Source organism: Parabacteroides hominis, assembly GCF_014287585.1.
In the GTDB taxonomy this organism is placed as follows: domain Bacteria; phylum Bacteroidota; class Bacteroidia; order Bacteroidales; family Tannerellaceae; genus Parabacteroides; species Parabacteroides hominis.
The window spans coordinates 1-57,671 of sequence record NZ_JACOOJ010000036.1 but is presented as its reverse complement, the minus strand read 5'-3'; the positions used below and the strand labels follow the sequence as shown (position 1 = coordinate 57,671).

Here is a 57,671-nt window from a genome sequence, read left to right as displayed (position 1 = left end):
AAATTTATTATCGATCTTAGTTATTGCTATTTCTTGTCCGGAAATGGCATATTGGCGTTGAAGGTTGGCAAGACCAGTCCCGGTTCTCTGAACATTGTTTCGCAGTTGGATATTATTGCTTACAGTAACACCATCTTCGCCAATATGGATAATGACATTTAGGGGTTGCTGTTCAGATGCCACATTATGTTTCAGTGCATTTTCCACCAATGTCTGAATACTTACCGGTATTACTCGTGAATGACGTAATGCTGTATTATCTTCAATGGAAACTTTCAGGCTCTCGGCAAATCGCATTTTTTCAAGATAGAGATATGTTCTTACAAAATCGAGCTCTTCTTTCAATTCAACGGTCTGGTTTTCTGATGTAGTGAGGATATAGCGGTACACATTGGCGAACTTTTTAGCGAAAGTGTTTGCGAATGCAGGATTCTGGTAGGTCAGCGAAGCAAGAACATTCAGACTATTAAAAAGGAAATGCGGATTTACCTGATTTTTCAAGGCATTGAGTTGGTATACGGCTTTTTCTTTCTCTATTTCAATTATCCTTTTCTCGTTTTTCATTTGTGCGTTATGGTACAACAGCAACTCTATGAAAAGAACTATGATACAATTCATCATCAAGAATGCCGCAACTTGGGCGAGCGGATTGGGAGACGAGAATACATGTGCTGAAACGAAACTCATACTCCCGGTTATCGCGGACACAATAACCACATCAAGTATAATATGGCTGATATTTGCCGATTTCCAGACACGAGCATGAAGGAAACGGATTGTTCCATAATCAATTAGTCCGGGTATAACAAACAATGGAAGATTTACAAATAAATTGCTTATCACTGCCACCATGTCATATCCATTAGGCGTTGTAAGGAGAGTGAGAGTGGATATGAACAAGAACAACATCGCCGCTATAGCCATGTATAACAGCAAGATTTGTGATATGACCTGTTTTTTCTTCATTGCCCGTTGCCGTTCATCCAGTTTAGAAAATTCTCCGCCCTGTTGCGGCTTACGATTATCTCGTGAGGGCAAGGGGGAGAGAAACTTATTTTGAGCCTTCCTGCAAAATATTTTATAATTTTAGATAGGCTCTTGATATTCGTTATGCAGTTGCGCGATACTCGGAAAAATATAACCGGATCAAGCATGGAATCCAGCTGGTCAAGCGTGTACGGCACAATATATCGCTTGTCTTCAAAAGTATGGAGAAACGTATATTTGTCTTCACTGTAAAAGAAGGCAACATGCTGAGCTTCGACATATCCGTAAACATCGCCTGCATGTACGAGAAACCGGTTCTTACGATTAGTCGTTATATAATCATTACGCAATTTTTGATACTCCATACTTAACGGAATAACGTATTGCAGATTTTCATACTTGATAATGGCTTGTTCAAGGTCTTTTTCCTCTATTGGTTTCAAAAGATAATCAATGCTATTGACTTTGAATGCTCTTAATGCATATTCATCATAGGCGGTGGTGAATATGACAGGAACTTGTGATTTCACCTGATCGAAAAACTCAAAACTGTTTCCGTCCGACAAACGTATATCAACCAGCATCAAATCAACTTCCATGTTGGTTACAAGCTGGATGGCCTGTTCGACAGACGTAGCCCAACCGCACAACTCGTAGCCGGGCCGCAAGGACTTCATCATTCGTTTGAGTTCTTCATAGGCGAAACGTTCGTCCTCTATGATTAGATATTTCCTCTTCTTTTCCATGATGCAAAATTACTATATTAATTTAGAACCCATAACGCAACCCTATTCCTCCCTGAAATGCGGGAGAAAAATGACGGCGTTCGGAAAGATTCTCACCACCAAACATATACTTGATTTTTCTTTCGGAGATACTGCTGAAACGTATGATATTGATGCCTATATTGGCATGCACACTGAATTTACCGCCGATAATCAAAGAGGGAGTAAAATAGGAATTGAGCATCATAGACGAGTAAAGTTTGTCCTTGTTGTCCTGTTTTATTACCGCTGCCATTCCATCAAGTTCTACAATATTCCAAGCAAGGCGAAACTTTTTGGCGAAAAGAGACGAAGCTGTTACCTTTACCTGGCTTGTTAAATCGACATCAAGCTCAAATCTTTTTTTCACAGCCCATTTCAAGTAGCCTGTTGGCATGACCATCGGCACGCCGAATGAGTTTGTAAGACCAACACCAAGCCCAACACTAAGAGATGGGTTTATATCATAGATAATGATACCACCACCGCTTGCCAGAATACTGTTGAATCTGATTTTTCTTGGTTGGCTATAAACACCACAGCCTAAAGAAAAGGCCAAACTCCACTTGGACGCTATTGGACGAATATAGGAAACCATTACGCTGGTATTGAGGATGTCGCGTGGAACAATAGTACTAATTTCTCCTGAATTGCCGCTTCTCACCATTGATAATCCCGCAGACATACTCCATACAATCGGCTGGTTTCGTTCATTCAATTTTATGGAGAGCGGTTGAAAATATTTTATACCATATCTTATAAAATAGCCTTTGCCCTGTTCTTTGCCATGAAAATCGTTGGCGTGATCTGTAAAACGGGACTGGGAGAAGTAATCGGTATACCCCTCTATTTTTTGGCTCCACACCACAGATATACCGACTACCACCAGAGACAACAAGATAATAAACTTACGCATCGTTAATTATTTTTGATGCAAAGTTGAAGGAATCAAATCAATCTCGCAATCCAAGTCTGATGAACTACATTATTCAATAGATGGACATCCAGATATAACCGATGAAATATAAATCATCCATAAAACTAAATTCGGACATTTGCGTAATTCATAAAAGAGTCGTATCTCTGAACCGTAGTTTTAGACAAACAACGAACAGTCAAAGGACGAAAATAAGGGAGCGATAACAACCAGACAAAAGAACAGACGAGACTTTTAGATTACCAGACATTATGGTGAATTCTATCCTCTACCCGAATCTCTTTCTGTTTACAGATATGTGCATTCTCCGCTGCATAGCCAATGGCAAGGAAACAGGCGAACTCGTATTCTTCGGGAGCGTGGACGAGGTGTTTCACATATTCCGGTTCATTGCCAATGGGAATACGAAACGCACATGCCAGTCCTTCTGCGGTTGCAGCCAGCAGAATGTTTTCTACGGCCACCCATGCCGAGGCGAAATAATTGAGCGAACTTTGATCTGCCGGATGGCACAGAGGACAATCCTTTTGCCTGAAGAACGGCAAAACAAGGCAATTGCTTTGCATGAGCATACGTTGCTGTTTAGGTAACGCATCGACAAACATGGCATATCCGTCCTTATCCATCGTGCTTGCGGCGGCTTCAAGCCCAGCCTGCTGAATCTTTTGAGTGTTTTCCGCCACTGGTGATATAAGCCGGGCAATGTTTTCCTGTCCTCTCACAACAATGAATTCAAACTGTCGCAAATGGTCATTGGTCGGAGCTTTAAAGGCTGCCGATAAGACCCTTTCCAGCACTTCTTCCGTTACTTCCTTATCGGAAAAATCGCGGATAGTTCTTCTTTTCTCTAATACTTGATAAAAATCCATAACAATACATTTTAATTTAATCGTTAGACTTATTGTTTTCAGCAGCAAAGTTATGGTTCCTTCTTGTTGAATATTTGTGGTATCATATCGCACATTTGTCGTATATTTGCATCAAACCATTTTTATGTAATTATGGAAGAAATGATTACCCCTTACGAATTACCTGAAATAGAGAACCATTCATTCTTTTTCATTGACCAGCGGATAGATACTCACATAGAAGCCAAATTGCACCAACACGATGCTTGGGAATTATATTATGTAATTCACGGGTATGGAACTCGAATGGCTGGTGATACGTTACAATCTTTTTCGGCAGGTGATGTCGCATTGATACCACCGTCTATGCATCATTATTGGGAATATACACCTTTATCGGCTGACAGTGAAGGGCATATTCGTTATCTAATGGTAGCTTTCAGCCACTCCCTTATCGTGAGGAGCATGGAAGTTTTTCCCGAATTGCGAAACCGTTTGGCAGGTCTCACGTTCCCCGTCAATGCATTAAAATTTGGTCTGGAAAGCTCTCGTATTATTCGTAAAATGTTATTACAAATGAACGATATGGACGATCTGGGACGATTATGCGGAATGTTCCGTTTACTACCTGTCATCTTCAATTCATCCGACCATATTCTTGCAGGTAAGCCTATGCAGATTGAACGTGATGTGAGACGTATGCAACAAATTTGCGCTTATGTGATGGCTCATTATGTCCATACCATCTCTTTAGATGAAGTTGCAGCCGAAGTGGGTATGAACCGTTCTGCATTTTGCTCATACTTCAAACGATGTAAAGGAATGACGTTTTCACAATTTGTCACCCAATATCGCTTGAATACAGCTTGCGAACTTCTAAAACACTCGCAAAAACAAATATCGGAAATCTGTTTTGCAGTAGGGTTTAATGATGTTCCACATTTTAACAGAGTTTTCAAAGAATCGCAAGGAGTAACTCCTAAGGAATATAGGAAATTAAATTGCTAATCTCGAATCAAGGTGCAAGTATATATCGGAATCCCGCACAAATACTTACATTTGTGTTTTGAAATTTAACAAACAACTTATATGGAACTATCAGCAAGTAAAACCCCACGTATTGAAGTGGTCGATGCGTTAAGAGGATTCGCCGTTATGGCTATTATTTTAGTGCATAACCTGGAACATTTTATTTTTCCTGTCTATCCAGCAGAACAACCGGCATGGCTGACTGTCCTCAACGACGGAGTGTTTAACGTCATATTCTCCTTGTTTGCAGGAAAAGCCTATGCTATCTTCGCCCTCCTATTCGGGTTTACATTCTATATCCAATGCCATAACCAGGAAAAGAAAGGAAAAGATTTCGGCTACCGCTTCTTATGGCGTCTGGTTCTGTTACTTGGTTTCGCGACGCTGAACGCTGCTTTTTTCCCAGCCGGAGACGTGCTGCTGTTATTTGCCGTAGTAGGCTTGGTTTTATTCCTTGTCCGCAAATGGAGTGACAAAGTAATCTTGGTCACAGCTATTATATTATTAATCCAACCTATAGAATGGTTTCACTACATCATGAGCCTATTTAATCCGGCCCATACTTTGCCGGACCTCGGTGTAGGCGCTATGTATGGTGAAGTCGCCGAATATACCAAAGCAGGAAATTTCCGGGACTTCATCTGGGGAAATATCACGTTAGGACAGAAAGCAAGTTTGTACTGGGCTATCGGAGCCGGACGTTTCCTGCAAACGGCAGGCTTATTCCTGTTAGGACTTTATATCGGCAGAAAAGAGCTATTCGTTACGACCGAATCCCACCTGCGTTTCTGGGTAAAGGTTCTTATTATTGCAGCTATCTGTTTCGCCCCTTTATATTCTTTAAAGGAACAGATCATGGCTGGTGACAATGCCCTGATCAAGCAAACTGCAGGGACGGCTTTCGACATGTGGCAGAAATTTGCTTTCACATTCGTCCTTGTTTCCTCGTTTGTGATCTTGTACCAGAAAGAATGTTTCAAAAAAGCAGTTTCCGCTTTGCGCTTTTATGGCAAGATGAGTCTGACCAACTATATTACTCAATCGATCATGGGAGCGATTATCTATTTTCCCTTCGGACTCTATTTAGCCCCTTATTGCGGCTATACAGCAAGTTTGCTTATCGGATTCGCTCTTTTCCTGCTGCAAGTTTCGTTCTGCAAATGGTGGCTGGCAAGACACAAACAAGGCCCTTTGGAAAGTATCTGGCATAAATGGACCTGGATGTTTGCGAATAAATAAATAAAAAAACATGAGGCAGTGTCAAAGGGAACAAAAATGTCCCGACCTGCCTCATTTAATACTGAAACTTCATTTCTTCAAAAGAGACAGATATTCTCCATAACCTTCTTCTTTCATCTTTTCTTTCGGGATAAACCGCAGGGAGGCACTGTTTATACAATACCGTAATCCCCCTTTATCGGCGGGGCCATCTGTAAAGACATGGCCTAAATGAGCATCTCCCGTCTGGCTGCGTACTTCTGTACGGGTCATTCCATGTGAAGTATCCAGCTTTTCAACAATCAGTTTTTTATCGATCGGTTTGGAAAAACTGGGCCAGCCACAGCCGGAATCAAGCTTATCGGTGGATATGAAAAGCGGCTCACCGGTCGTAATATCGACATAAATTCCTTCCCTGTGCTCATTCCAGTATTCATTGCGGAATGCAGGTTCCGTAGCACTTTTTTGCGTCACGGCATACTGTACGTCGGAAAGTTTTTTCTTAAGGGTCGCATCATCCGGTTTTGCATAAACAGGACGGGCATTTACTTTCCGCGCCAGTTCGAACAATTTCGGATTAATATGGCAATAACCGCCCACATTCTTATCCAGATAATCCTGATGGTATTCTTCCGCTGCATAAAAATTAACGAGCGGTATCACCTCGATGGCGATCGGTTTCGTATATTCCTTTGCCAGCTCTTTAATGGCGGCTTCGATCACCGGAACATCTTCTTTATCGGTATAATAAATGCCCGTGCGATACTGCAAACCGCTATCTCCACCCTGACGGTTGACACTGGTCGGATCTATTGTCTGAAAGTATAGATTCAACAACAGATCCAGATCGACCGTTTGCGGATCATAAACGACCTTCACCGCTTCCACCGCCCCGGTATTCCCGGTACATACTTCTTTATACGTGGGATTGGGAACCTGGCTGTTGGCATAACCAACTTCCGTTTTTTCCACACCTCTGATCTGTTTCAGGAAATGTTCCGTACCCCAGAAGCAACCGCCTGCCAGATATATTTCAGCCTTGTCTTTCATATTCATATTTTCTTGTTTCATTAAATCAAACTCTTTCATATTCCCGGCGTCGCCAGCCAGGCTGACACATGCCAAAAAGAATGCAATAATAGCAATATTTCTCATAGCCTTTTTATTTCTTAAATAACAAATCGGAAATATTTTTTGTTGTTATAGAAATATAAAGTCATAACATACAAATGGAAAATAAAGATTATCAAAAACGTGTGGCTGCCATACATGACTTGTCAGGATTCGGAAAATGCTCTCTAACAGTCGCTTTGCCTATCCTTTCCGCTGCCGGAATAGAAGCGTGCGCCATGCCGACCGCCATATTATCTACTCATACAGGAGGGATCAGCGGATATACCTACCGCGACCTGACAAGCGACATGCGGGCTTTTATGCAGCACTGGAAGTCGCTCGACATACAATTCGATGCGACCTACAGCGGTTTCTTGGGCTCGTTCGAGCAATTGGATCTCGTCAAAGAGTTTTTCGAACTGTTCAGATCGAAAAACAACCTGATCCTGGTAGACCCGGTGATGGCAGACAACGGCGAGCTATACCGCATATTCCAACCTGAGTTTGCCGCAGGCATGCGATCCTTATGCAAGAAGGCGGACATCATCGTCCCCAATCTGACCGAAGCCGCCTTGTTATTGGAAGAAAGCTACCATCCCGGTCCTTATACGCAGGCTTACATTGAAAAAATCTTAAAAAATCTAAGTAAGCTCGGACCGGAAAAAATCGTACTGACCGGTGTATATTTTGAAGAAGAGGAATTGGGAGCCGCGACCTACGATAAAAGAAATGATTCGACAGGCTATCTGTTTACCAAAAGGATACCAGGAAGTTATCACGGTACAGGCGATATTTTTGCGAGTGCTCTGTTATCCGCCCTGCTAAATAACATCAGCCTAAACGAATCAGCGCAGGTAGCCGTAAACTTCACAGCCGACAGCATACGCCGGACATATAATGCAAAAACGGATCACCGCTTTGGTGTTAATTTTGAACAATGTATCCCCGACTTTCTAAAAGAACTCAAACTGATATAGTTATTCCAATTTTATTTTTCATCTTTGTAAAAATAATAAGACAAGAATATGAGTAAAACTAAAATAGCAATTTCCGGCATAGGAGCTGTAGGCGGTTACTACGGAGGATTATTAGCTGCCCGTTACAAAGACTCCAAAGAGATTGACATCTATTTCATCTCCCGTGGCGAAAACCTGGAAGAGATCCGTGAGAACGGCATCGAAGTCAAAAATACATTCCTGACGATCAAAGCAAAACCTACCCTCGCAACCGACAACCCTGCTGAAATAGGGCCGGTCGATTACCTGTTTTGTTGTACCAAAAGCTACGACTTGGAGGATAATATAGCCCAGTTGGCTCCGGTGATCGGTCCGAAGACGGTTATTATTCCCCTGCTGAACGGGGCGGATATAGCGGAACGCATACAACAACTATTGCCGGACAACGAGGTATGGAAAGGATGTGTTTACATCGGTTCACGCCTGGTCAGACCGGGAAGAGTGGAAAAATTCACCATAAAGGACCGGATGTTCTTAGGTAGTAAACAGGGAAACAAGAAACGGCAGAAAGAATTGCAGGATATATTGGCGAACGCCCGTATCCTCACCACGATACCGAATGATATCGACCTGGAAATCTGGAAGAAGTTCTTCATGATCTCGACCGCCGCTACCATCACCTCCTATTTCAATGAGACGATCAGTGAAGTGATAAACAACCATATCGACCTGTTCATCACGTTAGGTTATGAACTCAAAAGCGTAGCAGTAGCCAAAGGCATTCCTCTGCCGGACGACCAGGTATTCTCCGCCATCGACGCGCAGAAGATCATGCCGAACAACTCCACCACCTCCATGCATAGTGATTTCCAAAAAGGTAACCGCACCGAGGTGGAAACATTGACCGGCTATGTCGTACGAGCCGCCCAGGAATTAGGTATCGAAGTTCCGACCTATCAGTTCATGTACAAAGGATTGACAGAATTTCCCTATCCGGCGGCGGATTAATCCCCAAATAAGGAAAAGAGAGTATGCCTGAAACCTAATGTTTTTCCGGCAAGCTCTCTCCTTTTATTTCTACTTTGTCCAGACAAACGAATCTAATTATTAATAGTATATGAAAAACAAATTTCACCTCTTTCTTATCCTGTGCTTTCTATTCAACATGGCAGGATATTCGCAGAGTACGGTTTTCGAATCACTCTCTTTTGAAAGTAACAAATTAGGCAGGAAAGTCTCCTACTCTATCTACCTGCCTTCCGACTACAACACCTCGAAAAGGAATTACCCGGTCCTCTACCTCTTGCATGGCTATACGGACAATGAAACCAACTGGATACAGATGGGGCAAATGAAAACGATTGCCGACCGTGCCATCGCAAACGAGGAAGCCGTACCAATGATCATCGTCATGCCGGACGCATGGGACACCTGGTATATCAACCAATACGACGGAAAAGCACCTTATGAAGACATGTTTTTTGAAGAGCTTATCCCCTATATGGAAAAAACGTACCGGATCCGCGGCAAGAAAGAAAGCCGGGCGATTGCCGGGTTGTCGATGGGCGGCTACGGTTCGTTCCTATACAGTTTGCATCATCCGGATATGTTCTGCGCATGTGCCCCGTTGAGCGCCGCCGTTTTCGACGACACGGTCATGGAAGCACGGAAAGCCCGATCACATAAGGACTTATTCAACCGCCTGTTCGGGCCGGGAGACGAACATTGGCAACAAAACAATGTCTTGAAGATCCTTTCCGGCTGGGATCAGAACGACTTGCCCAAAATCCGCTATTACATTGATTGTGGTGATGACGACGGCCTGCTGGACGGGAATATGCAGGTGCACCAGATCATGAGGCAGAAGGGGATCAAACACGAGTTCCGGGTGCGCGACGGCGGACATAGCTGGACTTATTGGCGGACAGCTTTGCCTGAAGTTCTGAAGTTTGTCAGCCAGGCTTTTTGCAGAAGTTGACAAAACCGTAATATTGGTACATCAATCTGTAATACGTATATGTTGCAGGCCAACACCTTTTACTATTTTTGCAACAGAAAAAAATAACAGACTATCTAAAAAGAGCTTATTATGTTGCGAACAATCAGACTTACAACTGCACTTATCTGTTTTACGCTTATCACCTTGCTGTTTCTCGATTTCACGGGAACGTTGCATATGTGGTTCGGATGGATGGCGAAAATACAGTTCCTGCCGGCGGTATTGGCACTAAACCTCGGCGTGGTGTTATTTCTTATTGCATTGACCTGGATTTTCGGGCGGGTTTACTGCTCCGTGATCTGTCCCCTCGGTATATTCCAGGATGCTGTTTCATGGCTGGCGGGGAAACGGAAGAAAAACCGTTTCCGGTATTCCCCCGCCTTATCCTGGTTAAGATACGGGGTTATGGTGATATTTATCCTTGCCATGATCAGCGGGTTAGGAGCATGGGCGGCATTGATCGCACCCTACAGTGCTTATGGGCGCATCGCCTCCAACTTGTTCGCCCCTCTCTGGCAATGGGGAAACAACCTGCTGGCCTACCTGGCGGAACGAGCAGACAGCTATGCTTTCTACGAGACGGAAGTTTGGCTGAGGAGCCTCCCCACTTTCATCATTGCCACAGTTACCTTCATTACACTAATCATACTTGCCTGGCGGAACGGACGAACCTATTGCAACACGATCTGCCCGGTAGGTACGGTTTTGGGATTGATCTCCCGTTTCTCTGTTTTCAAGCCGGTTATCGATACGTCCAAATGCAATGGCTGTGGCTTGTGTGCCCGTAATTGCAAAGCAGCCTGTATTAATGCGAAAGCACACGAGATCGACTATAGCCGTTGCGTCGCCTGCATGGATTGTATCGACAAATGCCGGCAGGGGGCCATCCGATATACACGCAGAAAAACAGACAAGACGGAAACACAGACCAATCAACCGGCCGTAGACAAGCCCGACCGCCGCAAGTTCTTCACCGTATCGGCATTACTTGCCACTTCTGCCGCACTGAAAGCCCAGGAAAAAGTACAACTCCCGGACAAGAAAGTCGACGGCGGATTAGCCATCATCGAAGATAAAAAGAAACCTGAGCGAGCAACTCCGGTCACACCTCCGGGTTCGCTGAGCGCCGCCAACTTCTCCCAGCATTGTACAGCGTGCCAGCTTTGTGTGTCGGTTTGTACGAACCATGTGCTGCGTCCTTCGGGGAACCTGCATACATTCATGCAGCCGGAAGTGTCGTACGAGCGGGGATATTGCCGTCCCGAATGCGTCAAATGTTCGGAAGTTTGCCCGACCGGTGCGATCCGTCCGATCACGAAAGCGGACAAAACGGCTATCCAGATTGGGCATGCCGTATTGATCCAGGAAAATTGCATCGTCAACCGGGATGGCGTCACTTGCGGCAACTGTGCCCGCCACTGCCCTACCCAAGCGATCCTGATGGTGGCAAAAGACCCGAACGACCCGGATTCGCCTCAACTGCCGGTCGTTAACGAGGAAAAATGTATCGGCTGCGGAGCCTGCGAAAACCTGTGCCCCTCCCGTCCGTTCAGCGCCATATATGTCGAAGGACACGAACAACACCGGAATATTTAATCAAGAAATAAAAGAATCATCATATATGAAAAAAGACAATCATCAAGCGATAAACCGTCGCGACTTCCTGAAGATTGTAGGGATCAGCACGGCAACCACCGCCCCGTTGCTCTCCGGGTGCAGTTCGAACAGCAGCACTGCCTCAGGTACAGGCGGCTCCACATCCATTCCCACGGATCAGATGACGTACCGCACGACATCGTCGACAAAAGACAAGGTTTCCATCCTCGGCTACGGATGCATGCGCCTGCCGACCATTGCCAAAAGCAGCGCAAGAGAGAGCGACGACGAAATCGACCAGGAGATGGTCAACCGGCTGACCGACTATGCCATCGAGCACGGCGTGAACTACTTCGACACGTCGCCCGCCTATTGCAAAGGACGTTCGGAACATGCTATGGGGATCGCCCTCAGCCGCTATCCGCGTGACAAGTATTATATCGCCACCAAGCTCTCGAACTTCTCTCCCGACACATGGAGCCGCGAGGCCTCTATCGCGATGTACCACAATTCGCTCAAAGAATTGCAGGTCGATTATCTCGACTATATGCTGCTCCACGGGATCGGCATGGGTGGTATGGAAGCCTACGAAAACCGGTATGTCAAGAACGGTATACTCGACTTCCTGCTCGAAGAACGCAAAGCGGGACGTATCCGTAACTTAGGCTTCTCCTATCACGGAGATATAGAGGTGTTCGATTATTTGCTTTCGAAACACGACGAATATCAATGGGATTTCGTTCAGATCCAGTTGAATTACTTAGACTGGAAACACGCCAAGGAAATCAACCCGCGAAACACCGATGCGGAATACCTGTACGGGGAATTGCAGAAACGGGGGATTCCGGTCGTCATCATGGAACCGCTCCTCGGAGGGCGGCTCTCGAACGTGCACGACCATATCGTCGCCCGCCTGAAACAACGCGAACCGGGACGGAGCGTCGCCTCCTGGGCTTTCCGGTTTGCCGGTTCGTTCCCCGGCGTGCTCACCGTGTTGAGCGGCATGACTTATATGGAACACCTGCAAGACAACCTTCGTACTTACTGCCCGTTACAGCCGTTGACGGAAGAGGAAAACCGCTTCTTGTTCGACACAGCCGACTTGATGATGCAATATCCGACCATCCCGTGCAACGACTGCAAATATTGCATGCCTTGTCCTTATGGGATCGATATTCCGGGTGTTTTGCTCCATTACAATAAATGTGTGAACGAGGGGAATGTTCCGCAGAGCGGACAGGATGAAAACTACCGAGAAGCTCGCCGCGCTTATCTGATCGGGTACGACCGCAGCGTTCCGAAGCTCCGCCAGGCAGATCATTGTACCAGTTGCAACCAATGCAATCCGCACTGTCCGCAAGGAATCGACATCCCGAAAGAATTGCAACGGATCGACCGGTTCGTCGAACAACTGAAACAAGAGACGCTATAAAACGAAAAATGTTGCCCCCAAGCCTGGAAGATTACTTTTTGTCACAAAAATGCCCGTCCCAACTTGGGAGAACCACTTTTCGTGACAAAAGTGACCGTCCCAACTTGGGAGAACTACTTTTTGTCACAAAAGTGACCGTCCCAACTTGGGAGGACTACTTTTCATTTCAAAAGTGCCCGTCCCAACTTGGGAGAGGCACTTTTCATTTCAAAAGCGGTCGTCCCAACTTGGGACGGCTACTTTTTGTCACAAAAGTGATTGTCCCAACTTGGGAGGACTACTTTTTACAAAAATCCTGCCGCCACATCCGACAGATATGACAAACTTCGTTTCTCCAATACATCAATTCGAATACCAAATCATATAGCTGGAAACCGAAACTGGACGAGAGTCTGAGACTGTTCCATAAAATTCAACAGGGACAGCCCCCAGATCTCGAATATGAATCAATGCTTCATACACATTTTTCCGAACCTGTTTTGCCAAAACTGTAGTCCATTTTCTTTTTGTCGGAACTTCTCCTACTTGAGAATAGTTTATTTCAGCTCGCTTTATCGGAGTATCACTATCCACCGAAAATTCCACCCGTATATGAGATGTTCCAAACTTCTCTGCATGGATCGCCCCTATCTTTGGGAATCTCTTGCCTTTACCCTTCAAATAATAATCAAAATAAACCTTTTCCATCGCAGTCCAGCCCGGAGAATCCGCTTTTTTATTTTCGGTTCCTCCCGGCAAAGCAATCTTATGGCTCACATTCTGGGAAAAAACATGGTTCACCGGAGCAGAAACATGCTGAAGCGTATTCTTTACAGCTTGTGGATAAAACCAATTATCATTGGTTGCTGCCGCTATGAAAAATGGGTTCCGAATGTTACGAGCCCTTCTTCCGGCATCCAGCCATTTCAACCATTCAGCTTTATGCAACGGTTCCATCCGGTCCAACTCTTTCAGGAACACGGAACTGGCATCATAAAATCCGCAACCGAAAACAGAATAAGAAGCGGCAATAAACGGACTTGCCAAACCTGTTACCATTGTTGTCAGATAACCACCCCAGGAAATACCTACGATCCCAATCCTATCCTTAATTACATCCGGTTGTTCCCTTAACAGATAAAGCCCCTGCAAAGAAGCCAAGACTGCATCAAAAATAGTGCTTGACGTGACATCCGGCTCGACAACGAAACGATGTTCACCATACCGAAACAGGTTCCACGGCCCCTCACTCAGAGGGGTATTTTTCGTATCAGCCACTCCTGGCTCATCAACGGCAACCACTACATAGCCGTGAGCCGCCCACTTCCTTGCTTTTTCGATCTCTGCAGCTCCACCACCTCCATGCAGCACCAATAATCCCGGATAACGTCCGGGCTTTTCCGGCCTCGCTATCACCCCGAAAATCCTGGTAGAATCCTTTCCTACAGGAGACAAATACTCCCGCGAATGGAAAATAAACTTTTGAACCGATATGCCATCAATCGTTTCGACTCCCAGATCTTGGCATATAGAGGGGGCTTTTCCTGTCAAATAGGAAGAAAAAGGATCTTTGTTTTCCTTTTTCCCAGTCCTATATAAAAAAGCATCCGTCAAATTTACAGATAAAGGGATATTTGTCAACGAATCGACATCCGGATCGACAGGATCTTTAATCGTTGTTTGTGAAATTCCTTTCTGGCTCAACCGGTAAGCATAATTCATATTGACCGATTTATTTCCGTCAAACACCGTCCCAACAATCCCCGTAACATGGTTCAATGCATCTTCCGTTGTGGAACGCACTTCATTCCAATATCCCTCTCCCGGAACAAAAGAACTTATATTGGGTTTGGATGCAACAATCGTATTCCGGCGAATTTCTATACCTAAGCTACCTAATCCTATCAATGTATCATTTTTCTGAACAGCCAAAACCGAACAGATATGAGCAGGACGTTTCCGGGCGGTACGGCTTACCACGTTTTCTTCGACAATAGCATTCCACATCAGATTATACCGGCCCATTTCGACCCGCTGATCCGAACGTAAATAAATTCCTTCCGAATTTTCCAGCTCATTGCCAACTATAGCGACATCCGTTCCTCCGCAATAAAACCAAATGCCTCGGTTATTCTCTTTGAGGACATTTCCTTTTACCAGCCAATCTTCTGCCGACCATTGGGTTACGACATAATTACTACTGCTGTCAGGAATCACAGTCCAGGGAACATCTAAAAAAATGGTATGTACGTCATTGTCTTTAATCCTTCTCCATTGTCCTGCACCCTTACCCTTTACGATTGCAAGCACAGCACAAGTAGAAAGATCGGACGTCCGAATTCGGCTCCAATTTTGCGTCCGATCGGTCAAGGAGTTCGGCGAAGCCTCCTCTACCCTTCCGAGAGATTGCCCTACCGGATTTCCTCCCTGACTCAAAATAGTCTCTCCCATATTCCGGTCGACAATAGAATCCCCCTCGACATCCAATATATTGTTCATCAGAACTACATCCTTGGTAAAATCAATGTTGAACCCTCCGGTTTCTCCTCTAAACGCTTGTAAATCGCCCATACGAGTGATATGATTATTCTCGATAATCCCGTTATAACCGTTACTGAAACCAAAACGTCCGGCACTATAAAACACACGGTTATTACGGACTACAAAATTTGTCGATCCGTCACAATGACACATCCAGGGCCACGTTATATTCGCATAACTCCTGAAATTGCAATTCGAGATCAACATCTTGTCCACATATCCCCATGACAGCCCCCAGGCAACCGACAAATCAAAATGACAATTAATAGCAAAGAAACGAGAACCGGATGCACCCGGCGCCTTCTTTTCAGAATCCGGCCAAACCGTCTTCAAACTATGCCGCCACAATCCCGAAGTATTTACATTTCGAATCTTCAGGTCGGAAAGTCCGCTAAGCTCCGTACGCAACGGCCATAAAAGAGCCACCCCTTCCGTGGTATGATCCGGCCATCCACCAACACCAATCGGGTCCGGATAAGCCGGGGGAACTCCAAACCCATACTGGATAACAGTCTTCTCCGGGCCATCACCTTTCAGTACGACCTTCGAACGCATCACAAGTCCGCTTCCTTCCTGAAAATCCAATTTATATGTACCGGCTGGTAAATAGACAACACCTCCTCCGGCTGCATATGCTTTATCGATTGCTTCTTGCAAAGCAGTCCGGTCATTCGCCAAGCCGTCACCTTTGGCGTGAGATTGTAAGCGAACATCCGATTTTACATTATAGACATTTTTGTAAAAAATAAAATCGCATCCCCATGGGACATGCAAAGAAAAAGGGTCTGCGCTTTCCACCCGTGCCAGCATCGTTTCTTCGGCCAAAGAATTGCCATATTCTCCCCCAGCCCCGTTATTAACCATTATACGATAGTGTACACCTGCCTCCAACCTGTCCGGAGCCTGCACGGTCAGAACATACGGATCTGTAGCCAAGACAGTGCCCTGTGACTGTGCCCCATTATTCGGATGAACAAACGTTACGACGGGTTTGCATCCGGGCAAAAAAAGATTCCTTCCGAAAATACGAAACACATAACCCGGCATGATCTCTTCAAATTCCAGTGTTACAGCTCTGGCCCGGTTCAAAAATACCGGTTCACTGATATTCGTTCCACTCTTGACCCAAACCGCAATCAGTGCATTCTTTCGAAATTGTTTGTCTGAAGGGAAAAGCCCGGTCACACTACAATCATCACGACCGATAACTTGAATCGGAAATGAAGGCGCAAGTGCATTTTCATTCCCCCGGACCATACTCCCCCATAACTCAACCTGTTTTCCCCAACCGGTTCCCTGTAAATTAAAAGCCTCTCCAGGTCTGGCAGCTTCATTATAATTAAAGACTACCGGAGACTGTTGCGCATGGGTTTCCGTAACACCCCAGAATATCGATAACAAAACGATAAATATAGATTCATTGATCTTTAACATTTCTTTTTCTACAATTTAAGATATTGTCTTATTGTATTCCCCACTCTACCGTAACGGCGGACGATGAACCTCTATCGCTTCTATCGGTACAATCCCATCACCCGCCGGTATTATTTCAAGCGTATGCAAAGAATTCGTCACCCCCTGTACGATTGTCGTTTTATAAACCTTATTCGTGTCGTCAATCAATGGAGTCGAATAAAATTCCTGATAAAGAGGCTCCACCGTCCAAGTCGATTCAAATCCAGGTTGGGCAACCGTCTTAAATGTATTTTTAATTTTCACAAACATAAAATCATCCGGTGCGATAACCACGCGACCTGATTTTGAGACAAACGCCCTATCACTGGTTCCCGAACCGTCAAAACCTGTTTTAGAGCCATATACACTGAATGTCCAAACCGTCGAATCGGCATTGACCGCATCTACTTTCAACGTCCATTTCTCCGGAATTAACACAGTCTTATGTTCGATACGGCGTATCAAAGGGAACCAAGTTCCGGGACCTGCACTGGGACGGGTTATCGTATACAAAGATGTATTCCGGGAAACAGGTTTGCCATCTATCAAAATACGAGCTGTCCCCATTTTATGCCCTTCCGGTACAATACCGGCAACCAGGTCTATACGGCTTCCATCAAATGTCAAACACAGAGAACCCTTCTCATTTTCACCACATGCCACACCACCTATCATTTTCCAAGGCTCACCACGAAATTTCAAAGGGCTCTCGCTATCCATGTCATAAGCGTTCTTCACATAATAGCTGCGGACAACTTCATACCAATTACTCGGATACAGGGTGTTTAAACGAATATGACGCCCTATCAACTGTACCATCAACCAGTTGCCGTCCCGGTTAGGATGCGTATTATCACGCAACAAGTCTTTTACACTCAGATTATTTTCCACCAGATAGCGACTCCAGTTACGAGTAAGGTCCACCAATTCGCAATTATATTTATTAGCTATATAACGTAAATAATCATAGGAGGATTTGTTGTATTTTATCACATCCTTACTTCCATTTATATGGTGGTTCAACAGGATAATATCGGCAGTCGTATAACGGCGGACATTACTGAAAAAGGTTTCCAGTTCACCATGATTTTCTCCACCATACACATGAAAGATTATCAAGTCTGGACAAGCACGATAGACATCGTGTACAGCAGGACGAATCAACTGTTCACCACCAAATCCACCAATAGAACGGTTTTCAATTCGTATATCGGCATAAGGAAACTTATCTTCAAGATATTCACGCACATTATCGGTAAAACTTTTGCTACCGGTTATGGATTGTCCATAAATCAGGACAAATACAGGTAACTTCCGATTCGGGTTACTGGTTTCCAACAAAGTTGCCGAACGCATTAAACGGGCTCCAAACAACTGCTCGTTTTCTTCCGGTCCCGGTACAGGCATACTCATCTTCGGAGGATTGTTTTGTTCATATTTCTTTAACTGGACAAGTTCGGCTTGCTCCTGCGACAGTTTATTTTGTGCATCCGATTGTGCCGCACATAACAATAGGTAACACAATGTGCCATAAAAAATCTTTTTCATATAACAGAATCTTTATTTAGGATATGTTAATAATTTCATTTGATCTTCAACCCACGGGTTATATTCTATATATCCGTTTTCCTGATTTTCCGGATCACGTCTAAACTTTTCTCCCGGTATAGGAGACCAATTGATAAACCGATTCCGATCCGTATCGACAATTACGCTCTTCTTGCTTTCTCCATTGCCATTGGTTGCCGTGACAGTAAATTCATACACAGTCGTATCCGCCAATTTAACCTGCGTGCTCCGCTCATTTCCTTTATATATCTGTTCGAACTTATCCGATCCCCGTTTGCGACCATATAAAGTATATCGATCCGCCCCCAGAATTTCTCCCCAACTCAACGTTGCAATATCTCCATCGAGCTCAACCCTCAGTCCTTCGGGGGCATGCGCGTTTTCCGGGGATAAATAAACCGGATAATCATTTGACGGCAGACTGGTTCCACCTTCGGTACCGGCAACGATACGAACATGTATTTTTTTATTCGTACCTTGATTTTCTATCCGGCAAACTGTTTCCGAAATCTGCTTTTTATACGGTTGCCAGTTATTTCCGGAATCTTCACTTATCCAGACTTGGTAAAAGTCAGCTCCCGGAACTGTTTTCCAAGACAGTTCACACCAATCACGCCCACTAATACATTTTTCTATAACCGGTTGCCCAGGGATTACCCCCTTATCTGTCAACTGCCAATCATAAGTACCGACATCCAAGCACAACAAAAAGGTTTTATCCCCTTCTTTCTGTAACACGGAAGAAATGCCATTCAAATAAAATTCATACGCAGAATCTAATTTCTTCTCCAATGAAATGCGTATCAGTGCAGGACTTGAAATCTGCATTTTCCCGAAATACCTGCCACCTGTCGTTTCTAAACTGAATCCGTTTTTTTTATTCCCTGCATCAAACTGCACTGTTATCCCAGGAACAGAAAGTATCTTTCCATCAAATAAAGCAGCCTGGTAATGCCGTTTCGAATGACGGCGAATAAACCCGGATGTTCCTTCAAAACAAATTCCATCTTTATGATATACAACCGGACAGTCATTTCGGAATACCCAGTCAACCTTGCCCGACGGATGATATATCTCACAAACATCTGATATATACTTTACTTTCAAATCTTTTTTATGGGTTACCAAAGTTAAAAAATCACCATTCCCATCAAAATACATCCCTTTTGTTTCGGGAGACTCCGCATCTTTATGATAAGGGCTGGAGGTCAACCGGATATATGCGTTTATCCCCTGGCTCCCAGGCTTTAACTGATAGATTTCAGGAAAGTCATCATCCACTCCGACAAACCAGGAAAAACGTCCGTCAACACTCGAATTGGCAACATCATCGAAAACGACTATATAGTCATTATCAGCCATTAACACGCTCCTCGACTTATAGAAAGGCCGGATATCCTTCCCTCCCCTGACCGTAGCAAACTGGGCAAATCCAAAATCAAACAAAGGTTCGGACAGGTCATTGCGCCCCACACTCCGATATTCGCCAATTCCCCGGTAAACCCCTTCCTTTTTTACACCGAAATTCGTACAGCGTTCCGTGTCTCCGAAGGGGCCGTCTCCGACATCTTCAGTCCCGTTATGACTATATCTTTTACCATCTGCATAATAATAGATAATACCGTTTCCACCTTTTCCCGCACGTCCCCAACGGTAATTCGGACCGTCATCTATCTGTTGCAAATTCACATACATTTCACCGGAGACGCCATAATTGCGGCGAAGAATATAACCATATCCCGTATACTTCGCAGATTGTAAACGAGGATTGGTTCCTTTTTCATAAGGCCGTTTATCTTTAGAGGCTACCGCCCAGGTATCCGCCGATTTGCGAGCTTCGAAACTTCCGTCATCAGGATGCGTTTCCCAAAAGATATGTTCTGCCAGCAGCGGATCATAATATTTCAATTCCTGTCCTAATGTATTCAATAAATCAGGAATATCAGGTTTCCTGGAATGTGCACCCTGCGGAGGTATGGCACGCCTGCCATTCAGCTGATCCAATGGAGCAGTCAACGTGTTTAACAACCAATCGCAATAAAGTGAAATATTCGGTTGCAATATTCGGTTTTTCCCATCATAATAATGATGTAACAGAAAAGAAGTTTTCAAAATAGGCCTCAAAAAAGCCCATGTATAGCAAGACAAATTTTCAGTAGAACGTCCTCCTTTTGCACCCCAAAATTTCACCTCCGGACGAATGTGATAATTCAGATTCAAGGCTATTGATTTTTCAAAATGGTCTGCAAACATCCGGGCTTCCGGATGGTCCGGAAACAGGAAAGCGACAGCACCCGCTATAGATTTCAAATCTCCCAAGAAATTAGGATGCCCGCTAAGCATCGTCCGGATCGGCATAAGTGCTTCATCCATGAAAACATAATTCATAAAAAGATAATAGGCCCTAACTTTTTTATAATCGGAAGTAGATAGCTGATTTTCCGATATTTCGAACAAGGGGGTCAAATGATCCAGATATTCTCTTGCCCCTACCGGAGTAGGACCGGAATATCTTTCGTTTGCAGTCGCCATGGCTTGTACATTCCTCCTGAATTTTCGGATGAGTTCTTCAGGATTCGCTTTCATCTCTTGTTTTACAGATTTATAAAATGGTTGATGCACAGAATGGTCTGATTCATAATCAAGGATCCAGTCTTTCGTCTTATCCAAAGAAATCCACCCGTACCAACGACGTAAATAGTCGACATAGACAAGAGATTTATTAGTTTCGTCTACTATATCTTTATCTTTTTGATGAGGATACAAAGCGATAGAAACAGACCGTTCTCCATTTACCAAAGGGAACTTCCAATAAAAGTGATCCTTTTTATAATAATATTCTACCGAAAGATATTCTTTACTACCCCACAACGGATAAGATGGATCTTTCCATTTTTCAAAATCATGTATATAGATACCAACAGTCTGACCAGTCTTTTCATTCCAAAATGCAGCTGTATGCAACCGCCACCAAGTCATCCAGTTATGATAAGAAGAAAGGCGAAAAGGTAGCTTTCCGTCTTCTCCATTCCGCTGGTCAAAATCAGCCAGAGGATGCCTATCGAGTGGCATTACCGTTTTCAGCCCCTCCATCGGCTCCCACTGAAAGTTAGAATAACCCTTTCCTGACTTATCGATCTGAACGGCACGAGTCGGACAATACCGTACCTCCGGTTGAAACTGATTCCAGTCCAAGATAACCGAGAGCCGGTCCGATTGGTCAAAGCCACTCATGTTCTCGTCCATTTCCACATAATCCATACCGGAAATCATACGTAAAGTCAAATCATATATTTTCGTATCTTCAAAACATAAATGAATACAATATTCCGAGAATATCTCACCTTCCACTTTTTTTTCGACTTCAAATCCGGTTAGTTTATTTTTGTGAGTAAGCGTAAACTCTCCTAACCAATCCGCCTCCGTTCCAAACCTCACCAAAACCGGATGATTCTCATCCAACACTTTACTGATTTGCAAACGAACCAATCCATTTGAAAGCAGTTCGGAAGATGACGAAGATACCACCTTCACTTGGTCAGGAAGCGATAAACGAGATACTTGTTTTTCATCTACCTTCGGGAGAAGCCGGAATACTTTTGTCGAACCTGACGGTAAATCCGATAAGAAACATAATGTCGCATACCGGATTACTCCTTTTTCTGCTTGTACATCTATCAATTGAAAAGGGATAGGTCGCCCGGTATCTCCGATCAGCGACAGGCTTCCCGGATCACTTATCTGTGCTCCCGACAAGTCAATCCGATAATGAAGTAAAGTGACAGGCCACTTCATCTCAGGAATATCAAGATATTCTTTTAACTCGATTCGGATACCATTCTCACCCCATTTATATACTTTTTGAGAAGCCACTGCAAAGGATAGGCTGAATAACCAAAAAAACAGTAAAAGAGTACCTTTATAGACATCCCGTAGCTTTGAATTTAGAATTTTTCTTTTCATAACGCAACGATTTACTAATCTCTATTTATAAGAACTCCTACCGTTCCACGATAACCGGCGTTTTCTTTTATTTCTGTATTCTGGCTATTATTATTATCCAGTATATTATCGCGCGTCGTAGCATTTCCCGCGCATTGCTCCTTGATCCGATCAACCGTATCCAAATCCGTAAACACATTGTCCTGCACCCGGATATATCCACTATTATTGTCAAGAAAAATACCATTTACTGGAAAATTATCAGCCCACTCGCTTCTTCCGAAATCATGCATCCAATTTTCTTTAATACGAGTACCTGGTTGCAAGGACAAAGTATAAATTGCTCCACCGTCATCATGCAGTTGCATAACATGGTGAATATTATTTCTTCTGATAACATTATCTCTCATTACCGAAATCCTATCTCCAAAATGGTTTCCTATTTGCATCCCGGTATACCGTCCATTTCTAATTTCATTATACTGAATGGTCGTCTTGGCAACAAAACTGACAATCAGCCCCATTCCATTCGTATAGTGCATACCGATATTTTCAATCAAATTATCTTCAATCAGATTTTTCTCACACAAATAGGATTCGGGTTGTAAACCTTTTCGGTACGTATCAATTACAATACCATTCGCACTTATTTGATCAAAATGAGAAGATTGTATTTTACTTTCCTTTACTCCCCGGATAAAAAGAATGCCATTATCTCCTGCCCCTATAAAATGGCAATGGCTAATCTGAATATTACGAGCAAATTCGACTTCTAAAATTCCCCTTTCCATATCACCCGTATATCCCCTCCCTTGTACACCTTGTGTACCGATAATACCGTCACGTGTCGGGATTGTCCAGTTCGTAAATCCTAATTTAAGATTCCGGATATGGATATTTTCTATCGGTTTTCCTTCATTACCTTCTATTTTTATAATCCGCTCCAATACCGGATACGTCACCGAAAGGTCCTTTATCTTTGTTCCTTCCTCCGGAATATAATATAATGTAGAATTTTTTTTATCTAAATACCATTCTCTTTCCTGATCCAGAAACTCCGGGGAATTTTCAAAATAATAGGGTTTACCTGATGCAAGCATTTTTGCATATGTCAGTTGAAAAAGATGTTTGCATGCCGGCATCGCCGGTTTAATTTCTGTCATATTATCTTTTATAGACATCGAATCGATACGAAAGCGACTCTGATACCAATGATGATTAATTATCATCTCGATATCATCTGTTTTCTTCCACCATTCGATCCCGTTTTCTGTAATGAGCACGGTTTGCTTTTTTTCATCAAAAGCAACTACTCTGTTATACGGGGAATAGTTATTTTCATTTGTCCTATTGGGAGTACGTGCCCGTATTGCCATCTTTTCATTTATATATAGCTGGCGGAAATCTAAATTTTCGGAAAGGACTGCTTGCGCAATTTTTCTACCTGTCTGTTTCCACCCGGAAACATGGCGTCCACCTGATAAAATTGCAACTTCAGAGGTACTGCCAACCAATGTCAAAGTATCAATATTCCGGTTCTTTTCTTTTCCGGTAATGAGCAAAGGTTCTTTTAGTTCATAAAGTCCTCCTTTGAAATAGACAACAACATTATGTCGAGCCCCTGCGACGGAAGATAATTTATAACTTATATCTTCAATATTGCCCGGTGCTTCCCGCGTAAATAATTCACCCGCCCCTATAGGAGAAACAAATAATGTATCTTGTGCAAGTGCTGAAGAAAGAGGCATACAAACACCGAGCAAACTTATAATTTTTTTTATCATATTACTAACAATTCAAATATTACACATAAACTACAATCCCCAAGTTTTATTAGGAACAGAATCAAGTTCCAGAACCAAAGTTCCTCCATTCGCAAAATCCTGATGAGAAAACCAATACTTATCATGTACTTTTCTGTTCAAACGAGCAGATTGGATATACACATTCCGGGGGGTATTATTATTTGCGATCAAAGTAAATTCTTCTCCATCATAATAGTCGGGATTAAGTTTAATCCGTACTTTAGAGAAAATCGGAGTAGAAATCTCATATACAGGATATCGTGACGTACCACCATCAATTTCAAATAAACCGATTGCCATTAAGACCCCCAAAGCCCCCATTTGTCCTTGATCTTCATCATCTTCATATCCTCCGTAGGGAGTGATGTCACCATAGGCGTCTTTTACTTTACGCACCCATTTTTGAGTCAACCACGGATAACCTGCATGATTAAACAAATGTGCCATTCCTGTCCCTGGCTGATTAGTATAAGCAGTCCATGTCGTATAATACCGATCATGCTTAAAACCGTTTTTCTCTCCTTCCACAAATTGTCGGTTCAATCGTTCCACGTAGATATCTGTTCCTCCAAATAACTCTATCAATCCTTGCATGTCATGAGGAACAAAATGTGTATAAACAGCCCCATTAGCTTCTGTAAATCCAAACTCAGAACCGACTGGTTTAAACTCTTTACACCAACTTCCATCCATTTCCCGTGGTTGCATATATTTATTTTCCGGATTCCAGACATTTCTATAATTCTGGGATCGCTTCATAAATAGTTCATAGTCGGACCACTTTTCCAAATTAGCCGCAAGTTGTGCCAGACACCAATCCTGATAAGCGTATTCCAGCGTCATCGCACAGCCATCTTTGTGTCCGCCTTTCGCTTTAATGCGTTCTGGAATCCATCCTTGTTGAACATAATAATCCATTCCTCCTCCAAAAGCAGGACTCTCATGCTCGTAACCGGCATGATCACGAATACCACCGACAAAGGCATTTTTCCGAAGTCCCTCATATGCTTTTGCCACATCATAATTGCGGATTCCTTTGTTATAAGCTGTTGCAAAAAAAGAGGTTGCAGGATCTCCGATCATCACATAAGTATAATTTCCTCCGGAGGGTCCGCGTGGGATCAATCCCCCATTTTCATACATACTCACCATCGTATTACAAAAACCGTCCATCACCTCCGGATAAACCATCGACCAAAGAATATTAAGAGACCAATGACTTCCCCACAATGCATCAAAATTATAATGAGGCCAAGGATTTCCTTTTTTGTCCAAAGGGGATTGACGGGTCACAGGAGTATCACCAGTCATATCTAAATATTTTCCATCTATATCATTCACAATCCGACGTCCTAACAAAGCATGCCACAAATCCGTATAGAATTTTATCTTTTGCTTTTCAGAACCTCCTTCCACACGAATCTTACCTAATTCCCGGTCCCACTCGTCAAACGATTCTTTTTTCACACGATCAAAATCCCAATCACTTAACTCGGCATCCATATTCTTCCGTGCCTGTTCCGGACTATTATAGGAAATAGCCACTTTCAGTATGATTTTTTCCCTTTCACGTGTTTCAAACCGGGCAAAAACTCCTATATTTTTTCCGGAAATATCTGTCAATTCATTCAATACCGTACTATCTCTCCATCCTCCAAAAGCGCTCATTCTTTTATTAAAACGAGCGACAAAATAAATCGGAGTTGCTTTGGGTCTTCTACCAGTAGGAGCCATCAGCGACATTCCTTCTATCTCACAATCATTTATTTTTCTAACAAAAGAAGAATCCATATCCGCATGGGCAAGAAATGCACCTGTGTCGAATAAAATATAAGACTGATCACTTTCAGGAAAAGTATATCGATGCATGCCTACCCGGCATGTTGAAGTTAATTCCGCCCACACATCATAATCTTTTAAATATAATTTATGATATCCGGGAACTGCAACTTCCCCTCTATGGCTAAAAGAAGATTTATAAGCCTCCATACCCAAATGCCCTTTAAAATCTCCAACAGTCGGCATTACAGGGATACCCGACAGTTGCCAAGCATGTACATGGCTGAAACAACGGACATATGTACTATCATACATATATCCAGATTTCCATGACCCTTCCACATTTGTATCAGGACTTAAATTTACCATTCCAAAGGGTCTGCTTGCTGATGAAAAGAAAAACCAACGGCTTTTATGGGTATCAACAAAAGGATTTACATATTCAGCAGGGGATCTCTCTGTTTGTACATATCCTTGGCACGAAATCAGGAAAAAAGGGAAAAACAAAAGAAAAAGTTTCTTCATCATATGACATGAGGTCTTTAATTATTGAACACAACAATCCCGTAGCACTTGATTGTAGAAAATAAGTTAGTGGCATTTATACCACTAACTTATTAGAAATAAAAACACAAACAAGTACTTATATATTGGTCACACTATTTTTATCACTATATATCCAGTATTAGTTATCATTAAATATAATTCTATTGAAAATATCGACTGGACATATATAATTTTCTTCTGATTTAAATTTATTGATATTTATCATTTAAATTCACCTCGTCATCCGGTATAGACCAATACCAAGAAGAATAAGGAGGAGCAACCGATGAATTCAATTTACTGTCACCTGCAGGGATTGTCATTTGAGTTCCCATCATAAAGTCAACAGTCCAGCCTTCTCCGGTCATCTCTCGCAAATATTCATGGTAAATCGCATCATGATTAACATTTGAAGCAGTATAAATATCCGGATTTTGAGGATTAGCCCGATTCCAAACAATATTCAAATCATTAGCTGCCCCCTGTAAATCATTACTGTTCCATCTTAACCAAGCACGCTGTAAATAAATATCAGCTAATCTGATAAATGGGAATTTAGAGAATTTTCCATAAGGCTTTGCACCACGGAAAAATTTATCAATATACACGTGAGGTGTCTTAACCATCGAATGACCAGCCAAAGATTCAGTCGTTATATACTCAGGATCTCCTTTTTTAATGCCCTCTTTATAAGGTAACATTAAATGATATACCTGTTGATACCGTAAATCAGCTTCTGCTTCCGGGGTAACCGTATAATCTCCATTCATAGGATCTTTCATCCATCCCATCTCTTTCAATGAAGTATAAGCAATGCCAAAACCGTTCCACGAACTAATAACCGTACCTTCATTATTCCCCGGAAGACTTTCTAATTCATCTCCGTTCGAATCTCGAAAACGTAATCCCATAACCATTCCACAATACATATAATTATTATGGTTTTCAAACTTTCCATCCAAAAAGCCACTATTAAATTCCCAAATAGATTCTTTCGGGACATCTTGTGCTTTTTCTTTATTAAACGGATCTTTTGGAGCTTCTAATTTATAGGTTCCAGTCGACTCCGCATAATTAATAACAGCATCAAATTCAGCTTTTGCTTCGGCATACTTTCCCATAAGGAAATAGACCTTTCCCAATAAAGATGTAGCAACCCACTTGTTAGCACGCCCACATTCATATCCAGAAACATTGTTCCAAGAAGTTAATGTAAATTGATCCGGCAAATTTTCTTTAGCATACTTTAAATCACGAATGATCAAATCATAAACTTCTTCAACCGTACCCAGCTCTTCATTATAAACATCTTCTTTTGAATAAGCCGCACTCTCTTTCAGAGGGATAACCTTCTGATTATTTTCACCACTATGATTATAAGGAGCCGCAAAAATACGAATTAGACTAAAGTAAGAAAACGCACGACAAAAATGATATTCAGCAACTTGTCTCGTATAATTATGAATAAAGTCATCACTTCTCGTATCCAAATTAAAAGGATTGCTATTACCATCTCGATCAACATCAAGAGCTAAATTACATTTGGTTATCACGTTATAATAGGTTCTCCAAATTGTAGTCATTCGCCCTAATTTTTCATCAAAACTTCTATAAAAATACTTTTCTCCATCCAGCCCAGGAGTATTACCATCCATTAAAGAGGCTGTCCCGGATGTTAAAAAATCAATATACTGAGGGAATCCTCTTCCGGCATCTGTCCATTGTAAACTCACATAAGCTGAAGAGAGTCCCTGTTCATAAGTTGCAGTTGTTGTCCATTGTGTTTCCTGAGGTCTTTTTAACTCAAAAAAATCGTCGCACGAACAAAAGTTAAATAATCCAACACAAACTAATATAGTCAAATACTTACTTTTCATATTTCAATTAAATTATAGGTTCAACGAAAGTCCAAAGTTCACTGTACGCGGAATTGGCAAATCCTGCTGGGTTTCCGGATCCAATCCATCATAACCTGTTATTGTAAACAGGTTTGTCACACCGACATAAAACCTTACATTGCTCAATCGTATAGCATTCAATGCCGATTTAGGCAACGTATATCCCAATTGCAAATTCCTCAAACGGATATAATCTCCTCTTTGGAGGAAACGAGTTGTTTGGCCAACACTACCATAAGCAACTGTCTTTTCACTATAATTGCCATCATTATCATAATGGTAATTATTTCCAGATACCAATTGCGGATATTTGGCATTATCACCTGCTTTTTCCCATATATTACCTACCATATCTTTTACAGTATTACTCTCACTTGTTAATTGAGTACCTACTGTATACAATGAATTCATTAACCAATGTCCTCCAGCAAAGCTAAACATAACATTCAAATCAAAATTTCTATAATAAAATGTATTACTCAAGCCTCCATAGAACTTAGGAAGAGGAGTTTTCCCATGTTGAATCATCTTATTATTAGAAACGTTATTGTTTGTCATAGGAATGATCTTTCCGGTAGAAGTCGTTTCATAAGTATTATCCCAAGCATCTTTATCCCTCTGCTCTATCATGTAGATACCTTTCTCGGAATCCACTCCTACATTATTTGCCAGATAATAAGTATTAAGGGCTTCTCCTTCTTTACGAATACTGGTTGATTCTTCTTTACCTTTTCCCTGTTCTGCAGCATTCAATGTGAGAATTTTATTCTTGTTTGTACTGATATTAAAATCAGTTTTCCAAGTAAAATTCCTATTTTCAATATTTACAGACGAAACATTAAATTCAAATCCCCAATTCTTTAAGTCTCCAACATTCTCGTATATTTGATTCTTATCAAATCCGACAGAAGGTTGAACATTTCCTAACAAAATCAAATCTGAAACTTTCTGAGTATAATATGCAAAAGAACCGTTGATTCTATTATTTAATATTCCAAAGTCAAAACCTAAATCAAGATTTGCGGTTGTTTCCCATTTTAGGTCTTTACTACCCATTGGACCAACAGTTGTAGCACCATGCAAATAGTCTACACCAAACACTTTATTAGTATCCAGCCCCCAAGATAAATAAGTCATTGAATTAGAAACAGCTGTATTTCCTGTTATACCATAACTGCCTCTCAATTTTAACATATTCAACCATTCCAAATCTTTCATAAAACCTTCTTCCGTCATAATCCAACCTGCTCCAAAAGCATAGAAGTTAGCCCAACGATTATCCTTACTAAATGCGGAATGACCATCTCTACGAACACTTGCATTCAATAAGTATCGATCCAATAATTTATAATTTGCGCGAGCAAAAAGTCCCATAAGGTAAGCATCTCCTCCCCGGTGTCCACCCATTGAGTTCATCGTCAGCGGATTAATGAGTTCCGGATATACTGTTTGTAAATCCTGTCCTTCAGCATAACGAGTATATGACCAATTACGTGAGGCCTCGGCTCCTACCGTTACATCCAAAAAATGTATTTCATTAAACGTCCTGTTATAATTAGCATACGCATCATAGTTTATGTTAGACTTTGTGACCGACTGTTCAAAAGCCCTTGAAACAAATGGTGCGGTAGGAGCTAATAATGATGATTGCCAAAAGGTACTATTATTTACAATTAAATCAACGCCTGCTTCCCCTTTTACCATTAATCCCTTCAGAGGTGTATTCCATTGTAAATAAGCATTTCCCAATGTTCTATACTGATCGACATCATTACGGGTTAAATCTCGATCGGAAAAAGCAGCCATATTATATCCACTATTTACAGCCCAATATCCGGTTTGCGAATTTTCATCATAAACTTTATACCAAGGTAAAGTATAGCGCCAGTTGGCCCATCCTCCATTACCTTTTCCCTGAGAAGATTTCACACCATTGGTTTTCAGATAAATAAAATTAGCATTAACCCCCATTTCGACCGAGTTAAGAGGTTTAAAATTAAAACTAAACCGACCTGTAAAACGCTTAAAATCATTATTTTTAATCAAGCCTTTTTCATCGCGGTAATTAGCAGAAAACATAACACCTCCAGTCTCAAATCCTTTATTGGCAGTCAAACCAAATTGATGAAAATAAGCATCTTGAGTCAATGCCTTCAAATGATCGGTATTAGTTGCGATTGCTTCTTCACGTGTCATATCAGGACGTTCACCCCAAAATTGAGTTGCCATAATCTGAGTTGGATCGGTCGGCACATTACCAGCATTAGCTTGTGCTTCATCCATCATTTGCCACCAGGTTGGAGAATCAACAAAAATATCATTCTGGGAGAACGGTATTCTGGACACACCACCATCATAGCTCAATTTGACACCTGTCAGTTTTCCTTTATTAGACTTCGTTGTCACCAATATCACACCTCCGGCAGCTCTACTACCATAAATAGCGGTTGCCGCAGCATCTTTTAAAACTTCTATTGATTCAATATCATTAGGATTAATCATCGAAATCGGAGAAACACCTTTCACTCCATTCTGGGTGTGTTCACTGGATCCCGTATGGATAGGCATACCATCTATAATCCATAGCGGATCTGTACTTAAATTGATCGAATTCAAACCACGAATCTTTATTTGTGGAGCTGAACCTGGATGACCACTATTATTAGTTACCATCATACCACTGGACATTCCTTGTAAACTTTCAGCTAAATTTGTAGATGGAATTTTCACGATATCCTCACTGCTTATCTTAGAAATTGAACCGACAACATCACGCCTTTTCGTTGTACCATACCCGACAACTACTACTTCTTCCAGCATTTCGGTATCTTCTGTCAAAAGTATATTCAGGAAGGTTTGTTTTCCGACTGGTAGTTCTGTGGGTTTATATCCTATATATGAAATTTGTAATGTTGCATTTTCCGGTACTTCCAGACTGAATTTTCCATTCATATCCGTTATATTTCCAATCGTCGTACCTTTAACAACAACATTTGCTCCGATAATAATTTCTCCTTGCTTGTCTTTTACAACACCAGTAATTTTCCTTTTTTCCTGCTGTTGAATTGCACGCTCATTTTTCTTATCAAACAAATAGATTTTCCCATTTTTCACTTCATAACCCATATTTGTTTCTGCAACCAGAAGATCCAAAACATGGTTTACTTCTGCATCTTCCACATGGATACTCACCCGATGGTCCAAATTTACGACCTGCTTACTATAAGCGACATTAAGCCCCGTCTGTTTTGTTATTACCGACAGAATCTTTTCCATTTTCACATTATTAAATGTGACCGAAACCTTTTGAGCTGTAGCTTTTGCTGTAAAGCTCATAAAAGAAATAAGCATGAAAAGAAATGAAAGTTTCATGGCATTTGGGATTTTCTCAATTAATATTAAAAGGCCTCGCTTTTTTAGGCACTGATATTTTTTTTGCATATATTTGAAACTGTTTTTAAGTATTAGAAATTTATTTGAATTTCAGTACGATTCGATAACCGGAGATGTGGGGCATTTCCGGTTATTTTTTAAGTCATATTTACCATAAGCATTTTATTTAAGTTCAACAATGATATCATTCTTCAAAAAAGGAAGAATATATCGTTTCCAATCTCCATTATATATAGTAGACACATATGGAGAAAAAAAGGATGAGTCCTATCACAACTTTTTTTATTTTTTCATCGAGACACGTATTTTTCCATCCTGATCCGTAAAACGAACCGGAGATATTTTTTCCAACTCTTCCAATATCTGATGAATCTGCTTTTTTGAAGATGTCAATGTATAACTATAGTGGTAAGTAGACGGATCGTCAATGACAAATTCCACATCATACCAGCGTGATAATATTTCAATCACCTCTTTCAACGGAGTATTTTCAAAAACAATCTGATTTTTTCTCCAGACTGAATTATTGGTTAAATTTTCAGGTCTATTTATTTTACAAGTATTTGTCTTTCGATTATAAATAGCTTGATCTCCCGGCTTCAAATGAGCAATCTGCCGGGAAAAAGAAGAGATCGATACACGACCGGTTTCCAACATCACATATATTTCCGAATCTTCCGGATAAGCCCTTACATCGAATGTTGTTCCCAATACTTTGACATCTAAATCACCCAAACTCACAATAAACGAACGTTTCCTATTTGGAGAAACTTCAAAAAAGGCTTCGCCTTCCAAATAAACTTTTCTTTCCGATAACCCAAACTTTCGGGGATACTTAATCCGGCTTTCCGAATTTATATACGCTTTCGTACCATCTTGAAAAACAATCAACGTACGTTCTCCTTTAGGTACATACACTTCTTCCAAATCAGAATTACCCAATAAATCAATATTCCTATCAAGATACCAAAATTGCCCGACAAGTAATATAAGAGGGATCAAAATAGCGGCCACACGGAACAAAGTGCGTCTACGACGCTGCCAACGTACCATTGACATAATCCGATCATACATATCTTCAGACGGTATTTGCACATCTATATAATGTTCTTCCGTCCCGGGTAAAATATTTTTTTCATCTTCCGTGATCAGATTCTCCAAATAGGTACGCCCTTCTGATGTGGCAAACCAACGAATAACATCTTTTGCTTCTTCTTTAGAAGCAGTATCTCTAAGAACTTTATCTATAGTATGTTTATCAGGTATTTTCATCTTTTATCAGATTGTTTTTATTAATAGACACATAAAAATGAAATTAGTATGATTTCAAGATAACCAAAATGAGTAAAGCATAAATAACAATTTATTAAAATGCTCACGTAACATTTTAATAGCCTGTGCATAATGAGTCTTAACGGTCGGAACTGATATTCCCATTTTATTGGCAATTTCCAGATTCGACAAATTACTTCTTAGCTTATACAAGCATACCTGCTTTTTTTGTTCCGGCAAATCATTTATTGCCCGATAGAGTTGTTCTTCTATCTCTTTCTTCTCTATATTATCCAACAAATCATCTTCATACTCCACTTTCTCCTGAGCTAATTCATAATTTTTCTCCATAGCTGTATAGTTATTACGAATCTCATTTAATAAATGATTTTTCAGCATAGTATATAAATAATTCCTTAAATTCATGCTTATAATCAATACAGAACGAGACTCCCACAACCTATAAAAAATCTGTTGTACAGAATCCTTTGCCGAACAATCATTCTTTAGATATTTATAAGCCACAACGTACAACAATTTATGATAGCGCTGATAAATGATCGTAAATGCCAGTTCGTCACCCTGCCCCAACAAGGATAACAAATCTTCATCTGAAAAACAGTTATAATCTCCTTCTCCTTTCATAATAAATAAAAATACTATTTCCCGCAAATATCCTTAAACGGGCAATACACGCAGGCTTTGCCGTTCGGGGTTTGTACGAATGGTGTTTCTCGCCCGAAGATTTCATCCAAGCAATTCCGCAGGCCGTTTTCAAAATCGGCATGGTAATTGGCAAAATCCAAAACCTGCTCCGTTTTGAAGCGGTCTGTACGGCGGTAGATTCCGGGGTCGAAAGAGGGAGAAAAGAGGGTTCGCATATAATAGATGCCCGGCTGGATAACAGTTGGAAGTTGGACTGATCCATACATCCATGCATACATAAATACCTGCATGACTGCCTTGGCACGATCCGTATCTTCCTTGTCGAAAAGGGCTTCGACAGAGGTAAACTGTGTCGTTCCGCTTCCACTCTTGTAGTCGATGATGCGGACGGCATCGCGCACTTCGTCTACACGGTCGATGAATCCTTTTAGCTGGATCTCGCTCTTATCCGTCAACGGGAAGAGGCGTTTTATTTTCTTTTCCGATTCGATATAACGGAAAGGAGTCAGTTTACCGTCCCGTTCTAACACTTTCTCCACATATTTACGGATCATCTCGCCGATCAGGAAATTCTGTCCGGTGAGCGGACGGACGATATCCGTTTTAAAGAAGATTTCGGCAAAGGCACGTGCAACCGCCCCCGTCAACATAGGCGTATCTTTGCGGATCGCTTTCAGCAGATCGGCCGTCACCATCTTTCCGCAGAAAGGCTGATACAATTCTTCCATCACCTTATGCAGAATGCTTCCGAAAACATTACTTTCGATCGTCTCGCTTACCTCCTCTTCTTCCCGTATTCCTTCGACAACGGAAAAATAGAATTTAAGCGGACAATCCAGATAAGTATTGACTGCACTCGCCGATATCGCCCGCGTCCCGCCACTCCGGAAAGCCGCCAGGCGGTTCATGACTTCCTCCGTCTTAGCCACCTGCAAGGCAGGAGTCTTGGAAGAAGAGACGTTGTAAACGACCAGTTTATTCTGTATCGGTTCCTCATAATGATAATGCAACTGATGCACGAAACGACTTACCTCGCCTGTCTGCAACCCGTTACTCCGGGTATCATAAAGCAGGCTGACATGGCTGGCACGATAGATCAAACGGTAGAAATGATACGCCCAAACGCTGTCCTGGTGCTCGTATGTCGGCAAGCCGAACCCCCGGCGGAGATTATAAGGGATAAACGAATTAGCCGCTTTCCTCAACGGGAAAATCCCTTCATTCATCGAAAGGATAATCAACCGGTCAAAGTCGAGCGCACGAGTCTCCAAAACCCCCATGATCTGCAAACCGGAAAGAGGTTCGCCATGAAAAGGGATCGTAATCGTGTCCGTCACACGTTTCAGCAGGCGGAAATAGGTGTCGATCTTCATCCGGATATTCGCCTCCTGCATGACTTCCTTCATCCGGTTGACGGTAGTAAAATAATGAAAGATAAACTCCTGCTCCAGATCGTTTGTGCGCTGGGGGGCGTCCTCCTCTTCCTCACCGGTTTGCAAGGTCATGACTCGATTCAACTCCTGTAGCACATTTATCAGGTAATCGGAGAACATTTCCACCTCGGTCACCGGGGTAAAAAGGATGGACAACAAAGGAGTCTGGTTCAGATCGTCATAAGAAATATGGATCTTGTTATTTTCCGAAATATCTTTTACCAGATTGGAAACCACCTCCGGGGAAGTGGTCGAAATATAGCGGTGGTTCAGGATCGGCAAGACATCCCGGAAATAAAACACCGGCCGCCGGTCCACATAACGAATATTCTTTTGCAAAGCTAAAATATATTCCATCAAAGAAGCGACCGGCGTACCGGCCAACGGATATCCCATCGTCACGTTGATCCGCCTGATCTGTTCGGGGATGGCATTCAGGACCGGAATCAGCAGATGCTCGTCCGGCAGAATCACAGCCGTCCGCAAGGCTTCTTCCGCGCTCATCTCATCTTCCTTGCAAAGTTCGTTCAGAATGCTGCACACTTGCTTTGCCTGCCCGATACCGGAAGGGATGCCGATCACCTCGATCTTAGGAGTTGAGAGTTGAGAGTTGAAAGTTGAAAGTTGCTTCGCGTCGCTATTCCCATTTTCATTTTCGACTTTCAACTCTCCACTTTCAACTATTAATTGTGAAGGGAACCGCCGCAAATTGCGTTCCACGAAGTAAGAGGCTTTATTATCCGGGTCCGTCACTTTCGGAGAAGCATAATCCCAGTAGAAATCGGCTATCTCCCGTTTCTGCAACTCGGACAGGAAACGTTCTTCAGCCACCGAGAGGGCGTTCAAGCCGACAAACACGACTTTCGTATAGGGAAGGTCACAGCATTCGTTTCTCTCCATCTGTTCGACCACTTCCCGGAAGATCATACCTTCATATCCCTTACCTTCGGCAGCAAGCGCTTCCCGCAAATCAGTGTATAAAGCGTACAAGATTTGCCAGACTGCCAGAAACTGTTCCTGATTGGGAGTATCTCCTTTCGGATAGAAAGAAGACCAAAAGGTCCGGATAGCAGCAATCTGTTCGGGACTTAGAAAACTGAAATCATTCTCAATCTCACGAAGATCGGTCACATTTGTGAAGAGCATGCGGGCGTCAGCCATATATTTATCGATGTCATCGAAGTCATTCAGCAGCATTTCCCCCCAATAAAGGAATTCATCGAATGTTTCGGAAGAACCGCTATGGCTCAGATAGATATCATACAGCTTAAACAGCATGCTGATACGGTCTGCGGTCTGCTTTCCGCTCAACTGTACAAACAGATCGTTGATCGTCAGGATCGTCGGAGAGAAAAGCGGCTTCTCAGACACTTCCGACAAATATTTCTGAAAGAACAGCCCCGTACGGCGGTTCGGGAAAACAAAAGCCAGACGGCTGACTTCCGCCCCGTACTTAGAATAAAACAGGGATGCAACCTGATATAAGAATGGTTTCATTAATTGTTTGAATTAATATATGATGATTTATGGGTTTGTTTATAACGACAATGTCTTAGACAGCAACGATATAATAGAAACACGCTGATAAACCATCATTTATATTGTTCTTTTACTGTAATATGCTCTCTATTGTCTGTAATTCCTCCTTTAAAAAGGCCGTGTTTTGCAACGCCTTCAAGTTATCCGTCAACTGTGCAACCGAACTGGCGCCCACCAGGACACTCGTCACCCGGCCGTCCTTCAGTAGCCAGGCAAGTGCCATTTCCGCAAGCGTTTGGCCGCGTTGCTTTGCAAGATCATTCAGTTGGCGGATTTTACTTATCTTTTCTTCCGTCACCTGTTCGCGTTGCAGATGGCCCGTAGATTTGGCTGCACGTGAATTTTCGGGGATACCGTTCAGATATTTGTCCGTCAACATGCCCTGCGCCAATGGCGAGAAAGCGATCATTCCCACCCCTTCTTGCTCCAGCAGAGGCAAGAGGTCCGGTTCAGTCCAGCGATCCAGCATCGAATAGCGCGCCTGATGAATCAGACAAGGCACACGATGTTCCCTCAAGACAGCAAGTGCCTTTTCAGTCTGTTCGGCATTATAGTTCGAGATCCCGACATACAAGGCTTTCCCCTGTCGAACGATATCGGCCAACGCCCCCATCGTTTCCTCGACCGGCGTCTGCGGGTCCGGACGATGCGAATAGAAGATATCCACATATTCCAGTCCCATCCTTTTCAGGCTCTGGTCAAGGCTTGCCATCAGATACTTGCGGCTTCCCCAGTTTCCATACGGACCGGGCCACATGTCATACCCGGCTTTTGTGGAAATAACAAGCTCATCCCGGTACTGCCCTAAACCTTTCTTCAGAATACGACCGAAGTTCTCCTCCGCCGATCCGTATACAGGGCCATAATTATTGGCAAGATCAAAATGCGTAATCCCTTTGTCGAAAGCAACATGCGCAATCTGAATAAAGTTACTGAACACATCCACACTGCCAAAGTTATGCCACAATCCTAAAGAGATAGCCGGCAACAGCAATCCGCTCCGCCCGCAACGCCTGTAAACCATATCGGCATACCGGTTATCATTTGCTTTGTACATCTCCATACTATGATATTTTAGTTACAATGAATCCTTTTCAGAGATACAAATATAATCAAGAATACCAAAAGAACTGATTATTCGGATAAAAACAAAAAAAGGCCATCCTCCCGGACAGCCAATCTTCATTGTTAACCTTAAATCTAATACCATGAAAAACACAATGCAAATATAGACATTTTATGTTATGCAGCATACACTTTTACTTGGAAATCTCATTTATTTAAATCTATTTAACAAAAACATGCTGCAAAACATAACTAATCAGCATTATTTACAGCAGATTGAAGCCTATTCTGCCATTAGCCATGACTATACTTTTCGGAAAAAACGACAATATCCCCCTTAAAAGCCAAATACAACATAAAAACCTGATCTACAAGAGTGTACAAAAAACAGTCGTTTGTTAAAAAATATTACCCTTGCATGTAATTTAATTTAAATGGGGTAGAAAATTAAAATAGATGCGGTAGTAGTTTCGATTTGGACCAATGGCATTCTGAAAGATATTACAATAAGGGGTTGAAAAAAGACAAGGCATATTTTAGAATAAACCGGAAAGAGTCAGGATTGGCATAAAATAAAAAAGGCCATCTTCACAGACAGCCAATCTTCATTGTTAACCTTAAATCTAATACCATGAAAAACACGATGCAAATATAGAGAGTTTATGTTATGCAGCATAATAATACCCCTAAAAAATGCTCCTCCTTAACCTGATTTAACTATTTCATGTTTTACAACATAGTTTTTCTTGCACTTTTGACTTAATTGCTCCACGCACAAGCAACAGTTGCTTTGCCATTGGAACAACCTACAATGCTGAATAAAAACGATCCAAACAAAAAGGCGACTACCCGGATGGACAGTCGCCTTTTTCCTATCGATCTATTAATGACCGGGAAATTCTTACTTATTGAAACGTTCTTTCAATTTTGCCAGCATATCCTGAGTCATGGCATCCAGATCGAATTCCGGTTTCCAACCCCATTCCTGACGGGCACATGTGTCATCCAAAGAGTTTGGCCATGATTCTGCGATAGCCTGACGCAACGGATCTACATCATATTCCATCTGGAAGTCTGGAACATACTTTTTAATGTTATTGTAGATGATCTCAGGATCGAAGCTCATGGAAGCGATATTAAAAGAGTTACGATGAACGAACTTCGTAGAATCGGCTTCCATAATTTCAATAGCTGCACGCAGGCCGTCCGGCATATACATCATATCCATGAATGTACCCTGCTTGATCGGGCATACGAACTTTTCGCCTTTGGCTGCCGAGTAATAGATATCGACAGCATAGTCGGTCGTACCACCACCCGGAGGTGTTACATAGGAGATAAGCCCCGGAAAACGTACGGAACGAGTGTCGACACCGAAACGGATGTTGTAGTAGTCACTCAACAACTCTCCTGAAACCTTCGTAACACCGTACATAGTACGCGGGTTACGGATCGTGTCCTGCGGAGTCTTGTCCTTCGGAGTGTTATTGCCGAACACGCCGATTGAACTCGGAGTAAATACCGCACAATGCATTTCACGGGCAACTTCCAATACATTAAACAAACCGCCCATACCGATTTTCCAGGCAAGCTGCGGTTTTGTTTCTGCCACAGCCGACAGCAAAGCTGCCAGATTATAAATAGTATCTACATTATATTTAGACACAGTTTCAGCAATCTGCTGTTCGTTTGTAATGTCGACAATTGCAGAAGGCCCTGATTCCAACAGTTCGCCTTTAGGCTCCTGTCCGGGGATGTAACCTGCTACAATGTTTCCACCGTAGATACTTCTCAACTTCATGGTTAACTCTGATCCAATCTGACCGGTAGAACCAATAACTAATACATTCTTCATTGCGTTTGATGTTATTTTAAGTTTTTTCGGCGGCAAAGGTATGGAGAATAAATACATTCCGGTATGAATTTCTTGTATTTTTTTAGCCTATATATTCAAAAAAAATATGACCTTTGCCGCATCAGCAGACAAATCAGAAGCAAGGAAAATTTGTTTTCGGGAACCTGATTCTGCCACTTGTCTGCAATAAAAGAAATAAAATAGTCAACTTAATTAAAAATACTAACAAAAAACAAAGTTATGTACGGTAAACTGAAAGATTTCCTTACTCAGGAATTGGCAAACATCAAAGCTGCCGGATTGTATAAGAACGAGCGTATCATCACCACTCCTCAAAGAGCCGACATCAAAGTAAACGCTGGAAGCGACGTTTTGAACTTCTGCGCAAACAACTATCTGGGCCTGTCTGACAACCAACGTCTGATCAAGGCAGCCAAAGAAGCTATGGACACACACGGATATGGCATGTCATCCGTCCGTTTCATCTGCGGGACACAGGATTTGCACAAACAATTGGAAGCCGCTATCTCCGATTATTTCAAAACCGAAGATACGATCCTGTATGCTGCTTGTTTCGATGCAAACGGCGGTCTGTTCGAACCGTTGTTCACTGAAGAGGATGCCATCATCTCCGACGCTTTGAACCATGCTTCCATCATTGACGGCGTACGTCTTTGCAAGGCAAAACGCTATCGTTATGCCAACGCAGACATGGCCGACCTGGAACGTTGCCTGCAGGAAGCCCAGGCACAGCGTCACCGCATCATCGCAACAGACGGCGTGTTCTCTATGGACGGAAACGTGGCTCCGATGGACAAGATCTGCGAACTGGCTGAAAAATACGATGCCCTGGTAATGGTCGATGAATCCCACTCTGCCGGTGTCGTTGGCCCGACCGGACACGGTGTTGCCGAACAGTTCAATTGCTACGGACATGTGGATATCTTCACCGGTACGTTAGGTAAGGCGTTCGGTGGCGCTATGGGCGGATTCACAACCGGAAAGAAAGAGATCATCGACATGCTGCGCCAGCGCTCCCGTCCTTATCTGTTCTCCAACTCTGTCGCTCCTGCTATCGTGGGTGCCAGCTTGGAAATGTTCAAGATGCTGAAAGAAAGCGACGTTTTGCATACGAAACTGATGAACAACGTCAGCTATTTCCGCGAAAAGATGTTGGCTGCCGGTTTCGACATCAAACCGACCCAGTCCGCTATCTGCGCCGTTATGTTGTATGACGCTAAATTATCCCAGGATTTCGCAGCCAAGATGCAGGAAGAAGGCATTTATGTAACCGGTTTCTACTATCCGGTAGTGCCGAAAGACCAGGCCCGTATCCGCGTACAGCTGTCCGCAGGCCATGAAACAGAACATCTGGATAAAGCAATCGCTGCATTTATCAAAGTCGGAAAAGAACTGAACGTAATCAAATAAGTTTGTTTCCCGAACAAAACGGAAAAGGCGAGGACTGAAACGGTCTTCGCCTTTTTCATTTAAATAGGCTATTCTTCAGAATAAAAGAACTACCTTTGTCCTATCACAAAACACCATAAGAATATGATAACAACCGTAACTATAGACGACAGTCGTCCCGAAGCAAAAGCTTTGGATGATTCGAAGCACATTTATAATAGAAGTTTCATCAATTTCGGAATTTTGTTAGCAGACAAATAATTTTATGCAACTCAGTAACTATCATAGCCATTGTACATTCTGTGACGGGCGGAGCACGCCGGAAGATTTCGTTAAATTCGCTGTTTCGCACGGATTCCGCGCCTACGGCTTTTCTTCCCATTCGCCATTGCCGTTCGAAACATTCTGGAACATGTCGAAAGATGATATGCCCGAATATCTGATGGAGATAGAACGGCTGAAAAAGAAATACAGCGACCGGCTGGAAATATATGTAGGACTGGAAATCGATTTCTTAGACGAGAGCTACAACGCGTCCATCCCCTACTTCCGTAACCTGCCGCTCGATTACCGCATCGGCTCCATCCACTTCCTGCCGGTCGCACAGCCGCTTGCGGAAGAGAATATGGTTTGCATGGACGGCTCTTTCCGGGAATACCAGAAGTCCGTCGACCACTACTATGACGGGGATATCCGCAAGTTAGTCGCCCATTATTTCAACTCCACGCAGCAAATGATCGAGGCAGGCGGGATCGACATCGTCGGCCACATGGACAAGATCTACATGAACGGCCATAAGTGCGAAGGCTTCGACCTGCAAGCGGGCTGGTATCAAAAGCCGCTCAACGAATGCCTGCACCTGATCGCCGAAAAGGGGCTGATGGTCGAGGTCAACACGAAAAACCTCTCGAAAAAACAGGAGACCTATCCGCATAGGGATTACCTGCACAAACTTTGCGAACTGGGCATTCCGGTGATGGTAAACTCCGACTGCCACTACCCCGACTTAGTGAATGACGGACGTGCGGATGCATTCGGACTGCTGGAAAAGGCAGGCTTCAGGTCTACCCGCGAACTGGTCGGCGGACACTGGCAGGATGTGGCGATCTGATGCATTTGTAACGCGATTGTAACATGTATTTCATTCCATCGAAATACGGAACCGCGTCCTTTGCAGAAATAAATTGTATTTGTAATAAATAAGAGACAAAGATTATGGATATGCCGAAGATTCTTGTAGTGGACGATGAAGAGGATTTATGCGAGATCCTCAAGTTCAATCTTGAGATAGAAGGGTATGAGGTAGACACGGCTTTCAGCGCCGAAGAAGCATTGAAGATGGACATTGCCTCCTACCGGTTGCTGCTTTTAGACGTCATGATGGGTGAAATATCCGGATTCAAGATGGCCAGTATCCTCAGGAAAGAAGAAAAGACGGCCAATATCCCCATCATTTTCCTGACTGCCAAAGACACCGAAAACGATATGCTGACAGGTTTCAACTTAGGCGCCGACGACTATATATCCAAGCCCTTCTCCATCCGCCAGGTGGTGGCACGCGTGAAAGCCGTGCTGCGCCGCACATCGGACAAGGAGAAAGTGCAGGAAAGCGAATGTCTCAAATACGAAACCCTTTCGCTCGACACGCGACGCATCAAAGCCTCTGTCGACGGGCGGGAAGTCCCGCTCACCAAAAAGGAATTCGAGATACTGAAACTCCTCCTCGAAAACAAAGGGAACGTGTTCTCGCGCGAAGAAATCCTTTCCCGGATATGGAAAGACGAAGTATATGTGCTCGACCGTACGATCGACGTCAACATCACCCGCCTGCGCAAGAAAATCGGGCCGTACGGCAAGAACATCGTGACGCGCCTCGGTTTCGGATACTGCTTTGAGAGTTGAAAGTGGAGAGTGGAAAGTGGAGGACACACAGACCTCAACTCCCAACTTTCAACTCCCAACTTTCAATTTTTAATTTTCAACTTTCAACTCATATTATGGTCAAGATAGAATCAACAACAAAAAGCAGAATACCTTTCAGCCAGCGGCTTTTCTGGTCGATATTCGCCATGTTCCTGGGGTTCACGGTCTGTTTCCTGCTGTTCCAATATCAGCGGGAGCGGGAGTTTGCCCAGGAGAAGTTGAATAACGTGTTAGGAAATTACAACTACCAGCTGTTTCGCCGCACGCAGCAGGCCGAAAATATCAATAAGGTGGTCCACCGGTTCATCGACGACATCCCTCAGAAGGACCTTCGCGTCACGATTATCGACCCGGCGGGGAAAGTGCTGTTCGACAATAGCGGCGCCGAGGAGTTCAACAACCATAACGACCGCAGCGAAGTGCGCAAGGCACGCCTCTACAATGAAGGGTTTGCCATCCGCTCGTCCAACTCGACGGGCAAGCGTTACTTCTATACAGCGACGAATATCGGGGGGTACATCTACCGTTCCGCCCTCCCCTGGGACCCCTACACGCAGCGTGTGCTGACGATCGACAAGGATTTCATCTACTTTATGGCATTGATGACGCTGATATTCTTCTTCGTCCTCTCCCGTTTCACGTTCAGCATCGGGCGGACGATCTCGAAACTGCGCGACTTCGCCCTGAATGTGGAGAAAGACCGCATACCGGAGAACGAATATGTCTTTCCAAACGACGAGCTTGGGGACATTTCGAAGAACATCGTCAGGCTTTACCACCGCCAACAGAAGGCGAAAGACGAGCTTTCGATGGAACGCGAGAAGCTGATCAAGCATTTCCAGTACGCGAAAGAGGGCTTTGCCATGTTCACGTCGGAAGGGAGGGAGATATTGTCCAACATCCAGTTCGTACAGTTCGCGAACCTGATTTCCGACATGCAGATACGGCAGTCGGAGGACGCGATCGACATCCCGGAACTGGAACCGATCCATATGTTCCTCTCCAAAAACATCCCGAACACGAACCGCAAGCGGAAAGTGCTGCGCGAATCGGTCACGGTGGACAAGAACGGGAAGATTTTCCTGATCGAATGCATCTTGTTCCTCGACAACAGCTACGAGATTTCCATCAACGACATATCCCGCCAGGAGGAAGAGAGCCGGATGAAACGGCAACTGACGCAGAACGTGGCGCACGAGCTGAAAACTCCCGTCAGCAGCATCCAGGGCTACCTCGAAACGATCATCAGCAACCCGCAGTTGCCGGACGACAAGCACCGGTTCTTCCTCGAACGCTGCTACTCGCAAAGCACGAGGCTCACGGGGCTGCTGCGCGACATTTCGGTGTTGAACCGCCTGGACGAGGCTTCCGAGATGTTCGAACTGTCGGAAGTGAACATCCGGAAACTGGTCGGCGAGATCGAAAAGGAATGTTCGAAGGAGATAGAGGAAAAGAAGATCACGACAGAGGTGATACTTCCGGGCAACCCGGCGATCTATGGCAACTATTCGCTGCTCTACTCGATCTTCCGCAACCTCTACGACAATGCGATCGCATACGCGGGCGAGGGCATCCATATCACGGTCAACTGCTACAAGGAGGACCCGAAGTTCTATTACTTCAGCTTCTCGGACAACGGGGTCGGCGTCTCGGAAGAGCATGTGAACCGCATCTTCGAACGTTTCTACCGCGTCGACAAAGGGCGCAGCCGCAAGGTCGGCGGCACGGGCCTGGGACTCTCCATCGTCAAGAACGGCGTGAACTTCCACAAAGGACAGATTTCCGCCAAGAGCGGGCTGGGGAAAGGGATGACGTTTTTCTTTACATTGAAGAAGAAAATCTGATTCGTTACTTTTGGCTTGATCCAAAAGTAACCAAAAGATCAAGGCTTAACCTGGCGAGCTACTCCGTTCCCTCCGGTTCGCTGTCGCCTGCGAAACTCGCTTCGCTCAGACAGCGCAGGCTCCGGGCGCTCACTCCGGTCACTGCGCTTTACGCTCGCCAGCTTAGGCCTTTCTTAGAAAGCGGAGCTTTCTTTTGGGATGGCCGATACTGCCTGTTCTTTTGCGAATGCTCGATACTGACTGTTCTTTTGCAATTGCCGATACCGCCTGCTCTTTTGCGAATGCTCGATACTGCCTGCTTTTTTGCGATCCCGCATCAAGTGCGGGAAGAGGGGGGCCTTGTCCCCGTGCTTGACACGGGGCCGCTGAAGGACAGGCGGTATCGGCAATCCCAAGAGAGCCGTCAGGCTCTATTCAGGCCTAAGCGGATGGGCGTTAAGCGGAGGGCAAAGACGGAGCGGCAGGAGCCTGCGCTGTCTGAGCGGAGCGAGTTTCGCAGGCGACAGCGGAGTCTTTGACCGGAGTAGCCCAGACGGTTAAGCCTTGAACTTTTGGTTACTTTTCTTTCAAGAGAAAAGCAACTATTCCCTCACGCTATCCACCGGATTCGCATTCGCCGTACGCCAGTTCTGGAAGGAGACGGTCAGGAAGGTGACGAGGAAGATGATGCCGAAAGCAAGGGCGAACACCCACCAATAGACGGGCGTACGATAGGCGAAGTTTTCGAGCCAGCCGACGGCTGACAAATAAGCGACCGGCGTGGCAAGGATGAAGCATACCATGACGATAGAAAGATATTTGCGGTTAAACATCAGCAGGATATCCGCCACCGACGCCCCGTAGACCTTGCGGATGCCGATCTCCCGTCGGCGGTACTGCGTCTCGAAGATCACCAGGCCGAAGACACCGACGATCGAGATCAGGATAGCCAGCAGGCTCGCCCCAGTCACCATCTTCTTCACGAACTCCTCGCGGTGGTAAAGCCGGTTATAGAGCGAATCGTAGAACTCGACTTCCAACGGATAGGAAGCATCCAGCCCCGCCACCACCTCGCGAAGATGGCTGACAGCCTTAGTCACATCCGTCCCCGCACGCAGGCGGATATAGGCATGGCTCAACCATTGGAACTTATTGTCGGGCGAGACGCAAAAGGCGATGTTCTGTTCCTCCTCCCGGAGCGAAGTCAGCATCACATCGCCGGTAAAGCCGGTGATCCGTCCCGGTCCCCACCCCATGTTGACCATCTCACCGACTTCGAGTCCGTTCGCCCGGCGGGCCTTCTCGTTGAATATAAAATGGAAATTGCCATCTTTGTCGTCCGACGGCGAAAAACGGCTGCCATCCGTCACTTCGATCCCCATCACATCGAGGAACGAGGGGGAGACGTTTAAAAAGAAGCCAGGGAAGGTTTCTTCCTTATGCGTAAACTCGTAGGTGGAATACGAATCCTCGCCTCCGACCTTCTGAGCAGAGAAAGCGACTCCTTCTATCTCCGGGTATTCCATCAACTGGCTGGTTAAAGCCTCCTTGTGCTTGATGCATAAATCCTGGCTGAGCTCGGCAATCATGATCTGGTCCCGGTCGAAGCCGAGCGCATAATGGCGCATGAAATAGTTCTGCAACTGGATGATGCAAGCCCCGACAATCAGGGCGATGGAGACGATATACTGGAAGCCGATCAGCACCGTGCGCAACTTCCGCCCGGCAGCCGACAGCCCGAAACTGCCTTTCAGCACCAGCGCGGGCGGGAAAGAGGTGATATAATAAGCCGGATAGACGCCCGCCAAGACGCCTACCAGCAAAGCGATCGCCCCCGTCCCCAAGACGATGGAAAGATTGGGCAGCAAACGGATATCCGCCTCCACGAACGACAGGTATTGCCCTTTGTTCAACAAATAGACCCAGAGGATCGCCAACAGGTATGCCATCAGGCAAATCCCCGCCGCCTCCACTAACAACGACAGGCGGAGCGTCCCCGCCGGACTCCCCAACACCTTCTGCGTATTGATGCTCCGGATACGCATCGGGGTGAGCGCGGTACTGAAATTCATATAATTAACCGCCGCGATCAACAGGATCAGCCAGGCGATAAGAAAGAGCAGGCGCACCGTTTCGGGGCTTTGCGTCCTGAGCGGATTGCTTCCCCATACGTCCTGCATATTCATATAATGCAGCTCCGTGAACGGGATCAGCCGGAGATGGAAGTTTTTGCATCCCCATATTTGCGAGAAATCGAACGTCCGGTTGAAGTTATCTTCCACTGCGCGGACAGATTCGGGGCTGTCCAAGAGCAGGTAGCAAAGCCAGTTCGACCCGCCCCACTCGGTAGGTTTATGGTAAGGGGCGTCGATTGCGGAGTAGATCACGTTGCCCAACTGCGTGTTCTCCGGGAAATCACGGTAGACCCCGCCCACAGTCAGGTCGCGGTGGTCCTTCGTCCAGACGCCTTCTTTGAAATGTATTTGCCGGCCTATGGCCGATTCGCCGCCGAACATCCGGCGGGCCATGCTTTCCGGGATAATAGCCTTCTCTGGATCGGCGAGGCAATCTTTATCTCCTTCGACAAAAGAGAATCCGAATATATCCACGATAGCGGGATGGCAGGTCGTCACTTTCTCGCGAAAACCTTCTGCGTCGCTTTCCTGTCCGGTCGAAAGGTAGTTTAGTTTGTCGTATGGGGTGATCATCGTCCCCGCCTCGATATGGGGAGAGGAGGCGATCAGCACGTCGGGGAACGCACCGGGGTAGATCACACGGCAGTCAGCCATCATACTGTCGCAGAGTTCGGCCATGAAGATTCGCTCTGCCTTCGGATGGCAACGATCGAAACTATGGTCGTAGCTTACCTGCATCATAATGACCAGAAATGCGGTAAAAGCGACAGACAAGCCTATGACATTCAGCCCGACTGCCATCCGGAAACGTCTGAGGACGCTTAGGAAGTTGCGCAAGATTGTTTTCATTATTATTTTATTTTTAATTCTTACTTACTTTATATATTGTTCTGTTACTTTTGGCTTGATCCAAAAGTAACCAAAAGATCAAGGCTTAAGCTGGCGAGCTACTCCGTTCCCTCCGGTTCGCTGTCGCCTGCGAAACTCGCTTCGCTCAGACAGCGCAGGCTCCGGGCGCTCACTCCGGTCACTGCGCTTTACGCTCGCCAGCTTAGGCCTATCTTAGAAAGCGGAGCTTTCTCTTGGGATGGCCGATACCGCCTGTTCTTTTGCGAATGCTCGATACTGCCTGTTCTTTTGCAAATGCCGATACTGCCTGCTTTTTTGCGATCCCGCATCAAGTGCGGGAAGAGGGGGGCCTTGTCACCGTGCTTGACACGGGGCCGCAGAAGGACAGGCGGTATCGGCAATCCCAAGAGAGCCGTCAGGCTCTACTTCAGGCCTAAGCGGATGGGCGTTAAGCGGAGGGCAAAGACGGAGCGGCAGGAGCCTGCGCTGTCTGAGCGGAGCGAGTTTCGCAGGCGACAGCGAAGTCTTTGACCGGAGTAGCCCAGACGGTTAAGCCTTGAACTTTTGGTTACTTTTCTTTCAAGAGAAAAGCAACTATTCCCTCACGCTATCCACCGGATTCGCATTCGCCGCCTGCCAGTTCTGGTAGGTGACGGTCAGGGCGGTGACTAAGGCCACCACTAAGAAGGCGAGGGCGAACGTCCACCAGTAAACCGGCGTGCGGGAAGAGAAATTCTCCAGCCACTTCTGCACGCCGTACCACGCGAGCGGGGCGGCAATGACGAAGCAGACCGCCACGATACGCAGATAGAACAAGTTGAACATCGCCAAGATCTCCCCTACCGTCGCCCCGTGCACTTTGCGGATGCCGATCTCCTTGCGCCTGTACTGCGTCTCGAAGACCACCATCCCGAACACGCCGACAATCGAGATCACGATGGCCAACAGCCCGAAAAGGCTGATCATCTTCTTCAGGTATTGTTCCTTCTGGTACAAGTGATTGAAAACATCGTCATAGAAACGGATGTCGAACGGGTAAGCCGGATCGATGTCCGAAAGGGTACGGCGGATATGCCCGACCGCCTCCTCCACATTCGTGCCGCCTTTCAAGCGGATGTAGGAAACATGCATCGGCCAGTCGTTCACGACAAATGCCATATCCGCCTCCGGCCCCTCCTTGCGGAAAGAGACAGCCCGCACATCGCCCGCGAAACCGGCTATATATCCGTTGCCATTTCCGGTCAGTTCGTGCCCGGCCTCCATCTGCATACGTTCGCGAGCCGAACGGTTATAGATATAAGTGTCCACCGAATCCCTTTTGGCGTCCGCCTCCATGAAATCGCGCCCTTCGGTAACGGGGATGCCCATCACCCGGAGAAAATTCCACGACACGGGGATCATATAGGTATAAAACTCCTTGCCGTCATACTCCATCGGCAGCATCGAGTAGGCATCCGACCCGCCCATGACCGACGTGGCGAAAGCGACATCTTCTATCCCCGCATATTCCTTCAACTTGGAGATATACACATCCTTATGCTGCTTCACGATCGTTTGAGGCAGTTCGACGATCGCCACCTGGTCCTTGTCGAACCCTAAGTTGAACGTGCGCATATAGTTGTTCTGCAACTGCACGAACATCGCCCCGACGATCAAACCGATCGAAACGACATACTGGAAGCCGATCAACGCCGTGCGCATCCTCCGCCCGCTCCGCGACAGCCCGAAACTGCCTTTCAACACCAATGCAGGCGGAAAAGAGGTCATATACCAGGCCGGATAGGCGCCTGCCACCACCCCGACCAGCACGGCGACCAGCAGCATGCCGCCCATCAACGGCAGATGGTTCTGAAGCAACGTATCAGCCTCGACAAACGACAGCCACTGCGATCTGTTCAACAAGAAAACAAGCAGGAAAGCGACGAGTGAGGCCAGCACGCTGATGCAGACCGCCTCGCCCACCAACGCCCGGCGCAATTCGGCGACCGAGCTGCCTAACACCTTCTGCGTATTGATGCTCTTCATCCGTATCGGGGCGAGCGACGTGCTGAAATTGGTAAAATTGATCCCCGCAATCACAATGACCAGCAGGGCGACGAAGAAAAGCAGGCGCACCGTACCGGCATTCCCGCATTCGAAAAAGTCCGGCAACTGCCCCGGCATATAATAAATGTCCGTCAACGGAATCAGTTCTATCCGAGTGCCCTCATCGCAACCATGCCCTTTGAAATCGAACGATTGGTTGAAGCTGTCCTCCACCACCTGCCGCGCGTCGGGACTGTCGAGCAGCATATAGCCGATAAAATTCTGGGAAGTCCAATCATTCTCAAACATTTTGTTCACCCGCGTGTACAGGCAATTATCCAACTGCGTGTTCCCCGGAAAATCCCGATAGACCGCTCCGACCGTCAGGTCGCGAACGTCTCCTTTAAAATAAACCCGTTCCTCCAGATGCAGCCTCTTCCCGATGGCCGACGTTTCGCCGAACATCCGCCGCGCCATGCTTTCCGGCATCATGGCCATTTCGGGTTGTTCCAGGCAACGCGCATCCCCGTCGATGATCGTAAAGCCGAACACCTCGGCCAGGCCGGGATAGCAACCTCTCAACAATTCGGTGAACCCTTCCCGCCCGTTCTCCTCCCCGACGGTCATGTATTGCTTACGGTAATCGATGGTCAGCAGCGTGGCCGCCTCGATATGGGGCGACGACCGGTAGACGGCATCCGCAAAGGCACGGGGCAGAATAGGGGCAAACATATCCTCCTCCATCTGCTGCCTGTCCAAGCGGACAATCCGGTCGGCCGTCGGATGGCAACGGTCGAAGTTACGCTCATATTCGATCTGCATCATAATCACCAAAAAAGCGGCAAAGGCAACGGAAAGTCCGGCAACATTCAATAACGTAGCTATCTGAAATCGCCTGATAATGCTCATAAAATTACGCATAAGTGTTTTCATCACTGATTGTATTTATTTTTATTTGTCTAATACTATGCAAAAATTATGCCATCACACCTAAACATCTGAACAACAATGTTATACCAAAACAATTTCATTCTCCGTCTGTCAAAATTTTAGACAGGTGTGTCCAAGATTTTGACAGTTCCTCGCCACCGTCCCTCCTGTCCTCCCGATTTTTTTCAATATCTGTTGAAAATTAAAGGATAAAATAATTGTTTACTGTTTAATTTAGGGTATATTTGCCTACGATGTAACGCTCGACAGCAAACCGACAAGGAAAAACACCCCGGTGAGCAGCTCGACGACGGGAAAACGGGCAAAAACATCCCGGCGAGCAGCTCGACAACGGGAAAACAGACGAAAACATCCCGGCGAGCAGCTCGACAACGGGAAAACAGACGAAAACATCCCGGCGAGCAGCTCGACAACGGGAAAACAGACGAAAACATCCCGGCGAGCAGCTCGACAACGAGAAAACGGACGAAAACATCCCGGCGAGCAGCTCGACGACGGGAAAACAGACGAAAACAGATATATAACATTCAAAATTAATGCCATGTCAGAAATTAAAACTTTCAATTTATCCCATCTTAAACAAGACGAAAATTTTGGCTTCCACAATTTCGCGCTCGCGGAACTGACCAAATGTAATGACTCTAAAATCAAAGAGTTAGTAAACGACTACAAAGTCAAATACAACGTATTCGACGAAACGATGAAAGTCGGCGGCGGCGAAAACGTACTCTCTTACGATGTCACCCGCCTCGACCAGATCCGTGACGATACCTACAGAGGATTGAAACGCCAGAACGATGTAGGGCTGAATGATTTCGACCCGGTCATCGCCGAGATCGCCCGCCAGGTCGATATCATCCTGCGCCGTAACGGCGATCCCTGCAACCTGCCTTATCTGGCAGAAAACAGTGCCGTGACAAACCTGATTCAGGATTTGGAAGAATTTGATAACCAACAGGTAGAAGAACGCCCCGGCGAACTGTCCAATCCGGCAAGCTCACCGCTCGACGGCGTTTCGCTGGACAATGTCACGAACCGCCTCCAGATGGCCGGCCTCGACAGATGGGTGGAACGGTTGAAAGAGGCGAACGAGAAATTTATCACTTTCTTCACCAACCGCAACAACCAGCAGGCTACCATCATCGCCGGTGCGACCAAAGCAGCCCGCCTGGAAACCGATGCCGCCTACCGCGCCGCCGTCAAACGCCTCAATGCGTTGGCCGAAGTGAACGGCGATACGGACTACCTGGAGATCATCAACAACCTGAACAACCTCATCGACCGCCAGAAAGCCATCCTCGCCGCCCGTAAAACCCTCAACGCCAAAAAAGCCGCCCAAAAAGAAGAAGGCGGCGGCAGCAGCAAGCCGGATGACGAAAGACCGGGGGAACTTTAGGGAATTAAGAATTAAAAATTAAGAATTAAGAAATAAAAGAGAAAGGCTTCGCGACCGGGGAAACTGGGGCGAGGCCTTTCTCTTGGGATGGGCGTTAAGCGGAGGGCAAAGACGGAGCGGCAGGAGCCTGCGCTGTCTGAGCGGAGCGAGTTTCGCAGGCGACAGCGGAGTCTTTGACCGGAGTAGCCCAGACGGTTAAGCCTTGAACTTTTGGTTACTTTTCTTTCAAGAGAAAAGTAACTATTCCTTCACGCTATTCACCGGATTCGCATTCGCCGCCTGCCAACTCTGGAAGAATACCGCTAAGAAGGAGATCAGGAAGCAGAACAACCCGGATGCGATGAAGATCAGCGGGCTAAGCGTGATCCGGTAGCTGTAGTCCGAGAGCCACTTGTCCATGAAATACCAGCTCAACGGCGTCGCAATCACGAACGCGATCCCCACATACATCAGGAACGTACCGACGAGGCGAACCAAGATCCCCCGGTTGTCCGAGCCGAACACCTTGCGGATCGCCACCTCCTGCGAACGTTGCAGGATGAAATAGGTCGACATCGCGAGCAAACCCAACAGCGAGATCAGGATCGCAATGCAAGCAAAGATCACCACGATCTTGGCCAGACGAATCTGCGACTCGAAATGCTCCTGAATGCCCTGGTCGATAAACTGCCCCTCGAAAGGAACACCCGACACCTCCTCGAAGACATTGCGCACCTCCTCGTAAGCCTTGACGAGATCGCCCTGCACCTCGATCACGTAGCTCCACGGCCACCAGCCCGATTTCGGATCACGGAAACGAAACATCACCGGAGAGTTTTCACGCGAGATATCCCACAATTGGAAATCCTTGATCACCCCTAAGATAGGCGTGGCATCTTCTCCCCACTTGAACGAAACGGCATCTTCCGGCAACTCCATCTGCTTAAACGCAAGCTCATTCAAAAACCAACCGCCGCTTGAGTTCGCCACCCCGTTGTCAGTCTTGATCTCCAGGCCGAAGATATGGAACGCCGCGCTATCTACCTGCATCTGCTGGAAGCTGAGTGATTTTCCTTCGTACTCGCCGCTGCTGTTGTTCGTCCCGCTCGAAGGCGTCCCGTTCGAATGCCCGACAGCCTTGACTATCGGAAGCTGGCGCAAGCGGTCTTCCGCCTGTTCCATCTCGCTCTTCGACCGGAAAACGTTTTCCGATTCGATAATGTTCGTCGTATTGTAGCCCAGCGGCGCATGGATCATATGGTCGATCTGGAGGTACATCGTCAGCGAGGCGGCGATCATGGCGATCGTGATCACATTCTGGAACGTGATGAAGACCTTGCTGAACACCATCTTCGTCTGCCGGCGGAACGTGCCGCGCACCACGTCGATCGGCTTGGCCGACGAGATCAGGATAGCCGGAAGCAAGCCCGACAAAACACCCGTCAGCAGGATCACGGCCACGATCATCCCGCCCCAGAGCGGAGTAGCCAGCACCTCGAACGTCAGGCGCACCTGCAACAGGTCGTTGGCAAACGGCAAGACAGCCTTCGCCAACAGCAATCCGATCACAAAGGAAACGGCCGTCAGAAGCGTCGCCTCCATCATAAGCCGGAGGAACAAATCCATACGCGAAGAGCCCAACAACCGCCGCGTAGCCATCTCCTTTGCCCGCTGTCCCGCCTGCGCCACCGTCAGGTTGATATAGTTGATAATCGCAAAAATCAGAATCAGGATGCCGACCGACATCAGGATCAGGGAGAATTTCCTATCGCCTTGGTTCAGGCTGGAGTACATCCAGTTGCCGAAATACATTTCCGGTATGGAAACGATCTTCAACTCCTCGGCGAAGCCTCCCTTATACATCCAGAAGCGCTCCTTGAAAAACGCCAGGATTTCGTCCGTCCGCGCTTTCAGGTCGGCTCCGGGCTTCACCAGCAGGAACGCAATACAGGAGCCGGCATTGTTGGCAGTTGTCTTCGTAAGCCCGCCATTAAACTCGCCCACCCGCTCGATACGGAGCAACAGGTCCACGTTCGGGATCACCGACCGTTTGACGTCTTCCATGATACCGGTGATCGTCACGCTCGTCGAATCGCTGATACGGACACTTTTACCAATCGGGCTTTCTCCACCGAACAGCTTGTTGGCATACGTCTCGGAAATAACTGCGTCGTAGGCGCCGTCCATCAGTTTCTCACGATTGCCATCCAACACCTTGAATGAAAAAACATCGAAAAAAGTGGAGTCGACAAACACCAGGTCGGCGATGTATTTCTTCTCGCCATAATAAATCTGATGCCCTTTGCACTGGTCGGTTACCATCGGACAGACTTTCTCGATCTCCGGATAGCGTTCTTCCAGCCAGTAGGCCACCGGGACAGCCGTACCCAGCATTTGCTCGTTGCCGATAGCATAAATCCGCTCGTAATTCTCCTGCTGCTTGTCGATATTCAGCTCCCGTTCCACATACACCGCGATCAGGATCACGAACATCAACGAGACGGAGAGTCCGAAGACGTCGATCGCCGTGTACCCTTTGTTCCGGCTAAGGAATTTCAGGAAAGATTTTATATTTAATAGATTATTCATTGTATATTCCAATTTAGTGAGTCGCAAAAATAAAAAGGATATACCCGACTTTCCCAAGCCGGATATATCTGCAAAAAACAATTTGAATGTGTCTATGTGTTACTTACAAAAAATTAAATGAATTCGCTTACGGACGACACGATACTACCGTCGAACAGGTTGATCACGCGATGGGCGAAGCTCGCGTCGTGCTTGGAGTGCGTTACCATAACAATGGTAGTGCCCTCTTTGTTCAGTTCGGTCAGGAGTTGCATCACTTCGGCGCCGTTCTTCGAGTCCAGGTTACCGGTCGGCTCATCGGCGAGGATGATCTTCGGGTTCGAAACGACGGCGCGGGCGATAGCGACACGCTGTTGCTGACCTCCGGAAAGCTGCTGCGGGAAGTGGTTGGCGCGGTGGCTGATGTTCATGCGTTTCAGGATGTCGTTCACCATCTGCTTGCGCTCGCTTGCCTTCACCTTCAGGTAGGTAAGCGGCAACTCCACGTTTTCAAATACATTCAGTTCGTCGATCAGGTTGAAGCTCTGGAACACGAAACCGATATTTCCTTTACGCACTTGCGTACGTTCTTTTTCTTTCAGGTGTCCGACTTCTTTCTCTGCCAAATAATAATCGCCCGATGTCGGGTTATCCAGCAAACCTAAGATATTCAACAAAGTGGACTTGCCACAGCCGGAAGGGCCCATGATAGCCACAAACTCACCGTCCTTCACTTCCATCGACACGCCGTTCAATGCAATCGTTTCCACCTCTTCCGTACGGAAAAACTTACTTAATCCTTCAATTTTAATCATGACTGTATCTGTTTTTATTGTTACTATTTCTTCTTTGCCTAATTACAGGCAAACAGCGTGCCAAAGTATATAAATTATTTATTTACAGTACCATAACAATTTAGTTATTTTCCGGGAGTGTCTAATTTTTGGACAGTGGTGTAAAGATATTAGACACTTTTTTATCCCCATTCGCTCTCTTCCTTGAAGTCGAAACGTTCGATTTTCGTCACCTGTATTTCTCCGTTCCGAAGCAGATACTCGTTCCCATTATACTTTTTATTCAAATCATCCAACGAAAAAGAGATGTCCGAAGTTCCGGCTGCAAAGCGGTAGAAAGAGGGTATAACCTTGCCGTCGATTTTCGATTCGATCACTTTATAGGCGGCTTCCTTGTCCTTCCTGAAGGCGTTGAGAAACTCGTCCAGCAATTTAGGATTGTCCTTTTTCGAGAATGTGATCGTGGTCACTTCCTTCACCGGTTTTTTTGTTTTCCGGTCTTTGTCGTAGATCACGTCGACACTCACCTTTTCCATCGACTCGCATTTTTTCATCAATGCATTCAAATTCGCCTGTGCCAGCAGATCACCGGCCCAACTCCCTGCCAACAACAGGGCAGCTGTCAAAATAAGATTTCTTGTTTTCATACTATTATTATTAATAAATCATCATTTATCCTTGTATCTCCTCTCCAACCTCTCGATGTCCGATTCGAACCGTTCGACTTCGTCCTCCTTCGTTTGGATATTATCCATTGTTTTCTCGTACTGCCGCAAAGAACGCAGGGCCAACCGCTCCTTTTCATACTGTTTCTTTTCGATTTCCCGGATCACCCTATCCAATTTCCGCGCCACCTCTTCGGGTATCTCCGTCTTCACCCCACCCCGGATGATGTAGCTGCCGGCATACGGATTAAACTCGTCATCCTTGCCGCCATCCCCCTTGTTCAAGAATAAGAACAACAACAAAGAAGCGGCCACCGCCATCCCCATCCATAACCACCTTTTTAAAAAAGGTTTTTTGCGGACCGGCTTCGAAGGGTTTCGTCCCTCTTCCACCTCCCCGGCGATCCCGGTCTCAAAATAACCGAACACCGGTTTATAGCCCCTCAGATGCTCCGGCAAGTCCGGGCGGGCAAAGAACGCGTAAAGCTCCTGCTCCTCGGCATTGGATGTCTCCCCTTCGAAGAAACGCTCCAACAGATTTTCGATATAGATATATTCGTCTGATTTCATCCTGCTACATTTTTAAGAATAGTTCCTTGACTTTTTTGCGGGCTCGTGAGAGGTTTACCCGGACAGCTTCCGGGCTGCTGCCTGTCAACTCGGCGATCTCCTTCACCTCGAAACCGTCGACATGCTTCATACGGAGGATCGTCTGCTGCAATCCGGGAAGCTGCTCCATGATATGCATGACCTGACTGACACTGTCTTTCTGCTCCAGCGCGATATACGGATTATCGTCTGCCGCAAATGTCGCCGAGTCAGACAGCTTTTCCTGCCTGTACCGGAACGCCCGGAGACGGTTCAGGCAAAGATGTTTTGTAATCTGCACGGCGAGGGCCTCCACACTATCATAGCGGTCCAGTTCATCACGGATATACCACAGCTTGAGGAACACCTCCTGAACGACATCTTCCACATCTTCGGGATCATCCAACAGGCGCCGGGCACATCCCGACAACTTTCCCCGCAAGGGTACGACTTCTATTTTAAACTGTTCTTGTTCCATTCTATTAAAAAGACACGCCACTCGGACAAACGTAACATGATGGATGAAAAAAAAGTCTTTTTCTACAATATATAAATGCTGATTTATCTGTTACTTTTGGCTTGATCCAAAAGTAACCAAAAGATCAAGGCCGAACCTGCTTCCTTGCGATCCCGCGTCAAGCGCGGGAACGGGCTTGCCCTGCACTTGTCCCCCGTGCCACAGAGGAAGAGGCTTTGCCTCTAAACCCTTTAAACCGTCTGCTTCAGCAGACGGCAAAAGAGAGGATGAGGGGGCTTTGGGGATGCCGATACTGATAGCTATATAACAGGGGTATCGGCAATCCCAAGAGAAAGCGGAGCTTTCGAAGAAAGAGGGTGTGTCAAAACCGACACATCCTCTTTTTATATCGTTTCCTCCTTTTCCCGATATAGTATTTTTCTATGCCGCAATTTTCCGAGTTGTATAAGTAATAATTGCCATTTTCGTTCT

36 protein-coding genes (1 of these 36 running past the window's edge) are annotated in these 57,671 nt (G+C 45.2%); 12 read left to right on the top strand and 24 right to left on the bottom strand.

Going from position 1 to position 57,671, the window contains the following annotated elements; translation table 11 throughout:
* From H8S65_RS16660 to H8S65_RS16645, 4 genes are all read right to left on the bottom strand, one after another.
* On the bottom strand, positions 1-966 hold the 5' portion of the coding sequence (locus H8S65_RS16660) for a sensor histidine kinase (RefSeq protein WP_186930993.1). It extends 27 nt beyond the left edge of the window; only the first 966 of its 993 coding nucleotides appear in the window; it begins with the start codon at positions 964-966; the stop codon falls past the left edge of the window.
* Positions 963-1,733 carry a LytR/AlgR family response regulator transcription factor gene (locus H8S65_RS16655; RefSeq protein WP_186930992.1) on the bottom strand — a complete coding sequence of 257 codons (771 nt, stop codon included), beginning with the start codon at positions 1,731-1,733 and terminating at the stop codon, positions 963-965. Before H8S65_RS16655 ends, H8S65_RS16660 begins: the two co-directional genes overlap by 4 nt.
* Before the next feature lie 22 nt (positions 1,734-1,755).
* A complete protein-coding gene (locus H8S65_RS16650) occupies positions 1,756-2,667 on the bottom strand; it encodes a DUF6268 family outer membrane beta-barrel protein (RefSeq protein WP_186930991.1) in 912 nt (303 codons plus the stop codon).
* Between the two features lie 260 nt (positions 2,668-2,927).
* Positions 2,928-3,557, bottom strand: coding sequence for a nitroreductase family protein (locus tag H8S65_RS16645; RefSeq protein WP_186930990.1), 630 nt, complete (start codon positions 3,555-3,557; stop codon positions 2,928-2,930).
* A gap of 132 nt (positions 3,558-3,689) precedes the next feature.
* On the opposite strand from H8S65_RS16645, the gene H8S65_RS16640 reads away from it, so the two are divergent.
* On the top strand, positions 3,690-4,544 hold the full coding sequence (locus H8S65_RS16640) for a helix-turn-helix transcriptional regulator (RefSeq protein WP_186930989.1): 855 nt from the start codon (positions 3,690-3,692) through the stop codon (positions 4,542-4,544).
* A gap of 81 nt (positions 4,545-4,625) precedes the next feature.
* Complete coding sequence (locus H8S65_RS16635) at positions 4,626-5,804, top strand: DUF418 domain-containing protein (RefSeq protein WP_186930988.1); 1,179 nt, start codon at positions 4,626-4,628, stop codon at positions 5,802-5,804.
* Positions 5,805-5,873: 69 nt separating this feature from the next.
* On the opposite strand, the gene msrB is transcribed toward H8S65_RS16635, so the two are convergent.
* Positions 5,874-6,872, bottom strand: coding sequence for a peptide-methionine (R)-S-oxide reductase MsrB (msrB, locus tag H8S65_RS16630; RefSeq protein WP_255489295.1), 999 nt, complete (start codon positions 6,870-6,872; stop codon positions 5,874-5,876).
* 140 nt (positions 6,873-7,012) lie between these two features.
* On the opposite strand from msrB, the gene H8S65_RS16625 reads away from it, so the two are divergent.
* From H8S65_RS16625 to H8S65_RS16605, 5 genes are all read left to right on the top strand, one after another.
* The gene (locus H8S65_RS16625) at positions 7,013-7,873 is read left to right on the top strand and encodes a pyridoxamine kinase (RefSeq protein ID WP_186930986.1); all 861 of its coding nucleotides are present in this window, start codon (positions 7,013-7,015) and stop codon (positions 7,871-7,873) included.
* A 48-nt stretch (positions 7,874-7,921) separates the two neighbouring features.
* Positions 7,922-8,860, top strand: a complete 939-nt coding sequence (locus tag H8S65_RS16620; RefSeq protein ID WP_186930985.1) for a ketopantoate reductase family protein — start codon at positions 7,922-7,924, stop codon at positions 8,858-8,860.
* A 109-nt stretch (positions 8,861-8,969) separates the two neighbouring features.
* Positions 8,970-9,830 carry an alpha/beta hydrolase gene (locus tag H8S65_RS16615; protein ID WP_186930984.1) on the top strand — a complete coding sequence of 287 codons (861 nt, stop codon included), beginning with the start codon at positions 8,970-8,972 and terminating at the stop codon, positions 9,828-9,830.
* A gap of 111 nt (positions 9,831-9,941) precedes the next feature.
* Positions 9,942-11,447 carry a 4Fe-4S binding protein gene (locus H8S65_RS16610; protein ID WP_186930983.1) on the top strand — a complete coding sequence of 502 codons (1,506 nt, stop codon included), beginning with the start codon at positions 9,942-9,944 and terminating at the stop codon, positions 11,445-11,447.
* 25 nt (positions 11,448-11,472) lie between these two features.
* Positions 11,473-12,879 (top strand): aldo/keto reductase, encoded by a 1,407-nt coding sequence (locus tag H8S65_RS16605; protein ID WP_186930982.1) that lies wholly within the window; start codon positions 11,473-11,475, stop codon positions 12,877-12,879.
* 342 nt (positions 12,880-13,221) lie between these two features.
* Here H8S65_RS16605 and H8S65_RS16600 read toward each other — a convergent pair whose 3' ends face one another.
* The 12 genes from H8S65_RS16600 to H8S65_RS16545 form a co-directional block, all read right to left on the bottom strand.
* On the bottom strand, positions 13,222-16,833 hold the full coding sequence (locus H8S65_RS16600; RefSeq protein WP_186930981.1) for a glycosyl hydrolase family 28-related protein: 3,612 nt from the start codon (positions 16,831-16,833) through the stop codon (positions 13,222-13,224).
* Between the two features lie 45 nt (positions 16,834-16,878).
* Complete coding sequence (locus tag H8S65_RS16595; protein WP_186930980.1) at positions 16,879-18,402, bottom strand: SGNH/GDSL hydrolase family protein; 1,524 nt, start codon at positions 18,400-18,402, stop codon at positions 16,879-16,881.
* 12 nt (positions 18,403-18,414) lie between these two features.
* Positions 18,415-22,386: a fibronectin type III domain-containing protein gene (locus H8S65_RS16590; RefSeq protein ID WP_186930979.1), complete on the bottom strand. Its 3,972-nt coding sequence runs from the start codon at positions 22,384-22,386 to the stop codon at positions 18,415-18,417.
* Between the two features lie 14 nt (positions 22,387-22,400).
* Positions 22,401-24,149: a right-handed parallel beta-helix repeat-containing protein gene (locus tag H8S65_RS16585; RefSeq protein WP_186930978.1), complete on the bottom strand. Its 1,749-nt coding sequence runs from the start codon at positions 24,147-24,149 to the stop codon at positions 22,401-22,403.
* A gap of 30 nt (positions 24,150-24,179) precedes the next feature.
* On the bottom strand, positions 24,180-26,477 hold the full coding sequence (locus tag H8S65_RS16580) for a GH92 family glycosyl hydrolase (RefSeq protein WP_186930977.1): 2,298 nt from the start codon (positions 26,475-26,477) through the stop codon (positions 24,180-24,182).
* 227 nt (positions 26,478-26,704) lie between these two features.
* The gene (locus H8S65_RS16575) at positions 26,705-28,372 is read right to left on the bottom strand and encodes a RagB/SusD family nutrient uptake outer membrane protein (RefSeq protein ID WP_186930976.1); all 1,668 of its coding nucleotides are present in this window, start codon (positions 28,370-28,372) and stop codon (positions 26,705-26,707) included.
* A gap of 12 nt (positions 28,373-28,384) precedes the next feature.
* The gene (locus H8S65_RS16570) at positions 28,385-31,834 is read right to left on the bottom strand and encodes a TonB-dependent receptor (RefSeq protein WP_186930975.1); all 3,450 of its coding nucleotides are present in this window, start codon (positions 31,832-31,834) and stop codon (positions 28,385-28,387) included.
* A 234-nt stretch (positions 31,835-32,068) separates the two neighbouring features.
* Entirely contained in the window at positions 32,069-33,058 is a 990-nt protein-coding gene (locus H8S65_RS16565; protein ID WP_186930974.1) for a FecR family protein, read from the bottom strand.
* 54 nt (positions 33,059-33,112) lie between these two features.
* Complete coding sequence (locus H8S65_RS16560) at positions 33,113-33,703, bottom strand: RNA polymerase sigma factor (RefSeq protein ID WP_186930973.1); 591 nt, start codon at positions 33,701-33,703, stop codon at positions 33,113-33,115.
* A gap of 14 nt (positions 33,704-33,717) precedes the next feature.
* Complete coding sequence (locus H8S65_RS16555) at positions 33,718-36,654, bottom strand: PD-(D/E)XK nuclease family protein (protein WP_186930972.1); 2,937 nt, start codon at positions 36,652-36,654, stop codon at positions 33,718-33,720.
* Positions 36,655-36,766: 112 nt separating this feature from the next.
* Positions 36,767-37,759 (bottom strand): L-glyceraldehyde 3-phosphate reductase, encoded by a 993-nt coding sequence (gene mgrA / locus H8S65_RS16550; RefSeq protein WP_186930971.1) that lies wholly within the window; start codon positions 37,757-37,759, stop codon positions 36,767-36,769.
* 903 nt (positions 37,760-38,662) lie between these two features.
* Complete coding sequence (locus tag H8S65_RS16545) at positions 38,663-39,616, bottom strand: NAD-dependent epimerase/dehydratase family protein (protein WP_186930970.1); 954 nt, start codon at positions 39,614-39,616, stop codon at positions 38,663-38,665.
* Between the two features lie 240 nt (positions 39,617-39,856).
* Between H8S65_RS16545 and kbl the strand changes: the two genes are divergently transcribed.
* The 4 genes from kbl to phoR all read left to right on the top strand — a co-directional run bounded on the left by kbl (position 39,857) and on the right by phoR (position 44,793).
* A complete protein-coding gene (kbl, locus tag H8S65_RS16540) occupies positions 39,857-41,047 on the top strand; it encodes a glycine C-acetyltransferase (RefSeq protein WP_186930969.1) in 1,191 nt (396 codons plus the stop codon).
* Between the two features lie 244 nt (positions 41,048-41,291).
* Complete coding sequence (locus tag H8S65_RS16535) at positions 41,292-42,137, top strand: histidinol-phosphatase (RefSeq protein WP_186930968.1); 846 nt, start codon at positions 41,292-41,294, stop codon at positions 42,135-42,137.
* Positions 42,138-42,241: 104 nt separating this feature from the next.
* The gene (gene phoB, locus H8S65_RS16530; RefSeq protein ID WP_186930967.1) at positions 42,242-42,928 is read left to right on the top strand and encodes a two-component system response regulator PhoB; all 687 of its coding nucleotides are present in this window, start codon (positions 42,242-42,244) and stop codon (positions 42,926-42,928) included.
* Positions 42,929-43,023: 95 nt separating this feature from the next.
* Positions 43,024-44,793 (top strand): two-component system sensor histidine kinase PhoR, encoded by a 1,770-nt coding sequence (gene phoR, locus H8S65_RS16525; protein WP_186930966.1) that lies wholly within the window; start codon positions 43,024-43,026, stop codon positions 44,791-44,793.
* Positions 44,794-45,374: 581 nt separating this feature from the next.
* Here phoR and H8S65_RS16520 read toward each other — a convergent pair.
* Together H8S65_RS16520 and H8S65_RS16515 are read right to left on the bottom strand one after the other, a co-directional pair.
* Positions 45,375-47,756 (bottom strand): ABC transporter permease, encoded by a 2,382-nt coding sequence (locus tag H8S65_RS16520; RefSeq protein WP_186930965.1) that lies wholly within the window; start codon positions 47,754-47,756, stop codon positions 45,375-45,377.
* Between the two features lie 594 nt (positions 47,757-48,350).
* Entirely contained in the window at positions 48,351-50,714 is a 2,364-nt protein-coding gene (locus tag H8S65_RS16515; RefSeq protein ID WP_186930964.1) for an ABC transporter permease, read from the bottom strand.
* Between the two features lie 559 nt (positions 50,715-51,273).
* On the opposite strand from H8S65_RS16515, the gene H8S65_RS16510 reads away from it, so the two are divergent.
* Positions 51,274-52,128: a DUF6261 family protein gene (locus tag H8S65_RS16510; protein ID WP_186930963.1), complete on the top strand. Its 855-nt coding sequence runs from the start codon at positions 51,274-51,276 to the stop codon at positions 52,126-52,128.
* A 240-nt stretch (positions 52,129-52,368) separates the two neighbouring features.
* Here H8S65_RS16510 and H8S65_RS16505 read toward each other — a convergent pair whose 3' ends face one another.
* The 5 genes from H8S65_RS16505 to H8S65_RS16485 all read right to left on the bottom strand — a co-directional run bounded on the left by H8S65_RS16505 (position 52,369) and on the right by H8S65_RS16485 (position 57,200).
* Positions 52,369-54,696 carry an ABC transporter permease gene (locus tag H8S65_RS16505; protein ID WP_186930962.1) on the bottom strand — a complete coding sequence of 776 codons (2,328 nt, stop codon included), beginning with the start codon at positions 54,694-54,696 and terminating at the stop codon, positions 52,369-52,371.
* A gap of 113 nt (positions 54,697-54,809) precedes the next feature.
* Complete coding sequence (locus tag H8S65_RS16500) at positions 54,810-55,490, bottom strand: ABC transporter ATP-binding protein (RefSeq protein ID WP_186930961.1); 681 nt, start codon at positions 55,488-55,490, stop codon at positions 54,810-54,812.
* 161 nt (positions 55,491-55,651) lie between these two features.
* Positions 55,652-56,116, bottom strand: coding sequence for a DUF5024 domain-containing protein (locus H8S65_RS16495; protein WP_186930960.1), 465 nt, complete (start codon positions 56,114-56,116; stop codon positions 55,652-55,654).
* A 21-nt stretch (positions 56,117-56,137) separates the two neighbouring features.
* Positions 56,138-56,704, bottom strand: coding sequence for a PG0215 family putative anti-sigma factor (locus tag H8S65_RS16490; protein WP_186930959.1), 567 nt, complete (start codon positions 56,702-56,704; stop codon positions 56,138-56,140).
* Positions 56,705-56,708: 4 nt separating this feature from the next.
* The gene (locus tag H8S65_RS16485) at positions 56,709-57,200 is read right to left on the bottom strand and encodes a GFO_1088 family ECF-type sigma factor (RefSeq protein WP_186930958.1); all 492 of its coding nucleotides are present in this window, start codon (positions 57,198-57,200) and stop codon (positions 56,709-56,711) included.
* Between the last annotated feature and the right edge of the window lie 471 nt (positions 57,201-57,671).

Excerpts from the sequence above, each read along its gene's own strand:
- H8S65_RS16655 (WP_186930992.1), bottom strand. The coding sequence starts at position 1,733 with ATGGAAAAGAAGAGGAAATATCTAATCATAGAGGACGAACGTTTCGCC.
- H8S65_RS16650 (WP_186930991.1), bottom strand. The coding sequence starts at position 2,667 with ATGCGTAAGTTTATTATCTTGTTGTCTCTGGTGGTAGTCGGTATATCT.
- H8S65_RS16645 (WP_186930990.1), bottom strand. The coding sequence starts at position 3,557 with ATGGATTTTTATCAAGTATTAGAGAAAAGAAGAACTATCCGCGATTTT.
- H8S65_RS16640 (WP_186930989.1), top strand. The coding sequence starts at position 3,690 with ATGGAAGAAATGATTACCCCTTACGAATTACCTGAAATAGAGAACCAT.
- H8S65_RS16635 (WP_186930988.1), top strand. The coding sequence starts at position 4,626 with ATGGAACTATCAGCAAGTAAAACCCCACGTATTGAAGTGGTCGATGCG.
- msrB (WP_255489295.1), bottom strand. The coding sequence starts at position 6,872 with ATGAAAGAGTTTGATTTAATGAAACAAGAAAATATGAATATGAAAGAC.
- H8S65_RS16625 (WP_186930986.1), top strand. The coding sequence starts at position 7,013 with ATGGAAAATAAAGATTATCAAAAACGTGTGGCTGCCATACATGACTTG.
- H8S65_RS16620 (WP_186930985.1), top strand. The coding sequence starts at position 7,922 with ATGAGTAAAACTAAAATAGCAATTTCCGGCATAGGAGCTGTAGGCGGT.
- H8S65_RS16615 (WP_186930984.1), top strand. The coding sequence starts at position 8,970 with ATGAAAAACAAATTTCACCTCTTTCTTATCCTGTGCTTTCTATTCAAC.
- H8S65_RS16610 (WP_186930983.1), top strand. The coding sequence starts at position 9,942 with ATGTTGCGAACAATCAGACTTACAACTGCACTTATCTGTTTTACGCTT.
- H8S65_RS16605 (WP_186930982.1), top strand. The coding sequence starts at position 11,473 with ATGAAAAAAGACAATCATCAAGCGATAAACCGTCGCGACTTCCTGAAG.
- H8S65_RS16600 (WP_186930981.1), bottom strand. The coding sequence starts at position 16,833 with ATGTTAAAGATCAATGAATCTATATTTATCGTTTTGTTATCGATATTC.
- H8S65_RS16595 (WP_186930980.1), bottom strand. The coding sequence starts at position 18,402 with ATGAAAAAGATTTTTTATGGCACATTGTGTTACCTATTGTTATGTGCG.
- H8S65_RS16590 (WP_186930979.1), bottom strand. The coding sequence starts at position 22,386 with ATGAAAAGAAAAATTCTAAATTCAAAGCTACGGGATGTCTATAAAGGT.
- H8S65_RS16585 (WP_186930978.1), bottom strand. The coding sequence starts at position 24,149 with ATGATAAAAAAAATTATAAGTTTGCTCGGTGTTTGTATGCCTCTTTCT.
- H8S65_RS16580 (WP_186930977.1), bottom strand. The coding sequence starts at position 26,477 with ATGATGAAGAAACTTTTTCTTTTGTTTTTCCCTTTTTTCCTGATTTCG.
- H8S65_RS16575 (WP_186930976.1), bottom strand. The coding sequence starts at position 28,372 with ATGAAAAGTAAGTATTTGACTATATTAGTTTGTGTTGGATTATTTAAC.
- H8S65_RS16570 (WP_186930975.1), bottom strand. The coding sequence starts at position 31,834 with ATGCAAAAAAAATATCAGTGCCTAAAAAAGCGAGGCCTTTTAATATTA.
- H8S65_RS16565 (WP_186930974.1), bottom strand. The coding sequence starts at position 33,058 with ATGAAAATACCTGATAAACATACTATAGATAAAGTTCTTAGAGATACT.
- H8S65_RS16560 (WP_186930973.1), bottom strand. The coding sequence starts at position 33,703 with ATGAAAGGAGAAGGAGATTATAACTGTTTTTCAGATGAAGATTTGTTA.
- H8S65_RS16555 (WP_186930972.1), bottom strand. The coding sequence starts at position 36,654 with ATGAAACCATTCTTATATCAGGTTGCATCCCTGTTTTATTCTAAGTAC.
- mgrA (WP_186930971.1), bottom strand. The coding sequence starts at position 37,759 with ATGGAGATGTACAAAGCAAATGATAACCGGTATGCCGATATGGTTTAC.
- H8S65_RS16545 (WP_186930970.1), bottom strand. The coding sequence starts at position 39,616 with ATGAAGAATGTATTAGTTATTGGTTCTACCGGTCAGATTGGATCAGAG.
- kbl (WP_186930969.1), top strand. The coding sequence starts at position 39,857 with ATGTACGGTAAACTGAAAGATTTCCTTACTCAGGAATTGGCAAACATC.
- H8S65_RS16535 (WP_186930968.1), top strand. The coding sequence starts at position 41,292 with ATGCAACTCAGTAACTATCATAGCCATTGTACATTCTGTGACGGGCGG.
- phoB (WP_186930967.1), top strand. The coding sequence starts at position 42,242 with ATGGATATGCCGAAGATTCTTGTAGTGGACGATGAAGAGGATTTATGC.
- phoR (WP_186930966.1), top strand. The coding sequence starts at position 43,024 with ATGGTCAAGATAGAATCAACAACAAAAAGCAGAATACCTTTCAGCCAG.
- H8S65_RS16520 (WP_186930965.1), bottom strand. The coding sequence starts at position 47,756 with ATGAAAACAATCTTGCGCAACTTCCTAAGCGTCCTCAGACGTTTCCGG.
- H8S65_RS16515 (WP_186930964.1), bottom strand. The coding sequence starts at position 50,714 with ATGAAAACACTTATGCGTAATTTTATGAGCATTATCAGGCGATTTCAG.
- H8S65_RS16510 (WP_186930963.1), top strand. The coding sequence starts at position 51,274 with ATGTCAGAAATTAAAACTTTCAATTTATCCCATCTTAAACAAGACGAA.
- H8S65_RS16505 (WP_186930962.1), bottom strand. The coding sequence starts at position 54,696 with ATGAATAATCTATTAAATATAAAATCTTTCCTGAAATTCCTTAGCCGG.
- H8S65_RS16500 (WP_186930961.1), bottom strand. The coding sequence starts at position 55,490 with ATGATTAAAATTGAAGGATTAAGTAAGTTTTTCCGTACGGAAGAGGTG.
- H8S65_RS16495 (WP_186930960.1), bottom strand. The coding sequence starts at position 56,116 with ATGAAAACAAGAAATCTTATTTTGACAGCTGCCCTGTTGTTGGCAGGG.
- H8S65_RS16490 (WP_186930959.1), bottom strand. The coding sequence starts at position 56,704 with ATGAAATCAGACGAATATATCTATATCGAAAATCTGTTGGAGCGTTTC.
- H8S65_RS16485 (WP_186930958.1), bottom strand. The coding sequence starts at position 57,200 with ATGGAACAAGAACAGTTTAAAATAGAAGTCGTACCCTTGCGGGGAAAG.